The organism is Rhizobium sp. P43 (assembly GCF_056730705.1).
In genome coordinates, this window is sequence record NZ_CM161539.1 from 3,241,347 (window position 1) to 3,296,501 (window position 55,155).

Here is a 55,155-nt window from a genome sequence, read left to right on the forward strand (position 1 = left end):
ACGCTTTACGAGGCGACGCAGGAGATCACCGCCCGCGAAGGGCTTCCGGCCTACGAGGTTTCCAACCACGCACGCCCAGGCGCCGAGAGCCGGCATAACCTGACCTATTGGCGCTATGGCGACTATGCCGGTATTGGTCCCGGCGCCCATGGACGGCTGACGCAAGGACGGAGCAAGATCGCAACCGTCGCCGAACGTCATCCGGAGACCTGGCTTTCCGCCGTCGAGCAGAATGGTCATGGCATCATCGAACGCGAAGAGCTTGATCACGAGGCCCAGGCGGATGAACTTCTGCTGATGGGGCTTCGCCTACGCGAAGGCGTCGATCTCGCCCGCTGGCAGCAGTTGTCCGGCCGCGATCCCGATCCGGACAAGGAGCAGTTCCTGCTCGAACAGGGCTTTATCGAGCGGCTCGGCAATTCGCGGCTGCGCTGCACGCCGCCGGGCATGCTGATCCTCGACGCTGTCGTCGCAGATCTCGCCTGCTGAGGAGTTGGAAACGATGCCAGTCGATGCCGCCTTTTCCCGCTTCGACATGGCCCGTCTCTACGATGCGTTCAACCATCATGGCGAAGACGGCGATTTCTACGAGAATTTCGCCAAGGCGCCCTGCCGCGTGCTCGATATCGGCTGCGGCACGGGGTCGGTGACGATGCGTCTGGCGAAACGCGGACACCAGGTGACCGGTGTCGATCCGGCAGACGGCATGCTGCAGATGGCTCGGATGAAGGACGGACAAGGTCGGGTCGAGTGGGTCCAGGCTCCTGCCGCAGAGTTTTCACTCCCTGATCGTTTCGATCTCGCCATCATGACGGGCCATGTCTTCCAGGTGTTTGTCGACGATGCCGAGACGCTTGCCGCCTTGCGCAACATTCATCGGCATATGAAGCCAGGCGGCAGAGTGATCCTCGAAAGCCGCAATCCGCTGACCAAGGCCTGGGAAGGCTGGACGCAAGCAAAGACGCGCGAACGACGGGCCATCGACGCAGTCGGGTCTGTTGAGGTTTTCTATCAGATCAAGACTGTTGAGGTCGAGCACGTGACCTTTGACGCAGTCTTCTCGATCGAAGCCACGGGCGAGACGCTGATCAGCGAGAGCCGGCTGAGGTTTGCAAAGGTCGAAACAATCCAGAGCCTGCTTGCGGCAGCGGGCTTCCACGAGGTCGAGCTGCTCGGCTGGTGGGATCGCACACCCTATTCGGACACCAGTCCCGAAATCATCGTGATCGCGCGGTCCTGAACCGACTGTCGGATACGAAAAGGCCACCGCGAGCCCTTTGGGATCGCGGTGGCCTCTATCTTTGCGGCGGGCCGCTTACTCGTTGATCAGGCGGCGCAGCAGTTCGATTTCCTGCGACAGCTTCTGGTCGGCGGCGATCAGTTCCTCGATCTTGCGGACCGCATGAAGGACCGTCGTGTGGTCGCGACCGCCGAAGCGACGGCCGATTTCCGGGAAGGAACGCGGGGTGAGCGTCTTCGACAGATACATGGCGATCTGGCGCGGCTTGACGATGACGCGGGTGCGGCGGTTGGAGACGAGCTCCTGACGCGACACGTTGTAGTGACGGGCGACGACACGCTGGATGTCTTCGATGCGCACGCGCTTCTGATCGCCAGCGCCAACGAGATGGGCCAACAGTTCGTCGACACGCTCGATCGACAGGTTCGGCTCGAAGGAGCGACGGAAGAGCAACTGGTTGAAGGCGCCTTCCAGGTCACGGCCACTGCTCGTGATATTGCGGGCGACATGCTCGAGGATTTCGGCCGGAATGTCGATCGACGGATCGTCCTTGCGGGCGGCCTCCAGGCGCGACTTCATCATGTCGAGGCGCATCTCGTAATCAGGCGCCTCCATTTCGATGGCAACGCCACCCTGCAGACGCGAGCGAACGCGCGGATCGAGCGATTCCAGTTCCCAGGGCGCACGGTCTGCAGCAACGACAACCTGCTTGGCGCTATCGAGCAGCATGTTCAGGAGATGGCAGAACTCATGCTGGATCATCTTACCCTGCAGGAACTGCATGTCGTCGATGATCAGGAGGTCGATGTTGCGCAGCGAGTCCTTCAGCGTCAGGGCGTCGTTGTCGCGGATCGCGGTTGCGAAGCGCCACATGAAGTATTCGGCGGTCAGATAGACGACGCGCGGTGCGCGCGGGCTCTGGATCGCGGCATTGGCGATCGCCTGCAACAGATGCGTCTTGCCGAGACCGACCGAGGAGTGGATGAACAGCGGGTTGAAGCGTACGGCGCCAGCGCCAGCCTCTGCAATGGTCTTGGCGGCGGCCAGCGCCACGCGGTTGGACGCGCCTTCGACGAAACCATCAAAGGTGTAGCGGCTGTCGAGCGGGGAGCCGAAAAGCGGACCTGCGGGTGTAGCGCGGGTGCTCGACGGCGCATGGGTCTGCGAAGAGGCGATCTGGCCGACGGTCTGCGGACCGGTCTTGCGGATCGATGCCGGCTGCGCCTGCTCGACGCCGACCGAACGGTCTTCTGCGGCTGGGCCACGGGTGCTGCGGCTTGCGGTGCGCACCATGATTTCGACCTTGAGGACAGAAGGGTCCTCAGCCTGGAAGATCGACGTGATCAAATCCAGATAGCGGTTGTTGATCCAGGACTTCAAAAACGTTGTGGGAACAGTCAGTCGAACAACACTCTTGGATGCGGAGTGGAGCTTCAGGCGGGCGAACCAGCTCTGGTATACGTCCGCCCCAACCTGCGCCTTCAGCCGCTTGCTGAAACGGTCGAAGAGATCAGTGTGAGTCATTTCGGCGTTCTCTCCTGCTCCTTCGGAGCATGCGGCGCCGAGCGCCGAATGTGCATTGTCCCCGTTCGCCAACGCACCGGCCGTCATAGAGTTCATATGCATGTTGCCGCCTTCCAAATTCATTCCAGGTGCCGGGCGTTTCTCGTGCCGTCCGACAGCCGCTTCATCTCTAGTCGATCCCTCGCGGGATCGACGGTCCCCGAACACAGTGTGCCGCCTCCAGCCAAAAAGCCGGCTCAACTTTCCGTCGTCCCTCACGCCGACGGCAGTGCCCCACATGCAGCATCCTCGTCATGCCGCGCACTCATGCTCTGATCGTGACCTGCGGCCACTCTCAAGATGCAAAACCGCCACCACGCGGAAACAGCCAAGCTTCCGATGCAATGTCGATCACTTTATGAGAAAACGGAGTTGAAACACCCCGCTTTGGCAAGAGCGATCAGTCTCGACTGCATTTCTGCCCTTCGGACCGTCGTTTCTGGCCATTGGCTGGCCCCTTGCTGAGAAACATTAAGGCAGGATCAAAAGCCAAGATCAACACCGATTTTTGGCCTGGCGTGCCGATGAGCCATTGACTCTTCGTAGTTCATTTTCGCGTCATATTCGGGCGAAAAAGAAACGCTTTTGAATCAAGGAGATTCCCAAACAGGCACAAAGAGGGACGGGAAAGACGCGAAAAAATAAAATTTCTCTTGACTCGCGAGGGGGGCAACTTCCCCTAGGGTAAAGGGGGTTTCAGTCGGGATACCTCGCTGAAGTATTTGTATTTATTGTGTTTTTTATGTCACCAGACTGACACCTAACAAGCCATCAGGAGGCTCTAAAACATCGCATCGAGGTATCTTACGGGCACAACGCCAAAAAGCCCGGCGAAACGCCAGGCTCTTCGAAAAATGTCATAAAGGTGTCTAAATTTAGACGGCCAGGGCCTTCACACGAGCGGCCAGACGCGAGATCTTGCGCGATGCCGTGTTGGCGTGAACAACGCCCTTGGTGGCGGCGCGCTGGATCTCCGGCTGAGCAGCCTTGAGGGCGTCCTTGGCGACCGCTGCGTCACCAGAAGCGATTGCTTCTTCGACCTTGCGGATGAAACCACGGACCCGCGAACGGCGAGCCTTGTTGACTGCAGTGCGGCGAGCGATCTTGCGGGTCGCCTTCTTCGCCGAAGTTGTGTTGGCCATGGATGCCTCTCTTCGAATTCAAACCAAAGCCCACCATCGCCGCGTCGGGTCAGAGCAACCGCACCATTCAGCACTTGGGGAGCTGTTTCATGGAAAAGCCCAATGGCTTTCCCAACCGTGGGCGGGCATATAGCGGGAAAGCAGGGATGCGTCAACGCGGATTCTGCAGATAACGCGTCCCTCGTCGCGCTTATCTGTTCTTGAAGGCGGGCTTCCGCTTTTCCACAAAAGCGGCCATGCCTTCCTTCTGGTCCTCGGTCGCAAAGAGCGAGTGAAACAGCCGCCGCTCGAACCGCAAGCCTTCGCTCAAAGTCTGTTCGAAGGCGCGGTTGACGGCTTCCTTCGCCATCAACACTGAAGGCAGCGAGAAGGAGGCGATCTTGGCGGCGGCTTCGAGGGCCTCGTCGATCAGGCGCTCCGGCTCGACGACCCGCGCCACGAGACCTGCGCTCTCGGCCTCAGTCGCATCCATCATGCGGCCAGTCAGGCAAAGATCCATGGCCTTGGCCTTGCCGACGGCGCGTGTCAGCCGCTGGGAGCCACCCATGCCGGGGATGACGCCGAGCGTGATCTCCGGCTGGCCGAACTTCGCGGTCTTCGAGGCGATGATGAAGTCGCACATCATCGCAAGCTCGCAGCCTCCGCCAAGTGCGAAACCGGAGACGGCGGCAATGAAGGGCTTGCGGAAGCCGGCGATTTCGTCCCAGCCGCTGATAAAGTCGCCGGTATAGGCATCGACGAAATCGAGCGACTGCATTTCCTTGATATCAGCCCCGGCGGCAAAGGCCTTTTCGGAGCCCGTGAGTACGACGGCGCCGACGGCGGCATCGGCCTGCAGCTCGGCCAGGAGCTGGCGGAGTTCGCGCATGACAGCGGAGTTCAGCGCGTTCAGCGCCTGCGGCCGGTTGAGCGTCACAAGCGCGACGCGGTCACGCCGTTCGATCAGCAGGGTTTCATAGGTCATGGTTTCCTCCCTAGCGCGGCCCCACGGGCCTTATTTCTGGCAGTGACGACAATAGAATGTCGAGCGGCCGGATTGAACTATCCTTTCGACGGTTCCCCCGCAACCATCCGTGAGGCAGGGCTTGCCCTCGCGGTCGTAGGTGCGGAAGGAATGCTGGAAGTAGCCCAGCGTGCCGTCGGCCTGGATATGGTCGCGCAGCGACGAGCCGCCGGCCTCGATCGCATCTGCGATCACCTCGCGGATCGACTGGGTGAGAAGCGCAAGCTCCGCCTTCGGCTTGCCCTTCGGCGTGACCAAGGTCGAGACCTTGCGGGTGGGCGAGAGATGGGAGCGCCAGAGCGCCTCGCAGACATAGATGTTGCCGAGACCGGCGATGACCTTCTGGTCCAGCAGCGCGCCCTTCAGCGGCTGGCTGCGGCCGGCAAAACGGCTCGCGAGATAGTCGGCCGAGAGGATATTGCCGACGGGTTCCGGCCCGAGATCCCGGAACGCCGGATAAGTGTCGAGCTCCGAGCGCGCCATCAGATCCATGAAGCCGAAACGGCGCGGGTCATTATAAACCACACGAACCGGGCCTTCCGAACGCTCGAGATGAAAGACGACGTGGTCGTGCTTTTCATCCTTGCTGCGCTCGTGATGAAAGACGCCTGGCAAGTTGGTCCCCTCCCCCGCCTCGATGCGGAAGGAGCCGGACATGCCGAGATGGGCAATCACCGTGAGGTCGTCCTCGAGATCGACAAGCAGGTATTTTGCCCGACGGGACAGAGCGACAATGCGGCGGCCTTCGACCCTTGCGGCAAAATCGCGCGGCAGGGGAAAGCGCAAGTCCGGGCGGCGCAGCTCCAGGCGCTGCAATCTCGCCCCTTCCATGGCGGGTGCCAGCCCGCGTCTGACTGTCTCAACCTCTGGCAATTCCGGCATTTCAGCCCATCTTTCTGTTTGAACAGCTTCTTTAAAGGTCTATAGACCAGCGAAGCCAAGGCTTCCTCTCCGCAGATAGCGCGGGACAGGCCTTTTCGCTATGGTCTGCCGACCGTTCCGATATGTGGAGTGAACCGATGACTGCAAGCCGCATTTCCGCCGATGGCGGCATGGAAACCTCCTACGGCTTCCGCCAGGTCGACGAGCAGGAAAAGCAGGGCCTCGTCAACGACGTCTTCCATAAGGTCGCCAAGCGCTACGACATCATGAACGACGTGATGTCGGCCGGTCTGCACCGCGTCTGGAAGGATGCGATGGTGGCGTCGCTCAATCCGCGCAAGGATCCCAACTACAAGGTGCTCGATGTTGCCGGCGGCACCGGCGATATCGCGTTTCGCATCGTCGAGGCCTCCAGTCGGATGGCCCATGCCACCGTGCTCGACATCAACGGCTCGATGCTCGGCGTCGGTGCCGAGCGGGCGGAGAAGAAGGGCCTTTCGCCCAACCTCACCTTCGTCGAGGCGAATGCCGAAAGCCTGCCCTTCGACGACAGCACGTTCGACGCCTATACGATCGCCTTCGGCATCCGCAACGTGCCGCATATCGATGTGGCGCTGTCGGAAGCCTTCCGCGTTCTGAAGCGTGGCGGACGTCTGCTCGTGCTGGAGTTTTCCGAAGTCGAACTGCCGCTGCTCGACAAGGTCTATGATGCCTGGTCGTTCAATGCGATCCCTCGCTTCGGCAAGATGATCACCGGTGACGCGGAGCCCTATCAGTATCTGGTGGAATCGATCCGCAAGTTCCCCAACCAGCCGGATTTCGCGCGAATGATCGAGCGTGCCGGTTTCTCCAACGTCCGCTACACCAATTACACCGGCGGCATCGCGACGCTGCATTCCGGCTGGAAGATCTGACCGGGATGAGCACGCTCGGGGCATATTTCCGCCTGGCGCGGGTCGGCTGGGTGCTGGTGCGCGAAGGCGTTGTTGCGGCCCTTCCGTCCGAAGGACTGCCGCCGCTGGTCGGGATCGCCAAGGCTGCGATTGCACCGCTGGCGCGCAGCCGGGCCAAATCTGCCGAGCGCTCGGATCGGCTGGCCCGTGCTGTCGCCCGTCTCGGACCGTCTTATGTCAAGATCGGGCAGTTCCTGGCGACTCGGCCCGATGTGGTCGGCGCGGATTTCGCCGAGGATCTCGCCGGTCTGCAGGACCGGATGGACTTCTTCCCGACGGAGGCCTCCAAGACGACGATCCGTGAGTCACTCGGCCGCTCAGTGGAAGAGCTCTACGCCCATTTCGGCGAACCGATCGCCGCTGCCTCGATCGCGCAGGTCCATCCGGCGGAGGTCGAGACGGCCGAGGGCCGCCGCAAGGTTGCCGTCAAGGTGATCCGTCCCGGCGTGCGCAAGCGCTTTGCCGCCGATCTCGAGGCCATGTATCTCGTGTCGCACCTGCAGGAACGCTTCCTGCCGCATACGCGGCGCCTGCGTCCGGTCGAAGTGACCAAGACGCTGGAGCAAACCACCAAGGTCGAGATGGACCTCAGGCTCGAAGCAGCCGCCCTGTCGGAGATCGCGGAGAATACCAAGGATGATCCCGGCTTTCGCGTGCCGCAGGTCGACTGGGAGCGTACGGGCCGCGACGTCGTCACCATGGAATGGATCGACGGCATCAAGATGTCCGACGTCGAGGGTCTCAAGGCTGCCGGCCACGATCTCAATGCGCTGGCCGACACGCTGATCCAGTCCTTCCTGCGCCATACGCTGCGCGACGGCTTCTTCCATGCCGACATGCATCCGGGCAATCTCTTCGTCGATGCCTCAGGCATGATCGTAGCGGTCGACATGGGCATTGCCGGACGGCTCGGCAAGAAAGAACGCCGCTTCCTGGCAGAGATCCTATACGGCTTCATCACGCGCGACTACATGCGGGTGGCCGAAGTGCATTTCGAAGCCGGCTACGTGCCGTCGCACCACAATGTCGCGAGCTTCGCCCAGGCGATCCGCGCGATCGGCGAGCCGATCCACGGGCAGCCGGCCGAGACCATTTCCATGGGCAAGCTGCTGACGCTGCTGTTCGAAGTCACCGAGATCTTCGACATGCAGACGCGCCCGGAACTGGTGATGCTGCAGAAGACGATGGTGGTCGTCGAGGGTGTTTCGCGCATTCTCAATCCACGCTTCAACATGTGGAAAGCCGCCGAGCCGGTCGTTTCGAATTGGATCCGCGACAATCTTGGACCGAAGCGGATTGCAGCCGATCTCAAGGATGGCGCCCGAGCGGCACTCCGGCTCGCCGAAGCCCTGCCGGAGATCGCCGCCAAGACCGAGAAGCTGCATGGCGAGATCATGCGCATGAGCGAGGAAGGCCTGCGCTTCGATGCCGACACCGCCGAGCGGATCGGGCGGGCTGAAGCCCGGCACACGCGGCTTGGCCGGGTGGCGCTCTGGGTGATTGCTGCGGCAGCCGTGGTCATCGCCTTCCAGATTTCTTAGTCACACCAGGTCAGCGAGAAATCTAATTCTCCGGATCTTTTGATGGAACAAACCAGCAGACGCCGCGTTTGAACGACAACACGCGCTTTTTGTTCCGTCTGGAGTGATATGTCTGCCACCCAAACCGGCTTCGTCCGGTCCACGCTGCTCTTCCTCCTGGTCGGCACCGCGATCCTCGTCGGCATCATCGTCGCGACCTTCGGGCTCGTCGAGCGGACACGTGCGACTTTCGATTACATCCTGGAAGAGCGCACCATCCGGCGCATGGCAGCCGATCTGATGCAGAAGCTGACGGACGCCGAAACGGGTCAGCGCGGCTTCGTCATCACGCGCAACGAGTTGTTCCTTGAACCCTATGAAGCCGCCGTCGGCGAAATCCGTGAAGAAGTGGATAGGCTCGCGGCTGGAGTAGCCGAGCGCCCCGCCAAGGCAGCGCAGATGGGCCGATTGCAGGACCTCATCCGCAGCAAGCTTTCCGAAATGGGTCAGGCGATCAATCTCGTGGGCAGCGGCGAGCAGGATCAGGCCATCGCGTTGATTCAAAGCGATATTGGTCGCGCTTTGATGGACGACATTCGTGCCACGCTCGATCAGTTCAAGGAACTCTCAGACGCGAATGTTGAGCGAGGCACCGAGGCGCAGATCAGCGCGTCACAGCAGCTCCAGTGGATCACGGTAGGTGGTGGCATTGCCATCATCGCCGTCATGAGTGGCGCCATCCTTGTCGTGGCCCAGCATGTGCGGGCGCTTGCAGCCTCTCAGCGCGAGGTGGAGGTGTTGAACCAGGGCCTTGAGGCCCGCGTGGCCGAACGCACCGAAGATCTGATGCAGGCGAACCAGGAAATCCAGCGTTTTGCCTATATCGTCACGCATGATCTGAGAGCGCCGCTCGTCAACATCATGGGTTTTACTGCAGAGCTGGATGCCTCTCTAAAAGCCTTGCAGGCTTATGTGCTGAACGACGGCAAGCCTGTGTCGGAGGACGAGATCCGCGAGGCGCGCCTGGCCGCTTCGGAAGATCTGCCGGAGGCGATCGGCTTCATCCGCTCCTCCACCAAGAAGATGGATGGTCTGATCAATGCGATCCTGAAGATTTCGCGGGACGGGCGACGTCAGTTGAAGCCTGAAATCGTCGAGTTGCAGCCCCTGCTGGAGACCATCACCAACAGCGTCTATCACCAGATCAGCGAAAGCGACGGGCAAATCCATCTCGACATCAAGGCGCCACGGCTGAACGCGGATCGTCTCTCGGTCGAACAGATCCTCGGCAATCTCTTCGACAATGCGATCAAATACAAAGATCCCCACCGGCCCCTGACTCTGGCTGTCCGCACCGCGCCCGAAGGGCGTCACATGGTGCGGATCGAGGTCGAGGACAACGGCCGAGGTATTGCAGAACAGGACCACGAACGCGTCTTTGAGCTCTTCCGCCGCTCCGGTCAGCAAGATCAGTCGGGCGAAGGTATTGGGCTCGCCCATGTCCGCTCGCTGGCACGGAACCTTGGAGGGGAGATCACCGTTAGATCCCGTTTGGGAGAGGGATCGACCTTCGTACTGCGACTGCCATCAGATTTGTCACGCCTGGTACGGAGTTGAATATGAAAGCCGTGGGTAAAGAAGTCACCATCATCATGGTCGAAGACGACGAGGGACATGCTCGTCTGATCGAAAAGAACGTGCGCCGCGCCGGCGTCAGCAACGAGATTGTGCCGTTCACCAACGGCACGGATGCCCTCGACTACGTGCTGGGCAAGGATCGCAGCGGCAAGGTTTCAGAAGACCGCTATCTGCTGATCCTGCTCGACCTCAATCTGCCCGACATGTCGGGCACCGATATTCTTGATCAGATTAAATCCAATCCGCACACGCGACGGCTCCCGGTCGTCATCCTGACCACCACGGATGACGAACGCGAAATCCAGCGCTGCTACGATCTCGGGGCCAATGTCTATATTACCAAACCTGTCGATTACGACAATTTCGCCAATGCCATTCGCCAGCTCGGACTGTTCTTTTCCGTCATGCAGATCCCCTGACGGCGACAGGGCGATGAGCTTCACCGTTCTCTATATCGACGACGATGCCGCCATAGCCCGGCTGGTGCAAAAGCATATGGCACGGCTTGGCCACGCGGTGTCGCATGCCGAGACCGCCGAGGACGCACTCGATCTCCTGAAAACGGCAGAGTTCCATGTCGTGGTGCTCGATCATTACCTGCGCCAGACCACCGGCCATGACGTGATGGCGCGGATGCGCGAGGCAGAGATCGACGTTCCCGTTGTCTATGTGACCGGTTCCAATGAGGCGCAGGTGGCGATTGAGGCGATCAAGGCGGGTGCTGCCGATTACGTCATCAAGACGGTCAGCGACGATTTCCTGTCGCTCTTGTCCAGTGCGATCGAGCAGACCGTTGCCAATGCCCAGTTGCGGGCGGCGAAGGCCCGTGCCGATGAGGAAATCCGGCTCGGCAAGGAGCGGGCTGAGGCGCTGCTGGCCGAGGTGAACCACCGCGTCGCAAATTCGCTGGCTCTGGTGGCAAGCCTGTTGAGGCTACAGATCTCCGGCGCCCGAAGCGACGAAGTGAAGGCGGAACTGGCGGAGACCCAGGCTCGCATCACGGCGATCGCTGGCATGCATCGCAGTCTCTACACCTCCGACGACGTCAGTCGTGTGGAGCTCGACCGTTATCTCAACCGTCTCACCGCCGAGCTCTCCAGCTCGCTGCACAGTGCCGAAAGGCCGGTGCGTCTGCTGTTTGATGCCGATCCGATCTCCCTCAGCGCCGACAAGGCGGTTTCGGTCGGCATGATCGTCACTGAACTCGTGACCAATGCCTTCAAATATGCCTATGCGCCGGGTCAGGCCGGCGACATCCGAGTATCCCTCAGGACAACCGATGACGGCGAAGCCGTTCTTCAGGTCGAGGATGACGGCGTAGGCATCGATCCGCAGGGTGCGCCAAAGGGGACCGGCCTCGGGAGCCGGATCGTCAAATCCATGGCCTCGACGCTGGGCGAAGGCTTGCGCTATCTCGAAGGCACGCAAGGTACCGTCGCTGAGGTCCCGCTCAAGCTCGATAGCGAGATCTGACCCAGGCCGTTTACCAGTCCCCGTCTCGATGATTTGCCAGCGACCGGAATTGCGCTAGGGTCGCGGCCGCAGAGAAAGGGTTGTACTTCATGAGCTTGGCCGGAAAGCGCATTTTGCTTGTCATCGCGGGTGGCATCGCCGCCTACAAGAGCCTCGACCTCATCCGCAGGCTTCGGGAACGCGGCGCGTGCGTGCGGCCGATCATGACGCGCGGGGCGCAGGAATTCGTAACGCCGCTTGCGGTGGGCGCGCTCTCCGCAAGCCATGTCTATACCGAGCTCTTTTCCCGCGAGGACGAGCAGGATGTCGGCCATATCCGGCTGGCGCGGGAATGTGACCTGGTGCTGGTCGCCCCTGCCACCGCCGATCTGATGGCGAAGATGGCGAACGGGCTTGCAGACGATTTGGCATCGACCGTGCTTCTGGCGACGGACCGGCCCGTGCTGATTGCGCCGGCCATGAACCCCAAAATGTGGGCGCATCCAGCCACCCAGCGTAACTTCGCCGTGCTCCAGCGCGACGGCATTCATGCCATCGGACCGATGGAAGGCGAGATGGCCGAAAGTGGTGAACGCGGGCGCGGACGCATGGCCGAGCCGCTGGAGATTGCCGCGCGCGTCGAAGACATACTCTCCGGACCCAAGCCGCTGGCCGGGATGAAGGCGATTGTGACCTCGGGGCCGACGCATGAACCGATCGATCCGGTGCGCTACATCGCCAACCGCTCATCGGGCAAGCAGGGCCATGCGATCGCAGCCGCCCTTGCGCGGCTCGGCGCTGATGTGACGCTGGTCTCCGGCCCCGTGACGATTGCCGATCCAGCCGGTGTGAACACGCAGCATGTGGAGCGGGCCGAGGAGATGCGCGATGCGGTTCTTTCTGCACTTCCTGCCGATATTGCGGTCATGGTCGCCGCGGTCGCAGACTGGCGGGTCGCCTCATCGGCGGAACAGAAGATCAAGAAACAGCCCGGCGAAGCCCCGGCACCATTACATCTGACTGAAAACCCCGACATTCTGAAAACCGTGGGTCATCATGCTGAGCGTCCGCGTCTCGTCGTCGGTTTTGCCGCCGAGACTGAAAATGTCGAGCAGAACGGCCGGACAAAGCTCGATCGCAAGGGCGCCGACCTGATCGTAGCCAATGACGTCTCGCCGGAGACCGGAATCATGGGCGGCGACCGCAACCGGGTGAAGCTGATTTCCCGCGACGGCATCGAAGCCTGGCCGGACCTTTCCAAGGACGAGGTGGCCGAGCGGCTGGCGCTCTGGATCGCGACACAGATGGGCGGAACCGGCGCATGAGCCTGTTTGAACGCTCCAGCTTCGATGCTTTCGTCCGGGAGTTCGCCGGCACCACGCTCGTCGATCAGTGGGACGCCCGTGTCGCCAAGGTGGGGAATAAGGTCTTCGCACTGCTGACCGACAGTGAAAAACGCCTTTGCTTCAAGGTCAGTGAAGAAAGCTTCGAGATCCTGACGTCACTTGCGGGCGTTTCGCAGGCCCCCTATTTCGCCAAGCGCAAATGGGTGACCGTCGAGCCCAACAGTGAACTTGGCCAGGCCGATCTGCAGGAATATCTCACGCGCTCTTATCGCACAGTCAGTGCTTCTCTGACACGCAAGCTGCGTGCTGAACTCGGAATCGCTGATTAGGAAGCTTGCTCAGACCGCAGCCAAGGCTGGCTGACGCACCTGTTCGACCCGCATTCGATCAACCTCGGGCTTGAACTCGGCTGCGTCCAGCCCCTTTTCGCTGAGGATCACCGCGCTGCCTGCGGGGATCTCCACCCAGGTGTCCGTCTCGTCGTTCAGCGGCTCTGAGACGAGGCAGAAGCTGCCCTTCGGGCCCATGGGTGCCGCAAACAGCGTCGGCGCGTGTTCATCCGTCGAGTAGCGCACGGCATACAGCGTCTTTCCGTCGGAGAAGGCCGCCGTCATGCGGATGCGCGCCGAACCGGTCAGATGCAGGCTGATCTGCTCGACGAAACCCACAGCCTCGCTCATCGCCGCCAGCGGTCGTTCGCGCAGACCGAACTGCAGCGCCAGCAGGAACAGCAGCTCGCTGTCGGTCGTGCCGACACGGGCATGGAAATGCTCGTCGTCCAGCATGCCTTCCATGGGTCGGCGGATGCGGTCGAAATTGTCGATCTGGCCATTGTGCATGAAGGACCAGGTGCCCTGCACGAAGGGATGGCAGTTGTCGCGGCGGGTCGCGCCATGGGTAGCGGCGCGGACATGGGCGAGGAAGAGTGGCGAGCGGATCTGGCTTGCGAGGCTTTTCAGATTGCAGTCAGACCAGGCGGGCAGAACATCGCGGAAGCGGCCGGGCTCGGGACGGTCACCATACCAGGCGAGACCGAAGCCATCGCCGTTGGTCGCCGTCTTGGCGCGGGTCGCACAATGGGATTGCTCGATCAGGGAATGCGCAGGCGAGGTGACAAGTTCTTCCAGGAAGATCGGAACACCGCGGTAAGCCACCCAACGACACATATGATTTTGCCCCAGTTCAATCGAACCGATTGCTGATCTTCAACAGTCTTCGCCCGATAGACTAATGATTTGCAAACATGAGCCCATTCATGACAAAATTTTGTCGGGCAGTGCAACATTTCTTGCGCGCCGGATTGGCGCAAATGTGAACACTGCGTTCTGACAGCCCCACCTGCGCGGCAGCGACCGCTCGCATATATTCCCGGGCAAGCAAGTCACTCGACCCAAGGAGATCCCCTGATGTCCATCCGTCCCGTCAAGCATGAGAGCCGCGCCACGCCGACCATGGAGGGCGCGGGCGTGAAGCTGCACCGCGTCTTCGGTTTCGGCGATCCCTCGATGACCGATCCCTTCCTGATGATGGACGACTTTCGTAATGACGAGCCGAGCGACTATCTGCGCGGCTTTCCCTGGCATCCGCATCGCGGCATCGAGACGATCACCTATGTGCTGGCCGGCACCGTCGAACATGGCGACAGTCTCGGCAATTACGGCATGCTGGGTGCCGGCGACCTGCAATGGATGACCGCCGGCAGCGGCATCCTGCACCAGGAAATGCCGAAGGGTGATTTCGCCGGCCGGATGCACGGCTTCCAGCTGTGGGCCAACCTGCCGTCTTCGCTGAAGATGACCAAGCCGCGTTACCAGGACATCAAGTCTGCCGACATCCCCATTGTCATCGATGACGACGGCACCGCCGTGCGCGTCATCTGCGGCGACTTCTGGGGCAAGAGCGGCCCGGTCGACGGCATTGCCGCCGAGCCCGTCTATCTCGACATCTCGGTGCCGCCGGGTAAGCGCAAGACCTTCCCGGTCGACACCTATCGCTCGGCCTTCGCCTATATCTTTGCCGGCTCCGGCTCGTTCCGCGATGCCTCCAAGCCCTTCGGCGTGAAGGTCGAGAAGGAATACATGGGCGAGGAGCTGAACATCCGCGACCTTTCCGGCAACCGGACGCTGGTCGTTTTCGACACCGGCGACGAGATTACCGTGCAGGCCGGCGACAAGGGCATCCGCTTCCTGCTCGTCACCGGCAAGCCGATCAAGGAGCCGGTCGCCTGGCATGGTCCGATCGTCATGAACACACGCGAAGAGCTGATGCAGGCGATGAAGGAGTTGCAGAACGGAACCTTTATCAAGGCCGATCATTAATCCCACGCAGTCAAGTTCACTTCAACCCGGCGTCTCCAGCGCCGGGTTTTCTTTTTTGTCTGCACTTCTCCGCCTTTGGCATCACGAAAGCGCGGGCTCCGCCCACATGGCATGGAAGTGGTGCACCGGGCCGTGTCCCGATCCGACCGTCAGCCTGCCGGAGGCCGCAACAGCCTCAGCCAGCCAGGCCTTTGCGATACTGACCGCTTCCTGCGGCTGCCTGCCCTTCGCAAGCTCCGCCGCCAGGGCGCTCGACAGCGAGCAGCCGGTTCCGTGGGTGTTGGACGTCTCGACGCGGCGGGCCTCGAACCAGCTGACCTGTCCATCCGCAACCAACACATCCGGGCTTTCTGCTCCGGAGAGATGTCCGCCCTTGACCAGCACGGCCTTCGGGCCGAGCGCTGTCAGCCGGACGGCCTGAGATTCCATGATGCGACGGTCCGATGCTTCCGGGTCGCCGAGCAGGGCCGCAGCCTCCGGCAGGTTCGGGGTGAGCAGGGTCGCCAGCGGCAGGAGTTGTAAGGTCAACGCCTCGACAGCATCGGGATCGAGAAGCGAGGCCCCACCCTTGGCGATCATCACCGGGTCGAGAACCACGGGAATGCCACGATGCGGCTTCAGCGCCTCCGCCACGGCTGAGGCAATCCCGGCATTGGCGATTATGCCAATCTTCACGGCATCGACCCTGATATCGGCAAAGACCATGCGGATCTGCTCGGCAACGAAATCCGGATCGAGCGGCACGACCGCCGAGACGCCCCTTGTATTTTGCGCCGTGAGCGCCGTGATGACCGCCATACCGTAGCAGCCCCGGGCCGAGAAAGCCTTGAGGTCGGCCTGGATGCCGGCGCCGCCGGACGGGTCCGAGCCGGCGATCGAGAGCACGTTGCGGATGGAGGTGGATGTCATGGCTGCTTCTCCCTTCTGGCGGAGAAGCGACTGGGCAGACGCGGAAAGCCCGACATGGCACCCAATCGACTCCCTCCGCCAGCATGATCTGGTTCAGGTTCAAAGGGTACTTCTCAGCCCGGCTTGCACCGGACGCCCCTGTCTCATGGCCGGGAGATTAGGCGAGAGCGGAGGGCCTGTCACCTGCCATCGGCCGCACTCCCGATTAAGTGTTTGCAGCCCTCTGCAAGAGGGGTTAGGGGACCGTGACGACGCGACCGACAGAGAGGACCCAAGACCTTGCATCACGCCCCCGACCGGCTCTTTGATCGCGCCTATGACGCCTTCCTCTTCGACATGGACGGCACGTTGCTCAACTCCATCGCCGCCGCCGAACGCGTCTGGAGCCGCTGGGCTCTCAAGCATGGCCTTGATCTGCAAGCCTTCCTGCCGACCATGCATGGCAAGCGGGGGATCGACACGATCAGCGCACTGAACCTGCCTGGCATCGATGTGGTCAAGGAAGCGCTGGAGATAGAGCGCGGCGAGATCGAGGATCTCGACGGCATTGTGCCGATCCCGGGCGCAATCGCCTTTCTGAACAGCCTACCGGCGGAGCGCTGGGCGATCGTGACATCTGCACCGTCGGCGCTTGCGCGTGCCCGCATCGGGGCGGCCGGCCTGCCGCAGCCGGTCAAGATCGTGACAGCCGAGGATGTGAAAGTCGGCAAACCGGATCCGGCCGGCTACCGGCTCGGCGCCGAGCGACTGGGTGTCGATCCGTCCCGCTGCCTGGTGTTCGAAGATGTGCTAGCTGGTGTGAAGGCCGGAGAAGCAGCGGGCGCCGATGTCGCGGTGATTACCGCGACCCATACGCATCCGCTTAAGACTGATCATCCGACGATTTCAAGCTATGAGCGCCTGCGGGTCGAGTTCACGTCCGCGCAGGCGCTTTGGATCAGACCGGCAGAATAACCACACACGTCAGGCTTTGCAGGGGCGGCGGTAAATCCGCCACCGCCCGCCAGGCCTCACGCCGCCTTGGCGACGTGATATTCCTTGATGGCGACCATCTTGATCGCCGGGTACCGCTCAGATTCATAACGCAGAGAGAACTGGTCCTGGGCCATGAAGACGGGGTCGCCGTCGAGATCGCGGCAGATGTCGCCACGGCGCTGGGTCATGAACTTTTCCAGATCATCCTTGTTCTCGGCCGAAATCCAGCGGCAGACGGAGAAGCGCGACATTTCGAAGGAGACCGGCAGGCCGTATTCGCCCTGGAGGCGTTCCTTCAACACGTCGAGCTGCAGCGCGCCGACGACGCCGACGATGGCTGGCGAGCCGTCTTCCGGCGAGAAGAGCTGCACGACGCCCTCTTCGGCCATCTGCTGCAGCGCTTCCTTCAGCTTCTTCGCCTTCATCGCATCTTCCAGCCGCACACGGCGCAGGATTTCCGGCGAGAAGTTCGGGACGCCCTGAAAGACGAGGTTTTCGCCTTCGGTCAGCGTATCGCCGATCCTGAGTGTCCCGTGGTTCGGGATGCCAACGACATCACCGGCATAGGCCGTATCCGCCAGCTGACGCTGCGAGGCAAAGAAGAACTGCGGTGCGGTCAGGCCCATCTGCTTGCCGGTGCGGGCAAGGCGGGCCTTCATGCCGCGCTCAAGCTTGCCGGAGCAGATGCGGGCAAAGGCGATGCGGTCGCGGTGGTTCGGGTCCATATTGGCCTGGATCTTGAAGACGAAGGCCGTCATCTTTTCTTCCGCCGCATGCACGGTGCGGGTATCGGCCACCTGGTCGCGCGGCGGGGGCGCATAGGCGCCCAACGCATTGATCAGGTCACGAACACCGAAATTGCGCAGCGCCGAGCCGAAGAAGACGGGCGTCATATGGCCTTCGAGGAAGCTCTGGCGATCGAAGGGCCGGCAGGCCTCGCGGGCGAGCTCCAGCTCGTCGATGAAGGCCTGGCGTTCGTTTTCGGGCAGGTTTTCCGCGACACTCTGCGGGCCATTGACCTTGACCGGCTCAACCTGCGCATCGCCGCCACGATAGGTGTTGTTGGCGAGATGATAAGAGCCGCAAAAGGTCTTGGAGCGGCCGACCGGCCAGGTGATCGGGGCGGTGTCGAGCGCCAGCTTTTCTTCCACTTCGTCGAGGATCTCGAAGGGATCGCGGCTTTCGCGGTCCATCTTGTTGACGAAGGTGATGATCGGGATGTCGCGCATGCGGCAGACTTCGAACAGCTTCAGCGTGCGCGGCTCGATACCCTTGGCGGCATCGATGACCATGACGGCCGCGTCCACCGCTGTGAGCGTGCGATAGGTGTCGTCGGCGAAGTCTTCGTGGCCGGGCGTGTCGAGGATGTTGAAGACATTGCCTTCATATTCGAAGGTCATGACCGAGGTGACGACCGAAATGCCGCGCTCGCGCTCGATCTTCATCCAGTCCGACCGGGTCTGAATGCGATCCTTCTTCGCCTTGACTTCACCGGCAAGCTGGATGGCGCCACCGAACAGCAGCAGCTTTTCGGTGAGCGTCGTCTTACCCGCGTCCGGGTGCGCGATAATAGCAAAGGTGCGGCGGCGGGAGACCGCCTCGGCGAGCGTTTCAGCCATATCTCTGGAATTCCTTCTAGTCGGGCGGTTATCTAGCGTTTCGAGGGCCAATATGCAATTGAGCGCGGGCAACAAAGGAAATCCGCCATGGCCGCAATCCGTTCCGACATCCTCGGTCCCGTGCTCAACCTCAAGCGCCTGCCGCATGGCGAAGGGCTTGAGCTTCCCGCCTACGAGTCAGCAGGGGCGGCGGGAATGGATCTGAGAGCTGCGGTGAGCGACGGGGAACCGATGACGCTTCCGCCGGGTGCCAGGGCTCTGGTGCCGACAGGCTTCATCATGGAAATCCCTGAAGGCTTCGAAGCCCAGATCCGCCCACGCTCGGGGCTTGCCTTCAAGAACGGCGTGACCTGCCTCAACACGCCAGGCACGATCGACAGCGATTATCGCGGCGAGGTGAAGGTGCTGCTGATCAACCTCGGCCAGGAGGAGTTTGTTATCACCCGCGGCATGCGCATCGCCCAGATGGTGATCGCGCCGGTGACGCAGGCGCAGGTGGCCGAAGTGACCGAGACAAGCGACACCGCGCGGGGTGCCGGCGGGTTTGGGTCGACGGGGGTGTGATGAGGGCTGTGGCTAGCGCTGCGCCTCCGTGACCATGCGAACGGCAAGTGCGGCCAAGACCGTGCCCATCAGCCAGCGCTGGACAACGAGCCAGAAAGGGCGCCCGACGAGGAAGAGGGCGATGGAGCCGGCGGACAGGGCAATCAGACCATTGACGGTCACGCTGATGGCGATCTGGGTAAAGCCGAGCACCAGGGACTGAAGCAGCACGCTGCCGCCAGCAGGATCGATGAACTGCGGCAGAAGCGAGAGATAGAGCACGGCGACTTTCGGGTTTAGCAGGCTGGTGACGAAGCCCATCAGGAAGAGCTTACGACTGCTGTCGGCGGGCAGGTCGCGGACCTGGAAGGGCGAGCGGCCACCGGGCTTCAGCGACTGCCAGGCAAGCCATGCCAGATAGACTGCGCCGGCAAACTTGAGCAGGTCATAGGCGAAGGGAACGGCAAAAAGCAGGACCGTGATCCCGCCGGCGGTTAGAAGCACATAGACGACAAAGCCGAGTGCCACACCGCCGAGCGAAACCAGCCCCGCCATCGGACCCTGGCAGATCGAGCGCGACACGAGATAGATCATATTCGGCCCCGGCGTCAGCACCATGCCGAGGCAGATCAGGGCGAAGGCGAAGAGCATGGTGGGGCTGGGCAAGGGGATTGTTTCCTCAAAGAATTATGCCTCCTAGCTGCAGTCGACGGCAGCTAGCAATCGCGATCGTGTCACCGTTGCAAGTCTTTCGCGTCAGGACTAGGAATGGGCGAGGAGGAGACCGATGACCCTGACGACCATCATTGCCTATTGCGGCGCTCTGTTCATCGCGGCGGCCATTCCCGGACCGGGCATGACCGCGATCGTGGCCCGGGCGCTGGGTTCCGGGTTCCGCCCAACCTTCCTCATGGGGCTTGGGCTCATCCTCGGCGACCTCGTCTATCTGACTGCCGTCATCCTCGGGCTATCGGTTCTGGCCAAGACATTCGTCACGCCCTTCCTGATCCTGAAATTTCTTGGCGCCGCCTATCTCGTCTATGTCGCCTGGAAGCTCTGGACGGCAGGGCTCGTTCCCCAGGACATCAAGGCGGAAAAGGCGATGCGCCCGTGGATATCCTTCCTGTCGGGACTGCTCGTGACGCTCGGCAATCCGAAGACCATGCTGTTTTACGTCGCGCTGGTGCCGACGCTGATCCCGCTCGAGGCGATCGGGCTTGCCGACTATATCCTGCTCGCCGGTCTGACCTTCATCGTGCTGATGGCGGTCCTGCTGCCCTATATCCTGCTCGCTGCCCAGGCGCGCGGATTGCTGAAGCGTCCCGAAGCCCTGAAGCTGCTCAACCGCAGCGCGGCCGGCATTCTCGCGGGCACTGCCGCCTATATCGCGGTGCGCGCCAGTTGAGCGCCGCCAAGGCGCCTCAGAGAGCATCGCGCGGGTGACCAAGGCAGATTTTTCCAAGGATGGCCTGTCGGGCGACATGAGCATGCTGGCATGCACGCAGCCTGCGGCGTAAGCTCGGCTCAACCAAATCACCAGGGAGAAACACATGACTGAGCAGAAGAAACCCGGTCGCGGACGCATCTATGGTTCGATCACGGAGACGATCGGCGATACGCCGATCGTGCGGCTCGACAAGCTGGCCAAGGAAAAGGGCGTGAAGGCGCACCTGCTCGCGAAGCTCGAATTCTTCAATCCGATCGCCTCGGTCAAGGACCGCATCGGCGTGGCCATGATCGAGAGCCTCGAAGCCCAGGGCAAGATCATCCCTGGCAAGACCACGCTGATCGAGCCGACCTCCGGCAACACCGGCATTGCACTCGCTTTCGCGGCTGCCGCCAAGGGCTATCGCCTGATCCTCACCATGCCTGAGACCATGTCGATCGAGCGCCGCAAGATGCTGGCGCTGCTCGGCGCAGAGCTCGTGCTGACCGAAGGGGCCAAGGGTATGAAGGGTGCCATCGCCAAGGCGCAGGAGCTGGCCGAAACGACACCCGACGCCATCATCCCGCAGCAGTTCGAAAACCCGGCCAATCCCGAAATCCACCGCAAGACGACGGCGGAAGAAATCTGGAACGACACCGAGGGCAAGATCGACATCCTCGTCTCCGGGATCGGCACCGGCGGCACGATCACCGGCACCGGCCAGGTGCTGAAGAGCCGCAAGCCGGAGATCAAGGTCGTCGCTGTCGAGCCGGCCGACAGCCCCGTTCTCTCGGGCGGCAATCCCGGCCCTCACAAGATCCAGGGCATCGGCGCCGGCTTTGCACCCGCCATTCTCGACACCCATGTCTATGACGAGGTCGTCACCGTCACCAATGACGAAGCCTTCGAGCACGCCCGTCTCGTTGCCCGCCTTGAGGGCGTTCCGGTCGGCATTTCCTCGGGTGCGGCCCTGGCCGCCGCGATCAAGCTTGGCCAGCGCGAGGAAAATGCCGGCAAGACGATCGTCGTGATCATCCCCTCCTTCGCCGAGCGTTATCTCTCGACGGCGCTGTTTGCCGGCCTCGGCGAGTGACGCAAAGGAGGCGCCGGATCACTCCCGGCGCTTCCGCTCCCGATTGCAGCCGTTCTCGTCCCCGGCTAGGATTATTCCACGACAGGTCGATTGCAGTCCGTAAGGGGGCCCATGCGCGCATTACTACACCGGCTGCCTGCCTTCGCCTCTGTTCAAGAGCGGCTCTCCACGAGCGGTCTGATTGCGACCTATGTCGCGAGCCTGATCATATTTGCCGTGGCACTCGCCATCCGGGCCTGGTTCGACGCCGTCTTGCCAGCCGGCTTTCCCTTCCTGACCTTCTTTCCGGCTGTCATTATCTGCGGCTTTGTCTTCGGCGTACGCCAAGGCCTTATGGTGGCTGTGCTTTCCGGCCTTGCCGCCTGGTACTTCTTCATCAGCCCCGGGCGGTTCGACTTCTCGCTCGGTACCCTGCTCGCCATGGGCCTTTACCTGTTCGTCGTCACCACCGACCTGACCCTGATCTACATGATGAAACAGGCCTATCGGCAGGAGATCAGCACCCGAGAGGAGGTTCAGCGGCTTGCCGAGCAGCAGGAGGTCATGGCCCAGGAGCTCGACCATCGCCTCAAGAACATCTTCGCCACTATCAATGCGATCATCAGCCTCTCCCTCAAGAACGCGTCCAGCGCCGATGAACTGGCCGCGCGCCTGCGTGACCGCCTGACCGCGCTTGGCCGCTCCAACCTGCTCTTGCGCGGCCTGCGCGAAGGCGAGGACGCCTCGCTGCAGAGCGTCGTCTTCCAGGCGCTCGAACCCTTCGCGATTGTCGGGACCCCCCGCTTTACGGCCAGCGGCCCGCGTGTCCCCATCGGCGGCCAGACGGTCGTCGTTCTGAGCCTCATCCTGCATGAACTCGGCACCAATGCCGCGAAATACGGCGCCCTCAGCGTCGGCCATGGCCAGGTCTCTCTCGACTGGCACATCGAGACCGGGGTGGAAGGCACCGAACAGCTCGTCATGCGATGGCGAGAAGCCGGTGGCCCGCCGCCCGTTGCCCCACTGCCAGGCTCCGGCGGGTTTGGCTCAACCCTGATGAAGCGCGTCATCGCCGGCGTGCGCGGCCAGACCGAGATTGCGTACCCAGAGACCGGAGCCGAGGTGCGCCTCACACTTCCAGTCGATATGCTTCGTCCGGTGGCCCCACCGGCTTGATCCTCCTTTATCATGATCGCCGTCGCCGCCCGCTCCGGTCGGTCAGGCCGCCGCCGCCAGCCTTTCAGACGCGATACGATAGGAAATTGCTTCCGCCAGATGGATGCGTCCCAGCGTCTCCGTTCCGTCGAGATCGGCAAGCGTGCGGGCAACCTTCAGGACCCGGTGATAGCCGCGTGCCGAAAACCGGAATTTTTCTGCCGCGTCGCGCAGCAGCTGCAGCCCGGAGGCATCCGGTTCGGCGAGCGTTTCGATCAATGCCGTCGAGCAGCGGGCATTGGTGCCGAAGGGTAGACCGAGCCGTTCGAAGCGATCGCGCTGGCGGGACCTGGCCGCAGCCACGCGTTTGGCAACCGCCGCACTGCTTTCGGCGGCCCGGGGCCGGATGAGATCGGTAGCCGAAACGGCGGGCACATCGATCCTGATATCGATGCGGTCCATCAGCGGCCCCGAGATGCGGCCCTGATATTCGCTCTGGCAACGGATGCCTCGGGCGCAGACATGACCCGGCTCTCCCGCCATGCCGCAGCGGCATGGGTTCATCGCAGCCACCAGCTGGAAATCGGAGGGATAGGAAACCCGGTGATTGGCGCGGGCAATGATGCATTCACCGGTTTCGAGTGGCTGGCGCAGGGCATCGAGCACGGGCGGGGCGAATTCCGGCAGTTCGTCGAGGAAGAGAATGCCGTGATGGGCAAGCGAGGCCTCGCCCGGTTTGGCCCTCAGACCACCTCCGACCAGGGCCGCCATGGTGGCCGAATGATGCGGTGTCCGGAAAGGGCGACGGTCGGAAAGCTTGCCGCCCGAAAGCTGGCCGGCGATCGAATGGATCATCGAGACTTCGAGCAGTTCGGGCGCCGAAAGCGGCGGCAGGATCGAGGGCAGGCGCGCCGCCAGCATCGACTTGCCCGAACCAGGTGGACCGACGAACAACAGATTGTGCCCCCCAGCGGCTGCGACCTCCAGAGCCCGCTTGGCGCTTTCCTGGCCCTTGATGTCGGCAAGATCCGGCAGGTTTGCGGCAAGCGCCCGGATCGATGGTTCCGGTCGGGACAGGACCTGGGTGCCGCGGAAATGGTTGGCAAGCGCGATCAGACTGCGGGGCGCGAGAATGTCGATCTCGCTGCCTGCCCAGGCGGCTTCGGCGCCACTGTCTGCCGGGCAGATCAGCCCCTTGTCCATGGCATTGGCGCTGATTGCGGCCGGAAGTGCCCCCGCAATCGGGGCGATCGTGCCGTCCAGATTGAGCTCTCCGATCACGAGAAAGCCGGAGAGCGCATCACCCGGAATGGCGCCGAGGGCCGCCATCAATCCGAGCGCGATGGGCAGGTCGAAGTGAGAGCCCTCCTTCGGCAGATCTGCCGGTGCCAGATTGACCGTCACGCGCTTGGCCGGAAGCGCCAGACCCGAGGCATGCAGGGCCGCCTGCACGCGCTCGCGGCTTTCGGCCACTGCCTTGTCGGGCAGACCGACGATCTGCATGCCCGTCTTGCCGGGGGCGACCATGACCTGAACTTCGACGGGCACACCCTCGATGCCCTGGAATGCAACCGTACTGACACGCGCCACCATTGCCCGCCCTCGCCGATCGACCGATGGTCACCCCTGCAACTTCATATTGCGTGTGGTGACGGGAACAATCTCGCATAAGCGGCATTGAAACGCAAGAACAATTACGGAACATCTGCAGCTTGAAGTAGGGCTAAAGTTGTTACAGGTTGCAGCCGAGAAACGAAGCGCGAACTTTCAGCGTCAAAACAGACGCTTATGCCCGCTTGCGCTCGATGGCATCCCAGAGAAGTGCAGCGATATCCGCGCCACCGAACTTCTTCACCTCGCGGATGCCGGTGGGCGACGTCACGTTGATTTCGGTCATGTAGTCGCCGATCACGTCGATGCCGACAAGCAGGAAACCACGTTCGCGCAGCGCGGGTCCGATGCGGGCGCAGATTTCCCGCTCGCGTGAGGTCAGCTCGGTCGGCTCGGGCCGGCCGCCGGCATGCATGTTGGAGCGGGCATCATGTTCGGCCGGAACCCGGTTGATCGCACCAACCGGCTCGCCATCAACAAGGATGATGCGCTTGTCGCCCTTGCGCACGGCCGGCAGGTAACCTTGCGCGATAAAGGGCTCGCGGAACATCTGGCCGAACATCTCCATCAGCGAGGAGAAGTTGCGGTCGTCGCGGGTCGAATGGAAGACGCCGGCGCCGCCATTGCCATAGAGCGGCTTCAGAATGATGTCGCCCTGCTCCTGACGGAAACGGGCAATCTCGGCGGGATCCTTGGTGATCAGGGTCGGCGGCATCAGGTCGGCGAATTCTGTGACGAAGATCTTCTCCGGCGAATTGCGCACCCAGGCCGGATCGTTGACGACGAGAGTCTTCGGATGGATCCGCTCGAGCAGATGGGTCGAGGTGATATAGGCCATGTCAAAGGGCGGATCCTGCCGCAGCAGGATCACATCCATGATCGAGAGGTCGACGCGCTCGGCGGCGCCGAGCGTGTAATGGTCGCCCTTGATATCGCGGAGCTCCATCGGTTCCACGGTGGCAAAAATCTTGCCGTCACGCATGGAGAGCCGGTCTGGCGTGTAATGGAAGAGCTTGTAGCCGCGGCTCTGGGCCTCCAGGCTCATGGCAAAGGTGCTATCGCCCGCGATGTTGATCGTGGACACATGGTCCATCTGGACCGCGACGTTTCTGATTCTGGCCATGCGCTATCCCCGTACAATTGCTCCGCAGATTTAGGCGGCGCGCTTTGCGAAGGCAACGCCGCCCCTCGTGAATTTTGCTGAAGCGAGCATGAGGCCGGCTGCGAATGCTCTCAGGCGAAGGCGCGGTCGGCGCTGTCTTCGGTAGCCCGATCCTCGGATGAGGAGAGAACGGGATCCAGACGACGACCGTTTTCAGCGGAGAATACATGCAGCCTGGATGGGGCGATCTTCAGCGGCAGACGGTCGTTCAAGGCGACATGAGATGCGACAACCGCCGTCAAGACCTGGTCGGCGACAAGGCCGTGGACGAGGCGCTGCGCGCCGAGTTCCTCGACATAATCGATGGCCATCGAGAACTGGGCATCCTCGTCACTTGTCAGAACCAGATCCTCCGCGCGCATGCCGAGACGGACCGGACCGTCTGTCCAGCCAGCGCTACTCAAGAGACACGCATCCGCAAAGAGCAGGCGCCCGCCTTCGATGCGCGCATCGACCAGGTTCATCGCCGGCGAGCCGATGAAGCTCGCAACAAAGGTGGAAGCCGGGCGGTTATAAACCTCAAGCGGCGTGCCGATCTGCTCGATCCGGCCGCCGTTCAAGACGACAAGACGGTCGGCCAGCGTCATCGCCTCCAGCTGGTCATGGGTGACGTAGATCGCCGTGGTCTTCAGCCGCTTCTGCAGCTTGCGGATTTCGCCGCGCATGGTCACGCGCAGCTTGGCATCGAGATTGGAGAGCGGCTCATCGAAGAGGAAGACGGCCGGCTTGCGCACAATGGCGCGGCCCATGGCAACGCGCTGGCGCTGGCCGCCGGAAAGGGCGCGTGGCTTGCGGTCGAGATATTTCTCGATCTCCAGCATCTTGGCGGCTTCCGCCACGCGGGCGGCGATTTCCGCCTTCGGCGTGCCACGGTTCTTCAACCCGTAAGCCAGATTGTCGTAGACGGTCATGTGCGGATAAAGCGCATAGTTCTGGAAGACCATGGCGATGTCACGATCGGCAGGCTCGACCTGGTTGACCACCCGGTCGCCGATCGAGATCGTGCCTTGCGAGATTTCCTCAAGCCCTGCCACCATGCGCAGAAGCGTGGACTTGCCACAGCCGGAGGGGCCGACGAGCACGATGAACTCGCCGTCCTCGATCTGGATATCGACACTGTCCACGGCCTTGGCGCCGCCCTTGTCGTAGATCTTGGAGACCTCGTTGATGTCGATGGACGCCATGGTCGGCACTCCCTTTACTTGTCGGTTTCGGTGAGGCCTTTGATGAACCAGCTCTGGAACACCACCACCACGATGACGGGCGGCAGCATGGCGAGCACGGCCATGGCAAAGGCTTCGTTGTAATCGGGGATCTGCGAGCCGATCCACACCTGGAGGATCTGCTTGATGCCGCGCATCAGGGTGTAGAAGCCCTCTTCCGTGGTCATCAGCATGGGCCAGAGATACTGGTTCCAGCCATAGACGAACATGATGATGAAGACGGCGGCGATCATGGTGCGCGACAGCGGCACCAGCACGTCGATGAAGAACTTGAAGGGACCGGCACCATCGATGCGCGCCGCTTCCAGGAGTTCGTCCGGCACGGACTTGAAGAACTGGCGGAAGAAGAAGGTGCCTGTCGCCGAGGCCAGCAGAGGCAGGATCAGGCCCTGGTAGCTGTTTAACAGGTTCAGATCGCTCATCACCTTGTAGGTCGGCAGGATGCGCACTTCGAGCGGCAGAAGCAGCGTGGTGAAGATCAGCCAGAAGGCGAGCGTGGCAAACCGGAAGCGGAAATAGACGATGGCATAGGCGGCCAGCATCGAGAGCACGATCTTGCCGACGGCAAAACCGAGACCGAGGATCAGAGAGTTCATCGCCATGGTGAGGCCCGTCACCTGGCCGGTGAAGCCGCCGCTCTCGAAGAGCACTTTCTCATAGGTCTGCGTGAAATCGTCACCGACCGAGAGCATCAGGCCGTTCGAGTGGATCTCGGCTGCGGAATGGGTCGATGTCGTAAAGGCAACCACCAGCGGCCCGAGCATGAAGATCACGCCCGCGATCAGGATCAGGTGGTCGAAGAATTTGGTGCGGTACATGGCGCTCTCCTCAACCGTAATGGACGCGGCGTTCGATGAAACGGAACTGGATCATGGTCAGCACGAGGACGATCACCATCAGAATGACCGACTGGGCCGAGGAGGAACCAAGGTCATTGCCACGGAAACCGTCGAGATAGACCTTGTAGACCAGCGTGATCGGGTTGTTCGCCGCGCTGTCCTTCACCATCACATCGACGACGCCGAAGGTGTCGAAGAGCGAATAGGTCATGTTGATGATCAGCAGGAAGAAGGCTGTTGGTGCCAGAAGCGGGAGCGTCACGGTCCAGAAACGGCGCGTCCCGGACTTGCAGTCCATCGTTGCCGCCTCGCGGATCGAGGCCGGGATGCCCTGCAGGCCGGACAGGAAGAAGATGAAATTGTAGGGGATCTGGTTCCAGACGGCGATCAGCACCATGGCAAAGGCGGTGTCGAAATAGTTGATGCCGATCTTCATGTCCCAGCCAAACCAGGAGACGAAGGTGACGAAGGGACCGATATGCTGGTCGAAGAACATCAGTCCGATCAGTCCCGCGACCGGCGGGGCGATGGCATAGACCACGATCAGCAGCGTCTTGTAGGTCGACTGGCCGCGGATCACGGCGTCGGCCTTCAGCGCCAGCAGCAGGCCAAGCGACAGGACCAGAAAGGTGACGACCAGACTGAAGACGATGGTGAAGCGCGCGATGCGGCCATATTGGGAGGCCGAGAAGATGTCGGCATAGTTGCTCAGACCGACGAAGGTCGAGCCAAAGCCGAACGGATCCTCGATATAGAAGGAGGACTGGATGGCCTGCACCGACGGCCAGTAGAAGAAGATCGCGATGATTGCCAGTTGCGGCAGAAGAAACAGGTAAGGCAGGAATCGCGAATTGAACTGGACGCGCTTCATCTGGGACCCCTCAATGGAAAGCCCGGGGACCGATGGCCCCCGGGAGCGACACTAGACAGGACGGCGTAATCAGCCGGCGGTCTTGGAGAAGCGGGCGAGGATCTCGTTGGCTTCTGCTTCGATGGTCTTGAAGGCGTCTTCCACGCTGACTTCGCCCGAGAAGATCTTGACGAATTCGCGGTTCATGACGTCACGGATCTGCGGGTAGAAGCCCATGCGGTAGCCCTTGGACCACTCGCCACCCGGCAGCATCAACTGCTGCAGACCGACTTCAGCCTGGGGGGTGCGCTCGTAGTGACCGTCCTTCTTGGCCAGCTCGTAGGCAGCGGTCGTCAGCGGCACGTAGCCGGTTTCCTTGTGGTAATAGTACTGGATTTCCGGCGAAGCGATGAAGTTGAAGAAGTCGCCGGTGCACTTGTTTTCTTCAGCCGGCTTGCCGGCCATGGCGAAGAGGGCAGCACCACCGATGAAGGAGTTGGTACCTGAGCCTTCGATGCCGCTCCAGTTCGGCAGGAAGGTCGCGGCGAACGGCATGGTGGCGGTCTTCAGGAGGCCACCGAAGGAACCGGAGGAACCGACCCACAGAGCGACCTTGCCTTCTTCGAAGGGCTTCTGGTTGTCGTTCCAGCCGGCGCCGTAGAAGGCGAACATGCCGGCGTCCTGCCATTCCTTGAGCTTGGAGAACATCATCCGCTGCTCTTCGGTGTTGATCAGGATCTTGGTGTCGACGACGCTGTCGTAACCATTGTTGTTGGTCGCGAACTGGAGATTGTTGCGCGAGTGGAAGTTCTCGACCATCTGCCAGGGCAGGTGCGACTGAACGAGCGGGATGTAGCCGGCTTCCTTCAGCTTCGGCGCGATCGCCTCAAACTCTTCCCAGGTCTTCGGGGCCTCAACGCCGGCCTTCTTCAGGGCATCGACGTTGTAATACATGATCGGGGCCGACGAGGAGAGCGGCATGCCGACGAACTTGCCGTCTGCATCGGCGTAGAAGTAGCGAACGCCCTGGATGTAGTCTTCGGCGTTGAAGGTGTGACCGGCTTCGCGGATGATGTCTTCAGCGGCAACAGTTGCGCCCTTGGCATTGATGATGGTGGCAGCACCGGCATCAAAGACCTGCAGGATGTTCGGGTGCTGGCCCGAACGGAAGGCGGCGATGCCAGAAGCCAGAGCTTCTTCGTAGGTGCCCTTGGAAACAGGGGTCAGGACGCAGGCCGTCTGGGCCGCGTTGAACTTCTGGGCAAGCTCGTTCAGCACTTCGCCGTTACGACCACCCATGCCGTGCCACCAGGTGATGTTGGTCGCGGCAAGCGTCGTCGATGCGGTCATGGTCAGGGCCAGAGCGGCCAGGGAAATCTTCTTGATCATGGGACAGATCCTCTCCACCGGTTGTTGCGGTGAGGGCTCCATTAGGCGCGCTCCATGACAGCGACTTGAACCTTTTATGTCAGCGCCGTCATATTGTATGGGTTTCGTTAACTTCCACGTGAAAGGCAAACGAAGCTAAAATGCGCCCTCGAAATGGACCGGCCAGCGCCACGGTCGCACCACGATGATATCATGGCGAAGTGACAGGCGTGTTGCGTCAGATTGCCTGCGCAGCCAATGATCTGCGGCATTCGCGATGCGTCGCTCGGCTGCGTAGCCGACGGCATCGACGCCTGCCTTGAGATCCTTTCGGGCTTTCACTTCGACGAAAATGACGAGATCGCCGCGGCGGGCGACGATGTCGACTTCGCCTGCTTTCGTTTTGTAGCGGAGAGCCAGAATTCGGTAGCCCTTGAGGAGGAGGGCGAGGGCTGCGCGGTATTCCGACCAGCGGCCAAGCCTTTCGGCGCGGATACGTTTCTGATCCGCGCCTTTAGGCTTCATGTGGCCCCCTTGAGTTCCAGAAGGCGCTGGTAGAGATCCTTGCGCGGCAGGCCGGTCAGCTTTGCGGCCTCGGTCGCGGCCTTGGACGTCGGCATGGTGCTCGCCAGTTCGGCCAAGAGGCTGTCGACATCGGCGGCATCGGGGGTGGCATCGGGTGCCGGCGGGCCGATGACGAGGACGATCTCGCCCTTCACCGTCTTGTCCGCATAATCATGAGCGAGATCGCCCAGGGGACCCCGGCGAAACTCCTCGAAGGTTTTCGTCAGCTCGCGGCAGACGGAGGCTGAGCGCTCAACGCCGAGTTCGTCGGCGGCTGCGGCGAGTGTGTCGCCGATGCGATGCGGGGATTCGAAGAAGATCAGCGTTGCCGGCACCTTAGAGAGTTCGCGCAGCCGATCGCGCTTCGCCTTGTCCTTGGTGGGCAGGAAGCCGGCAAAGAGGAAGGCATCGTTGGGCAGGCCCGACCCGACAAGGGCCGCGAGCGGGGCAGAGGCGCCGGGGATCGGCACGACGCGGTGGCCGGCCTCGATGGCCAGCTGGCCGAGGCGATAGCCGGGATCGGAGACGAGCGGCGTTCCGGCATCGGAAACGAGGGCGACGGACTTGCCGGCTTCGAGCGCGGCCAGCAGGCGGGCGCCCGCCTCATCGGCATTGTGCTCGTGATAGGCGTAAGGCCGGTTCTCGATGCCATAGCGGTCGAGAAGAACGCGCGTCACGCGGGTGTCCTCGCAGGCGAGCACATCGGCACCGGCAAGCGTTTCCAGCGCACGGATGGTGATGTCGCCGAGATTGCCGATCGGCGTTGCCACGAGATAGAGCGCAGGCTCGAGCGGGCGGGCCGCAATCGGCGTGTCGTTGAGGCGATAGCGCTTGGTACCAGGCGCAGTGGCCGCATTTTTGTCTTCTGTTGTCATGCGGCCTTTATCCTCTACCCCCATGCTCGCGGCAAGGGTGCCGCCGCCATAAACCATTCCGATAACCTTCGCGTGGGACGAGCGTGGAAAACCTTGGAGCCTCTTGCTTTTCCCGCTCTTTTGCTGCCATTTTGCCCGTCCACATCGTCCGGCCCGGGGACTGCCCGGCCCCTTTTTCCGATCCGGAACTCCGGAAGACGACACGTCGAAAGCGGTAGCATCCCATGCGTATAACTCTTGAACGGTCCAATCTCCTCAAGTCTCTGAACCACGTGCACCGCGTGGTTGAGCGTCGCAACACGATCCCGATCCTGTCGAACGTGCTGCTCAAAGCCGAAGGCGCCGAGCTCGACATGAAGGCGACGGACCTCGATCTCGAGATAACCGAAGGTACGCCTGCCATGGTCGAGCAGGCTGGTGCCACCACCGTTCCTGCCCATCTTCTCTACGAAATCGTCCGCAAGCTGCCGGATGGTTCGGAAGTGCTGCTCGCCACGAACCCCGATGGCTCGACGATGACGGTCGCCTCCGGCCGTTCCAAGTTCTCGCTGCAGTGCCTGCCGCAGTCGGACTTCCCGGACCTGACGGCCGGTACCTTCACCCATTCCTTCAAGATCAAGGCGTCGGACTTCAAGATGCTGATCGATCGCACGCAGTTTGCGATCTCCACCGAAGAGACCCGCTACTATCTGAACGGCATTTTCCTGCACACGATCGAAGCCGGTGGGGCCCTGAAGCTGCGTGCCGTCGCCACCGACGGTCACCGCTTGGCGCGCGCGGACGTCGATGCGCCCTCGGGTTCGGAAGGCATGCCGGGCATCATCATTCCGCGCAAGACGGTCGGCGAGTTGCAGAAGCTGATCGACAATCCGGATCTCACCATCGGCATCGAGATTTCCGATTCCAAGATCCGCCTTTCCATCGGCTCGGTCGTTCTGACCTCGAAGCTGATCGACGGCACCTTCCCCGATTACCAGCGCGTCATTCCGCAGGCGAACGACAAGGAAATGCGCGTCGACTGCCAGACCTTCGCCCGCGCCGTCGACCGCGTCTCGACCATTTCCTCGGAGCGCGGCCGCGCCGTGAAGCTTGCGCTCGCCGACGGCCAGCTGATGCTCACCGTCAACAATCCGGATTCTGGAAGTGCAACGGAAGAAGTCGCCGTCGGCTATGAAAGCGACGCGATGGAGATCGGCTTCAACGCCAAGTATCTCCTCGACATCACCGCCCAGTTGTCCGGGGACGACGCGATCTTCCTGCTCGCGGATGCCGGCTCGCCGACGCTCATTCGCGACACGGCAGGCGCCGACGCGCTTTATGTCCTGATGCCGATGCGCGTCTGAGTCGGGAATTTTCTTTCAGGATTTTTGCTCCGACAGCGCCATTCTCTCTTGCGTTTGCGACAGGCAGGCCCAAAATTGTCGCAATCGCCTCGCAGGACGCGAGCAGCAACAAGAAGAGGGACGATCATGGCCATTCGACTGAAGGAACGGTTCGGGAAGAAATTCGACGAGGAAATCCGCTTCTTCAAGGGCATGATGCAGGGTCCGAAGACGGTCGGCGCGATTGTGCCGACGTCCTCTGTCACCGCGAAGCGCATGGCCAGCGTCATCGACCTCAAGTCGGGCCTGCCCGTCCTCGAACTCGGCCCTGGCACTGGCGTGATCACCAAGCAGATCCTGGCGCGCGGGGTCGCTCCGGAGAAAATCGTTTCGGTCGAGTATTCGGAAGACTTCTATCGCCGCCTGGTCGAGGACTATGCCGGCGTCAACTTCATCCATGGCGACGCCTTCGATCTGAAGAACTCGCTGGGCTCCTTCGCCGACAAGACGTTCGATTGCGTCATCTCCGCCGTGCCGATGCTCAGCTTCCCGATGGAAGCCCGTATCCAGCTGCTCGAAGACCTGCTCTCGCGCATCCCCGAAGGCCGTCCCGTGGTGCAGATCACCTACGGTCCGGTCTCGCCCGTCATCGCCAAGCCGGATCGCTACCACATCCAGCATTTCGACTTCGTCGTGCGCAACATCCCGCCCGCCCAGCTGTGGATCTACCGCAAGGCCTGAGCGGCCGCCTACGGAGAACACCTAAGGAGAACAGGGGATCGACCGTCCGTCCAGTCGCCTTCCGCTTGCGCTTCATCGCGTCTCATGCGACTGGACGGCCATGGAGATCTGGCAGGAGTCTTAAACTTGAGCGCACGTCACCGTCTCATCGTCGGACTGGATGTTCCGACCGTTCAGGAAGCGGAGCGCGTAGTCTCAACGCTCGGCGACAGCATCTCCTTCTACAAGATCGGCTATCAGCTCGCCTTTGCCGGCGGCCTTGAATTCGCCCGCGACCTGGCCAAACAGGGCAAGCAGGTCTTCCTCGACATGAAGCTGCTCGACATCGACAACACGGTGGCGTCCGCAGTCGAGAACATCGCCCGCATGGGCATGACCATGCTGACACTGCATGCCTATCCGAAAGCCATGGCAGCCGCCGTCAAGGCGGCCGAAGGCTCCGGCCTCTGCCTGCTCGGCGTGACCGTGCTGACCTCGATGGACGAGCAGGACCTCAAGGATGCCGGTTATCAATACGATCCGCGCAGCCTCGTTCTGAAGCGCGCCGAACAGGCTCGTGCGACCGGCATGGGCGGCATCGTCTGCTCGGCGGAGGAAGCCTCCGCAGTGCGCCAGATTGTCGGGCCGAAAATGGCGATCGTCACCCCCGGCATCCGGCCGGCCGGCGCCGACAAGGGCGACCAGAAGCGTGTGATGACGCCATCCGATGCCATCGCCGCCGGCTCGAGCCACCTTGTCGTGGCGCGCCCGATCGTCAAGGCAGACGACCCGAAGGCATCGGCGCTTGCGATCCTGGCGGAGATGGATGCCGCACTCGCCAAACAGTCTTGATCGAAGAAACCGGGAGGAAGACATGCCCAAGGGCTACTGGATCGCACGCGTCGATATTCGTGATGCCGAGCGCTACAAGGATTACGTCGCCGCAGCAAAGCCAGCATTCGAGAAATACGGTGCGACCTTCCTCGCCCGTGGTGGCGCCTATACCCAGCTTGAGGGACAGGTGCGTGCCCGCAACGTGGTGATCGAGTTCCCATCGCATCAGGCTGCGGTGGATTGCTACAACTCGCCGGAATACCAGATCGCAGCGAAGATCCGCCAGGAAGTGGCGGATGCTGAAATGGTGGTCGTCGAGGGCGTCTGAGCCCATCAAGCCCTGCGCCTCGATGTCCGGCGGGTGCGTCCTTGACGGGCCTTTCCCCCGCCGGACGATTCGGTTAAGAGAGGCCAGATCGCGCATATCGTGTGCGCCCATATCGTTCAGGGGAGCCGTCCATGACCTTGTCCAACCTTCCGCCGCTCGTCACCGTCTTCGGGGGCTCGGGCTTCGTGGGACGGCATGTGGTACGCGCTCTTGCGAAGCGCGGCTATCGCATCCGTGTCGCCGTGCGCCGTCCGGATCTCGCAGGCTTCCTGCAGCCGCTCGGCAATGTCGGTCAGATCTCCTTCGTCCAGGCGAATCTGCGTTATCGCTCGTCGGTCGATGCGGCTGTTCAGGGCGCCGACCATGTCGTCAACTGCGTCGGCATTCTGTTCGAGAGCGGCCGCAACGGCTTTGACGCGGTGCAGGATTTTGGTGCTCGCGCGGTTGCGGAAGCTGCCCGCTCTGTCGGCGCCACGCTGACGCATATCTCGGCCATCGGCGCCGATGCCAAGTCTGACTCCGTCTATGCTGCGACCAAGGGCCGTGCAGAAGCCGCCGTCCAGTCGATCATCCCGGATGCCACTATCCTCCGTCCGTCGATCGTCTTCGGTCCGGAAGACGGCTTCTTCAACAAGTTCGCCGCCATGGCCCGCCTCGCGCCGGCCCTGCCGCTCGTCGGCGGTGGCAAGACCAAGTTCCAACCCGTTTACGTCGGCGATGTCGCCGAAGTCGTGGCCCGTGCCGTCGATGGTTCGATTGCGCGCGGCAAGATCTATGAACTCGGCGGCCGCGATGTCGCGACCTTCAAGCAGTGTCTTGAGACCATGCTCGAAATCGTCGGTCGCAAGCGCGCCCTGGTAACGCTGCCCTTCGGCATCGCCTCGCTGATCGGGAGCATCGCCTCTGCCGTGCCGCTGATCACGCCGCCGCTGACCAGCGATCAGGTGAAGCTCTTGAAGAAAGACAACATCGTCTCTGCTGCCGCAAAGGCTGAAGGGCGCACGCTCGAAGGCCTCGGCATCCAGCCGGTAACGATGGCCGCCATCCTGCCGACCTACCTGGTGCAATATCGCGTTCACGGTCAGTATACGGGCTCCGGCAAGGCAGCCTGATGCTGCCTTTCATCGCCTGACAATCGTCACGCCGTTGCACAAAAGACGCAGCTAAACAAAGACCTGCGTTAACCGCGGATAAAGCAAGTTCGCCTATTGATGGCGGTCGTGGCAATGCGTAAAGACTGGCCCCCAACAGCCAGCCGGCAGCACTTGCCGGCCCTTCATTTCAAGACAGTCTCAAGAGGCATTTCCATGGGCAAGTCCATCGCACTGTTCTTCGCATGTGCGGCACTGGTTATCATCGCTGGCTCCTTCGTCGCCCCGACCACGGTGGCGGCCCGCAAGGACAATTGCGCGCCTGCCTATGGCATCGACCCCTGCTCGACGGCGTCGATCCCGTCGAACAACTGATTTCCTGAAAACAAAAGGCCGCCCCTCGGGACGGCCTTTTTTCTTGTCTCGGATCTGCCGGTTTCAGCCGAAGGTGAGAAGCCCTATGATGCCTGCCGTGCCAACGGCGATCCGCCACCAGGCAAACGGCGCATAGCCCCGTTTTGAGACAAAATCCAACAGACCCCGAACGACAAACAGTGCCGAAATGAAGGCCGCGACAAAGCCGATCGCGATGATCATGGTGTCATCGACGGTGAGAGCATCGCGGTTCTTGTAGAGGTCGAGCGTGAAGGCGCCGAGCATGGTCGGCATGGCGAGGAAGAAGGAAAATTCGGCCGCCGAGCGCTTGTCTGCGCCGAGCAGCAGGGCACCGACGATCGTCGCCCCCGAACGCGAGGTGCCCGGGATCATCGCCACGCACTGGCAAAGCCCGATCTTGAAGGCAAGCGACAGGGGATACTCGGTGACGTCATGATATCTAGGCTTCAGCGGCAGGCGGTCGATCCAGAGCAGGACGAAGCCGCCGAGGATCAGCACCACGCAAATCAGCATCGGCGTCTCGAACAGCACCGTCTTGATGAAGTCATGGGCCAGCGCGCCGATCACGGCCGCCGGCAGGAAGCCCAGGAGCACGGCCCCGACGAAACGCCGGCTTTCGGCGCTCGTCGGCAGCGACAGCGCAATCCCTAAGAGCTTGGCGAAGTAGACACTGAGGATCGCCAGGATCGCGCCCAGCTGGATCAGCACGGCAAAGGTGTTGCCGGGCGATTCGAAGCCGAGGAAATGGCCTGCTAGCAGCACGTGGGCGGTTGATGATACCGGCACAAACTCGGTCAAGCCTTCAATCAGGCCGAGCACGAGCGCGCTGATAATGGATTGATCTTCCATGAGGTCTCCTTCAGGGGGAAGGCAAAGTGATTTGCTTGTATTGCCGGGGCCGAAACCCTATAGCTTGGAAGCCGCGCTGATGACCAGCCGCTTCGACAGCCTGTGTCGCGGCCACTGAAAATTCCGAGAATCCGAGTTCTTATGCCGACCCTGTACCATCACACGATGTCCACCGCGTCCCGATTCATTCGACTGGTATTGTCCGAATACGGATTTCAGACGGATCTGGTGGAGGAGCAGACCTGGGAGAAGCGCAAGGAATTCCTGGCCTTCAACCCGGCCGGCACGCTGCCCGTCTACGTCGATGACAGCATGCGGGCGCTGTGTGGCCCGTTCATCATTTCGGAATTCATCGACGAGACGCATGGCGTCTTGAAGCGTGACCGACGCCTGTTTGCCGAGGACCCGTTCCAGCGGGCCGAGATCCGCCGGTTGACCGAATGGTTCCTGCAGAAGATGGAGCAGGACGTGACGAAGCCGCTGGTGCGCGAGCGTGTGCACAAGCTGATCATTCCGAACGGCCTCGGCGGTGGCGCGCCGGACTCGAAGGTTCTGCGCACGGCGCGATCCAATATCCGCCACCACATGAAATACCTCACCTGGCTGTCCGGCTCGCGTCAGTGGATCGCCGGTGACCGGCTGAGCTATGCCGACCTTTCGGCAGCCGCAGCCGTCTCCGTTCTCGACTATCTCGGCGAAATCGACTGGAACGAGTATCCGGTCGCCAAGGAATGGTATCAGCGCATCAAGTCGCGCCCGTCCTTCCGACCGCTGCTCACCGAGCGCGTGCGCGGCATCACGCCGGTGTCGCACTACGCCGACCTCGACTTCTGACGGTTACTGTTATGGACGAGCCGCAGATCGATCCCAAGATCCGGAAGCGGCGGGCAGACCTCACACGGTTCTTGCGCCAGGAGGCGGAAGCGCAGGGCTTCGATCTCTGTCGCATCACGCTGCCGGATGCGATCCCCGAAGCGCCGGCCCGGCTTGAGAGCTTCCTTGAGGCCGGTCGTCATGGCACCATGACCTGGATGGAAGAGACCAAGGAGCGGCGCGGAGATCCGCGTGTGCTCTGGTCTGAGGTGCGCTCCATCGTCATGTTCGGCATGAATTATGGCCCGGACGAGGATCCCCGACTTTTACAGGCGCAGCCTGAGAAGGCAGCGATCTCGGTCTATGCCCGCAATCGCGACTATCATGACGTCATCAAGGGGCGCCTCAAGGAAGTGGCGACGCGCTTTGCCGCGCGTGCGGGTGAGGACGTCAAGGTGTTCGTCGATACCGCACCCGTGATGGAAAAGCCGCTCGCGGCCGCTGCCGGGCTCGGCTGGCAGGGCAAACACACCAATCTGGTCAGCCGAGATTTTGGCTCCTGGCTCTTTCTCGGCAGCCTGTTCACCACGGCTGAGTTAGAGATCGACGCGGCCGAGCGCGATCACTGCGGCTCGTGCCGGGCCTGTCTCGACGCCTGCCCGACCGACGCCTTCCCCGCACCCTATCAGATCGATGCGCGACGCTGCATTTCCTACCTCACGATCGAGCATAAGGGGCCGATCGACCGGGCGCTGCGGCCCGCCTTCGGCAATCGCATCTATGGCTGCGACGACTGTCTGGCGGCCTGTCCCTGGAACAAGTTTGCCGCAGCTGCACGAGAGATTAAACTTGTCGCCCGCGAGGACCTGAAGGCGCCCGACATCGCCTTCTTCCTGGCGCTGGACGATCCGGCCTTCCGCACCTATTTCAGCGGCTCGCCGGTCAAGCGGATCGGGCGGGACCGTTTCGTGCGCAATGTGCTGATTGCGGCGGGCAATTCCGGATTGCCCGATCTGGCGCCGGCCTGTGCGGCCTTGCTGACTGACGTATCTGCCGATGTGCGCGGGATGGCGGTCTGGGCGCTGTCGCGGCTTTTGGCCGGAGAAGACTTCATGAGGCTCCGGGCGGAGCATCTCAAACAAGAAACGGACGAGCATGTCCGACAGGAATGGATGACGGAGAGCTGACGCATGCGGATGATGATTTTCGGAGCGGGATATTCGGGCAAGGCGATCGGCAAGCTCCTCAGCGGTCAGGACGCATCCGTCGCCGGCACGACACGCAGCGCCGAGAAGGGCAAGGCACTGGAAGAGGCCTCGATCCGCCCCTTCCTCTTCGACGGCACAAGCCTGTCCGAGGCTCTGCTGGCCGAACTGGCCGAGACCACGCATCTCGTCCAGTCGATTGCGCCCGGCAGTGAGGGCGACCCGCTGATCCGGCTCTGCGGCCAGGCAGGCATAAAGGCGATCATGCCGAAGCTTGAATGGATCGCCTATCTCTCGACCGTCGGGGTCTATGGCGATCACTATGGCGCCTGGGTGAACGAAGAAACAGAATTGAAACCGGTCTCGGTGCGTTCGGTTGAGCGGGTGGAGGCCGAGCAGGCCTGGCAGGTCGTGGCAGCGCGTGACGGACTGCCGCTTGCGATCCTGCGCCTCTCCGGAATCTACGGCCCCGGGCGCAACACCTTCCTCAACCTCGCCAACGGGACAGCACGCCGACTGGTGAAAAAGGACCAGGTGTTCAACCGCATCCGGGTCGAGGACATCGCGACGGCGACCGCCTTCCTGGCTGAGCCCAAGACCGCCGGGATCTTCAACGTCACCGACGACCTGCCCTCTCCGCCCCAGGACGTGGTGACCGAAGCGGCCCGGCTGATGGGAATGGAAGCACCACCGGAACAGCCCTTCGAGACCGCCGATCTCACCCCCATGGCGCGCTCCTTCTATGGCGAGAACAAGCGCGTTTCGAACGCCAAGATCAAGACGCTTGGATTCAACTTCCAGTACCCGAATTACCATATGTCTCTTCAGGATCTACTTGCCTCGGGGACATGGAACCATCGGGCCTGAAACCGCGTTTTTCGGGGTCAAACTTTGCTCGTGCGGGGCTGGAAGCACTGGAATTTGGCAGCCTCCATCGCTTTCTCACCACAAATCGGGCAGCAAATTGGGCAGGTGAGGAAAATTTTTCTTCGCCGATTCTGTGATCGCCAACTCTGCCCAGCCCATTGGTTTTTCATTCCACCAAAGCGCATGGAATCAAACGATTTTTGCCGATTATTCATAAATCATTAAGGTAAAGGCTCCGCCATCCGTCATCACAAATGTTACCGTTGTTAACTTTTCGTGATGACGTGAAGGCACGTTTTTGCCATTTTTGACCTCCCTTACCCGTCGGCACGCAAAAAACAGCTCGTGTCAACGACTAGGGACGTATAACTTGACGATCAACCGACGCTCTATTTTCGCCGCTGCAACTGTTGCTGCACTCTGTGCTTTCGCGCCACACAGTGCAAATGCGAAGTCTTCCTGTGGTGGCGCCTCCTGGTACGCGCTGACGTCGAAGACCGCCTCCGGCGAACGTATGAACCCGGCCAAGCTGACGGCAGCCCACAAGAGCCTGCCCTTCGGTACCAAGGTGAAGGTCACCAATGCGCGCAGCGGCAAAAGCGTCGTCGTCCGCATCAATGATCGCGGCCCCTTCATCCGCGGCCGCGTGCTCGACCTCTCGAAGGCCGCAGCCCAGAACATCGGCATGATCCGCTCGGGCCACGCCAAGGTCTGCTACGAGATCATCCGCTAAGCGGCCCTACACAGGGGAGCGGCGATCGGTCATGGTTATAGGCGCTTGCTCTTGCCCCTGATCGCCGTTACCACGCTCTCTTCTTTAAGAGGAGAATGACCATGCGCCTGGGCGGCCGTCTTGCCGGTGCGATCGAAGTCTTGGATGATATCGAGACCCGTCGCCGTCCCGTTGCCGATGCCCTCAAGGATTGGGGCCTTTCGCATCGTTTCGCCGGTTCCGGCGATCGTGCGGCCATCGGCAATATCGTCTATGATGCCCTGCGCATGAAGCTTTCGCATGCCTGGCTGATGGATGACGACAGCGCCCATTCCCTCGGCTGGGCCGTGCTGCTGCGCCAATGGGGCATGAGCCTCGAGGCTCTGCAGTCGGATTTCGACGGCGACAATTTTGCACCGGCCCCGCTGTCCGAAAGCGAGATCCAGGCCTTTGCCAGCCGTGACCTGTCCCACGCGCCGCTCCATGTGCAGGGCGACATTCCCGATTGGGTCCAGCCCTCTTTCGAACTGGCCTTCGGAGACGACTGGCTTGCCGAGGCACAGGCGCTTGCCACCCGCCCGACGCTCGACCTACGCGTCAACACGCTGAAGGCCAACCGAGATAAGGTGCTGAAGGCGCTCGACCGTTCCGGCGCCCAGGCCTCGCCGATCGCGCGTTTCGGCATGCGCGTCCCGGCCGGCGAAGGCCCGTCGCGGCTCCCCAATGTCACGGCTGAACTCAGCTTCCAGAAGGGCTGGTTCGAGGTGCAGGACGAGGGCTCGCAGATCGTTGCCGACCTCGTGACGCCGCGGGAAGGCGACCAGGTGCTCGACTTCTGTGCCGGCGGTGGCGGCAAGACGCTCGCCATGGCGGCAGCGATGAACAACAAAGGCCAAGTTCATGCCTATGACGCAGATCGCAAGCGGCTCGCGCCGATCATTGAGCGGCTGAAGCGCGCCGGCACCCACAATGTCCAGGTGCATGACAGCACAAAGGGGCTTTCGAACCTCAGGGAGCGTTGCGACCAGGTTCTAGTTGATGCGCCCTGCACGGGGACCGGTACCTGGCGGCGTCGCCCCGACACCAAGTGGCGCCTGACTGACCGGAACCTGCAGGAACGCATAACCCAGCAGCAGGAAGCGCTGACCGAGGCTTCGACCTTCGTAAAGCCGAATGGTTCGCTGCTCTACGTCACCTGCTCGGTGCTGCCGGAAGAAAACGACCGTCAGGTCCAGGCCTTCTGCGAGGCCAATCCGCAGTTCGTGATCGTCCCCGTGGTCGAAGACTGGGCGCGCCTCTTCGGCACTTCGGCTCCCAAGCCGCGATCGGCTGATGGCAAGACCGTCACGCTCAGCCCCGCCAGCATGGACACCGACGGCTTCTTCTTCTGCCGGATGCGCCGTCGCCCGGCGTGATTTGATCATCGTCAATTCCGACAGTTGTTTATTATACTCGACTGTTTGACACTACTTTGCTTTTGCGCGAAGACAGGATCGTCCGTTCAAAAACGAGGCGCCTTTGGGTGCCGGAGGGAGACACCATGAACCGGAAATCCGTCATCGGCGCGTCGATCGCGCTGCTCGTCACATCGGCTGCCATTTTCGCCGGCCCCGCCATCGCCGCACCGACGGCCAAGGACGTGCTGAACCACTACAGCGCCTTGGCCGAGGCCAAGTTCCAGGACGCGCTGTCGACCGCCAAGGCGCTTGATGCCGCCATCGACGCGCTGATTGCCAAGCCCAGCGACGAGACGTTGAAGGCCGCCCGCGAAGCCTGGATCGCCGCCCGCGTGCCCTACCAGCAGACGGAGGTCTATCGCTTCGGCAATCCGATCGTCGACGAGTGGGAAGGCAAGGTGAATGCCTGGCCGCTGGATGAAGGCCTGATCGACTACGTCGACGCCGGCTACGGCACCGAAAGCGACGGCAATGCGCTTTACGTGGCCAACGTCATCGCCAACCCGAAGATCAAGATCAACGGCGAAGAGGTCGACGCCTCCAAGATCACGCCGGAATTCCTCGCCGAGACGCTGCACGAAGCCGGCGAAGTCGAAGCCAATGTCGCGACCGGCTATCACGCCATCGAATTCCTGCTCTGGGGCCAGGATCTAAACGGCACCGGTCCAGGTGCTGGCAACCGCTCGTTTACCGATTACGACACGGCCAATTGCACCAATGGCAATTGCGACCGCCGCGCCGCTTATCTGAAGTCCGCCTCGACGCTTTTGGTCCAGGACCTCGAAGAAATGGTCGCTGCCTGGGCGCCTGAGGGTGAAGCGACCAAGGCCGTGCTTGCCGACGAGAAGAAGGGCATTTCCGCCATGCTCACCGGCATGGGCTCGCTTTCCTATGGCGAACTCGCCGGCGAGCGCATGAAGCTCGGCGTGCTGTTGCATGACCCGGAAGAGGAGCATGACTGCTTCTCCGACAACACGCATGCCTCGCATCTGAACGACGCCATCGGCATCGCTTCCGCCTATACCGGCGAATACACGCGCGTCGACGGCACGAAGATGACCGGCCCGTCGCTATCCGAACTCGTCGCCGCCAAGGATGCAGCGCTCGATGCGGAAATGAAGGGCAAGCTTGAGAAGACGCTTTCCGCCATGAACACCATGGCCGAGCGCGCCAAGACCAAGGAAGCCTATGACCAGATGATCGGCGAAGGCAATGCCGAGGGTAATGCCACTGTGCAGGCCGCCATCGACGGGTTGATTGACCAGACCCAGACCATCCAGCGCGTCATTGCGTCGCTCGATCTCGGCACGATCGAGCTTGAAGGCTCCGACAGCCTTGATAATCCCGGCGCGGTTTTCCAGTAAGCAGCAAAGGCGGGCCGTTTCTTACCGAAGCGGCCCGATCCTCCGATGACATCGTTCCGCCTCCTCACTTTGAGCCTTGCGACACTGCTGGTCGTCGCTGCCCAGACCGGGCCGGCTGCGGCGGATGATGCCCCGCAGCGCAGCGACCTTACGTCCAAGGATGCCGCCCGCGTTGCAGCCGTCACCAAGCCGGCAGAGGATTTCAGCAAGGCGGAAGCCTTCGAGCTGATGCAGGGGGGGCGGGCACCTCCACCCATGGCGTCAATCAGGACGCCTTTTCGCAGTTTTCCGCGAATATCACCTTTGCCGAGGAGCAGGATTTCAAGCTCGGCAATGCGCTCTTCCGCAAGCTCTGGGTCTCTTCGCCTTCCTCGACCCAGGCCTCCGATGGCCTCGGCCCGCTCTACAACGCACGGGCTTGCCAGAGCTGCCACCTGAAGGATGGGCGCGGTCATCCGCCGGAAGGCGACCGCGACCACACCTCGATGTTCTTCCGCCTCGCCCGCCCCGCTGCCACGGCAGAGGAGAAGGCGAAGCTGGAGCGGCTGGAGATCGCCTCCCTGCCCGACCCCATCTATGGCGGCCAGCTGCAGGACCAGGCGGTGCCGGGTATGGCCGCCGAAGGGCGCATGGTGATCACCTATACCGAGGAGCCAGTGACGCTATCAGGCGGCGAGACGGTGATGCTGCGCCGCCCCAGCTATTCGGTCAGCGATCTGAATTACGGGCCGCTCGATCCGACCACGGTGCTCTCGCCGCGTATCGCCAATCCGATGATCGGGCTCGGCCTGATCGAGGCGATTCCCGAGGAGGATATCCGGGCGCTCGCCGATCCCGACGACCTCGATGGTGACGGCATATCCGGACGCGCCGCCCGCGCCCGGGATCACCGCACCGGTGAGATCAAGCTCGGCCGTTTCGGCTGGAAGGCGCAGAACGCCTCGGTGCGCGACCAGAGCGCCAGTGCCTTTGCCGGCGATATCGGGATTTCGACGCCAGAAGATCCCCGGCATTTTGGCGATTGCACAGAGAAGCAGACCGTCTGCCTCGAAGCGGCCACCGGGGTCCAGCCACGGCTCGGCGATACCGAGGGACCCGCGCCGGTGCTCGATCTCGTCACTTTCTACGCGAAAAACCTCGCCGTGCCGAAGCGTCGCGATGTCGATGATGCAGAAGTCCTGCGCGGCAAGGAGCTCTTCTACGCCAGTGGCTGCACCGCCTGCCACCGGCCGAAATTCGTCACCAGCCGCAAGGCAGAAAACAAGGCGCAGGCCTTTCAGCTGATCTGGCCCTATTCCGATTTTTTGCTGCATGACATGGGCGAAGGTCTGGCTGACGGTCAGGCCGTGGGCGATGCCAGCGGCCGGGAGTGGCGCACGCCGCCGCTCTGGGGTATCGGTCTCACACAGGTGGTCAGCGGCCACAGCTTCTTCCTGCATGACGGGCGGGCGCGAAACCTGACCGAGGCCATCCTCTGGCATGGCGGGGAGGCAGAAGCCGCCCGCAATGCCTTCGCCGCCGCCAACCCCGAGGACCGCAAGGCCCTGATCACGTTTCTGGAGTCTCTCTGATGCGGTTCTTCATGCGCCTTGCCCTTCTCTCGGCCGTTCTCCTGCCCCTGCCCGCGCTGGCACAGGAATCGAACCCGACCGTCGGTGTGCTCGACGCCGCCAAGGTACCGGCCGTGATGGCGCGGGCCGTCGACGGTTTCATCCGACCGGGTTATCGACGCTTGACCGAAAAGGCGGGAGCGATGGAGGATTCCATGGCCTCGCTCTGCGGTTCGCCATCCGTCGAACGGCTGCAAACCGCCCGGTCGACCTTCGGCGATCTCGTTGAAGCCTGGTCGCGGATCGAGATCGTCCGGGTCGGCCCTGTTCTCGACGACAACCGCTTCGAGCGCATCCTGTTCTTCCCCGACCGCAAGGGCACCGGGCTGAAGCAGGTACAGGCCGCTCTTGCGAAGCCAGACCCGAGCGTCACATCGGTTGAGACACTGAAGGGTAAGAGCGTTGCCATGCAGGGGCTTGGCGCGCTCGAATTCGTGCTCTTCGGCACCGGCGCGGAAACGCTGACGACCACCGAAGGCAACTACCGCTGCCAATATGGCACGGCGATCGCGGCCAACCTGCAGCGCCTTGGTTCGGAACTCTCCGCCGCCTGGGACGCGCCGGATGGTGTTGCGGCGGCCTGGAAGACGCCGGGACCCGACAACCCGCTCTACCGTGACGAGGCGGAGGCCGCCAAGGAACTGCTCGGCGTGCTCGTGCATGCCGCCGAGACAATCCGCGACCAGCGTATCGAGCATTTCTACAAGGGCGATCCGAAGAAGGCTCTGCCGCGTCAGGCGATCTACTGGCGCTCCGGCAATACCTTCCGCTCGATCACCGCCAATATCGAAGGCCTGCGCGATCTGCTCGCCACCTCGGGCATGGCGGAGCTTCTGGCCGAGGACAACCGCTCGGTCGTCTCCTCGACCGATTTCGTCGCCCGCTCGCTGTCGCGGGTTTCAGCCGATATCAAGCCCGATGTGGCGCAAGTCTTCGAGGATCCGGCCCAGATTGCCAAGCTCGACTTCCTGCTGCTCAATAGCCGCGACCTGATCCTGAGGCTCAACAACGATCTCGGCGGTGGTATCGGGCTTGCCGCGGGCTTTTCCTTCTCCGACGGCGACTGAGATGATTTCAACGCCGCTCATCGATCGCCGCGCCTTTCTGCGCTCAGCGGGTCTTGCCTTCGTCGCGGGCCTTGCACCGCGCGCAGCCTTTGCACTGGAACGCGCAGACGCGGTCTATGCCAGCGGTCTGAAGCGCGCGGATGGCTCCTTTGCCATCGGGCTGGTCAGCGAGACCGGCAGCCTGATCGACGAGATTGCGTTGCCGGGCCGCATCCACGGGCTCTGCCACAGCGCCGAAAACGGCCTCTCTGTTGCCTTTGCCCGGCGTCCCGGAACATTTGCCGTTATCTTCGACGCCAGGAAATCCGTCGAGCCACGCATCATCGCGGCAGCCGAAGGCCGCCACTTCTTCGGCCATGGCGCCTTTGCGCCCGATGGCCGGCTCTTCTATGCAAGCGAAAACGACTTCGACGCCAATGCCGGCGTGATCGGGATCTATGACTGCCTCTCAGGCTTCGAGCGGGTGGGCGAGGTACCGGCCCATGGCATCGGCACGCATGACATTACCGTCACGGCAGACGGCCTGCTGGTCATCGCCAATGGTGGGATCGAGACGCATCCCGATTTCGGTCGCACCAAGCTCAATCTCGACCATATGGAGCCTTCGCTGGTTCTCGCCGATGCCAAGACGGGGGCGCTGATCGAGAAACACACGCTTCCGCCCGAGCTCCGGCAGCTCTCCACCCGACATCTCGATGTCGCCGCCGATGGGCGGATCTGGTTTGCCTGCCAGTATGAGGGGCCGCGCACGGATCGACCGCCGCTGGTGGGGCATTTTGCCAAGGGCATTCCTATCTCCTATGTCCAGCTGCCCGACGAGACGACGGACCGGCTCGGCAATTATGTCGGCGCCATCGCCCTCAACCGCGCGTCAGGCCTCGTCGGTATCGCCTCGCCGAAAAACGGGCTCTGGGCGGTGCTGGATGGCAAGGACGGACGGCTCCTGTCCGAGACGGTGCTGACGGATGCAGCGGGCATTGCCCCCTCGCCCACAAGCTTTGCCGTCTCCTCCTATCGCGGCGATTTCCTCGGCCATACCAGCAAGGTCGCCTGGGACCAGCATGTCATCCGCCTTTGAAGGCTGGCAGAATCCGCCTTGGAGTACTAGATGACATCCATGTCCAAGATCCTGAGCTATATCCTCTTCATCGGTTTTGTCGTCGGCGCGGGCCTCATCGCAGGCCTGACCAATATGCCCGGCGAGTGGTACCAGTCGCTGCAGAAGCCGTTCTTCAACCCGCCCTCCTGGCTCTTCGGCCCGGTATGGACGACGCTTTACGTGATGATCGGCGTGGCGGGCGCCCGGATCTGGCAGCGGGCACCGAAATCGGCGGCGATGCAGCTCTGGTTCGCGCAGATGGCCTTCAACCTGATGTGGTCGCCCGCCTTCTTCGGTCTGCAAAACCCGGAACTGGCGCTGGTGGTCATTGCCGGCATGCTGGCAACGATCATCGCCTTCATGGTCAAGGCAAAGCCGATCGACCGGATTTCCACCCTGCTCTTCGTGCCCTATCTCGCCTGGGTTTCCTTCGCCAGCGTGCTCAATCTCAGCCTCGCCTCGCTGAACTGAATTTCCATTTCGCCGGCTTGCCTGCCTGGAACGACCGTGCCAATTTCCCGCCAAAGGGGACAAGGCATGGTGGACTACGATCAGGAAGCCGTCGAGACACGGATCCGACAGAGTTTTGCGCGTCAGGGGGCAATGGAAACGCTTGGGGCGGAGCTTTCGCGCGTCAGCCCCGGCGTGGTCGAGATCGAGCTTGAGTATGACCGCAAGCTCACCCAGCAGCACGGTTTCCTGCATGCCGGCGTGATCTCCGCCGCCCTCGATACCGCTTGCAGCTATGCCGCCTATACGGTGACCACGCCGGAGGTCTCGTTGCTCACCATCGAGTTCAAGGTGAACCTGATGTCACCGGGGCGCGGCGAGCGCTTCCTGTTTCGCGGCGAAATCACCAAGCCCGGTTCCAACATCATCGTTGCCGACGGTCGCGGCTATGCGCTGACCGACGGTCCGGCCAAGCTGATTGCCTCGATGACCAGCACGATGATGGTCATCCGCGGCCGAGAGGGGATTTCCGGATGACCTATGAGATGAAGCCGATCGCCGGCAAGACTGTCCTCTTCGTCATGGCGGCGGATGCCGAATACGGCGTCTTCCTTAGGACCCGCATCTCGCCGCTGATGACCGGCGTCGGGCCGGTCGAGGCCGCCGTCGTGCTGACCAAGGAACTCGCCCGCCTGTCGAGCCACGACGACCTGCCGGATCTCGTCGTCTCGCTCGGCTCGGCCGGATCGGCGACACTCGAACAGGCGGAAATCTATCAGGTCTCGGCCGTCTCCTATCGCGACATGGATGCCTCTGCCTTCGGTTTCGAGAAGGGCAAGACGCCGTTTCTCGACCTGCCCGTCTCCGTCGAACTGCCGCTGCGCATTCCGGGCATTCCAACGGCGACGCTCTCGACCGGCGCCAATGTCGTCTCCGGTCCTGCCTACCAGTCGATCGACGCCCAGATGGTCGATATGGAGACTTTCGCAGTGCTACGCGCCTGCCAGAGCTTCAACATTCCGCTGATCGGGTTGCGCGGCATTTCCGACGGCCGCCACGACGTCAACCATATCGACGACTGGACGCAGTATCTGCATGTCATCGACAAGAAGCTGGCGCTGGCGGTCGACAGCCTGCAGACGGCGCTGGAAGACGGCGTCTTCTGGTTCTGAGCGGCTGCACAAAAATTCGAGATTCTCTGGGCGATCTGCCATTGAAACAGGGCGCCTTTTTCTTTAAAGGCTCGCCATGACCCAGACAGCACATCCCGACAGTGTTCTCATCGTCGATTTCGGCAGCCAGGTAACGCAGCTGATCGCCCGCCGCGTTCGTGAATCCGGCGTTTATTGCGAAATCGTCCCCTTCCAGTCCGCCGAAGAAGGCTTTCACAGGCTGAAGCCCAAGGCGATCATCCTGTCGGGAAGCCCCGCTTCCACGCTCGATGAGGGAAGCCCAAGGGCGCCACAGGTGCTGTTCGACAGCGGTCTTCCGATCTTCGGTATCTGCTATGGCCAGCAGACCATGTGCGCCCAGCTCGGCGGCAAGGTCGAGGGCGGCCATCACCGCGAATTCGGCCGTGCCTTCCTCGAGGTCGAACAGGATTGTGATCTGTTCAGCGGTCTCTGGTCGGTCGGTTCCCGCCACCAGGTCTGGATGTCCCATGGCGACCGCGTGACTGCGATCCCGCCGGGCTTCAAGGTGCTCGCCACCTCCGCCAACGCACCGTTTGCCTTCATCGCCGACGAGGCGCGCAAGTATTACGCCGTGCAGTTCCACCCGGAGGTCGTGCACACACCCGATGGCGCCAAGCTGATCCAGAACTTCGTGCAGAACATTGCAGGCGTGAAGGGCGACTGGACCATGCAGGCCTATCGCCAGAAGGCGGTCGAGCAGATCCGCGCCCAGGTCGGCGACAAGCGCGTCATCTGCGCGCTCTCAGGCGGCGTCGATTCGTCCGTCGCAGCGCTGCTGATCCACGAGGCCGTCGGCGACCAGCTGACCTGCATCCTCGTTGACCACGGTCTGATGCGCAAGAACGAGGCAGCCGATGTCGTTGCCATGTTCAAGGAACACTACAACCTGCACCTCATCCATGTGGATGCCGTCGACAAGTTCGTCGGCGAGCTGGAAGGTGTTTCCGACCCGGAAACCAAGCGCAAGATCATTGGCCGCCTGTTCATCGAGACTTTCGAGGAAGAAGCCAAGAAGCTCGGCGGCGCGGATTTCCTCGGCCAGGGCACGCTCTATCCCGACGTCATCGAAAGCGTCTCCTTCACCGGCGGCCCTTCCGTGACGATCAAGAGCCACCACAATGTCGGCGGCCTGCCCGAGCGCATGAAGATGCAGCTCGTTGAACCCTTGCGCGAACTCTTCAAGGATGAAGTGCGCGTGCTTGGCCGCGAGCTTGGCCTGCCCGATAGCTTCATCGGCCGCCATCCCTTCCCGGGTCCGGGTCTCGCCATCCGCTGCCCGGGCGGCGTCACCCGCGAAAAGCTCGACATCCTGCGCGAAGCAGATGCCATCTATCTGGACGAGATCCGCAAGGCCGGCCTCTATGACGCGATCTGGCAGGCCTTTGCCGTGCTGCTGCCGGTCCAGACTGTCGGCGTCATGGGCGACGGACGTACCTATGAATTCGTCTGCGCGCTGCGCGCCGTCACCTCGGTCGACGGCATGACGGCCGATTTCTACCACTACGACATGGAATTCCTCGGACGGGCTGCCACCCGCATCATCAACGAGGTCCGCGGCATCAACCGCGTCGTCTACGACGTAACGTCGAAGCCGCCCGGCACGATCGAGTGGGAGTGATCTCTCTCTTTCGATTGCAAACAACTTGAAGGGTGGGCCTCGGCTCACCCTTTCTTGCATCCGGTCCTCAGTTTGCTATTCCTCATGTCCTTCAGACGGATAAGGGCATTGGCATGACCACCATCTACGGCATCAAGAACTGCGACACGATGAAGAAGGCGCGCACCTGGCTCGACGAGCATGACGTAGCGCATGACTTCCACGACTACAAGGCCAAGGGTATTGACGCGTCGACGCTCGACAGCTGGATCGGCAAGGTCGGCTGGGAAGTGTTGCTCAACAAGGCCGGCACGACATTCAAGAAGCTCGACGACGACAAGAAGGAAGGGCTTGATGCCGCCAAGGCCAAGGCGCTGATGCTCGAGCAGCCCTCGATGATCAAGCGGCCGGTGCTCGATGTGGACGGCGCGCTCGTGGTTGGCTTCAAGCCGGAGGTCTATCAGCAGACTTTCAAGGGCTGACCCCATGGCGAAGACCACCCGCGCCACGCAGTTTCTCGACAAGGCCGGGGTGGCCTATACCACCGCGACCTATGACTACGACCCGAATGCGGAGCGCATCGGGTTGCAGGCGGCAGAGGCGATCGGCGAGCATCCGTCGCGGGTGTTGAAGACGCTGATGGCCGAACTCGACGGCAAGCCGGTCTGCGTCGTCGTGCCTTCCGACAAGGAAGTATCGATGAAGAAGCTGGCGAGCGCCTTCGGGGGCAAATCGGCGGCGATGATGAAGCCGGCCAACGCGGAAAAGCTCACGGGTTTTGTCGTTGGCGGCATCAGCCCCTTCGGCCAGAAGAAGCAGGTGCCGACGGCCATCGAGATATCAGCCATGGACGAACCGCTCGTCTACATGAATGGCGGCCAGCGCGGGTTGCAGGTGCGGCTCTCGCCGCAGGATGCGCTCACGGCACTCGGCGCGATTGCCGCGCCGCTCGTCGCCTGACCTGATCCATGGTTTGGCACCCATGGTCTGGACTTCGCCATTTTTCCCCTTAAGTCTGGCGTGACAGTCAAAACAGGAATGCCCCATGACCCTCCCCGATTTCTCCGCCTCCATCGATCCGCACAAGCTCGACAAGCTCGCCGAGGTGGCGATCAAGGTCGGGTTGCAACTGCAGAAGGGCCAGGATCTGGTGCTGACGGCCCCGCTGGTCGCCGTGCCGCTGGTGCGGCTGATCACGGCGCATGCCTACAAGGCGGGCGCGTCGACGGTCACCACCTTCTATTCCGACGAGGAGACGACGCTGGCGCGGTATCGCCATGGTCATGACTCGAGTTTCGATCGCGCGCCGAACTGGCTTTATGACGGCATGGCCAAGGCTTACGAGAACGGCGCGGCACGCCTGGCGATTGCCGGCGACAATCCGCTGCTCCTGTCGCAGGAGGACCCCACCAAGGTCGGCCGGGCCAACAAGGCGACCTCGATCGCCTACAAGCCGGCGCTGGAGCACATCTCGAATTTCGACATCAACTGGAACATCTGCTCCTATCCGAACCCCTCCTGGGCGAAGCTCGTCTTCCCAGACCTGCCGATCGAAGAGGCCGTGCGTAAGCTGGCGGACGCCATCTTCGCCGCCTCGCGCGTCGACCGCGAAGATCCGATCGCGGCCTGGGCTGAGCATAACGGGGAGCTCCGGAAGCGCTCGACCTGGCTGAACGGCGAGCGTTTTGCCGCCCTGCATTTTACCGGGCCGGGCACGGACCTGACGGTTGGCCTCGCGGACGGCCATGAATGGCATGGCGGCGCCTCGACGGCGAAGAACGGCGTGACCTGCAATCCGAATATCCCGACTGAGGAAGTCTTCACCACGCCGCATGCGCTGAAGGTGGAGGGTCATGTCTCCTCGACGAAGCCGCTCAGCCATCAGGGCACGCTCATCGACGACATCCAGGTCCGCTTCGAAGCCGGTCGGATCGTCGAGGCCAAGGCTTCCAAGGGCGAGGCCGTGCTCAACAAGGTGCTCGACACCGACGAGGGTGCGCGGCGCCTCGGCGAAGTGGCACTGGTGCCGCATTCCTCGCCAATCTCGGCGTCCGGCGTGCTCTTCTACAACACGCTGTTCGACGAGAATGCCTCCTGCCATATCGCGCTTGGCCAGTGCTATTCGAAGTGCTTCCTGGATGGAGCCTCGCTCAGCCAGGACCAGATCAAGGCGCAGGGCGGCAACTCCTCGCTGATCCACATCGACTGGATGATCGGTTCCAACAAGGTGGATATCGATGGCATCCGCGCCGACGGCTCGAAGGTACCCGTCATGCGTCAAGGCGAATGGGCTTAAGACCTCTGCCTCAGAGGTCGAGATCGACAAAGAGTGCCGCGTGATCGGAGGCCGCATCCTGCGGCCTCTTCAGTTCCTCATAGGTGTCCCAGCGCTTCGGTCGTGACCCCGGCCACATGCCGGTGCGGATCACACCGCCCTTCTCCACCTTGTCGAAGAGCTTGGAAGAGAGCAGCAGGTAATCGATCTTGTTGCCGGGATTGGACAGGCCGTAGGTGCCCTTATAATCGCCCTTGTCGAAGTCGCGATGGACGAAGGCATCCGTCATGCCGGTATGCTTCAGCAAAGGGCTCAAGGGATCGCTGTCGGGCGTATCATTGAGGTCGCCGATAACAGCGATATACTCCCAGCCTTCCGTCAGACGTTCCTGCACGATCTCGGCAACGCGGGTCGCCTGGGCCCTGCGGCGTCGGTCGGACTCGGCCTTGCCGCCGAAACCCTTGCTCTTGAAGTGGTTCACCATCACCAGCACCCTGTTGCCGCTTGCGGTCGTCACCTCGAATTCAGGGCAGTCGCGGGAGAAGATGATGCGGTCGCTGCCATCGGGCAACCGGTCGTCCACATGGCTGCGCATCCGGCCGATCGGGAATAGTGGACCGGACATCAGGCCGACATCGATGCCGCGCTCGTCATTGCCGTCGATCAGCATCACATGGCGAAACGGGGTCCCCCCGACCGAGGCGATGATCTCGTCGCTGAAGGCCTTCAGCACAGGCCGACTTTCGGCCTCGACCACGCCCAAGAGATCCGCCTTCAAATCGCGGATCACGCGCGCCGTGTTGCGCATGGCATGCTCGTTGATGGGTTCATCGCGCAGTTCCAGCGAGCCGACCCAATCGGCACGGCCGGATGCGGTGATCTCGACGCCACCCGTCTTGGGGCGCTTCAGAAGACCGCCCCGATTGCGGCGCAGAATGACAAAGGGACCGGTATCGCTCTTTTCCATGCCGAGCGCGACGATCAGATCGACCATTTTCTGGCGAGAGGCGGAGGAATAGGTGACCTCGCCCAGAAGCGCGTTGAGTTCCGCAAACTTCTCGAGGACGGGGCGCCCGTCCTCCCAGGTGTCAAGGTTCATTGCCTTGGCGCGATCAAACAGGTTCTCGACGTTGTAGACTGCAAGCCGCATCACTCCCTCCCACACTCGATGACAGGAGGGGAGTCATATCAGACAATTGTGATGTTCGCGTGTCGCGAGATTTATGATTGCAGGCGCAACCGACGGGGGACGAGCGCCGCCTCAGCGATAGTAGACGATCTTGCCACCGTTGAACGCGGTCTGGACCCAGAGCACATTGTGCGGGGCGATGCCACGAACTTCCAGGGCAGCCGACAGGCTCGGATCTTCCGTCACCATGGCCTGGGCGAGCGCCCGGCTGTTTCCGGTCGGGTAAAGGGCCTGCATCGGGTAGGTGTGGCGATCGAAGCTGCCACGATCGACGCGGATCGCGGTGACGTTGCCATTGTATTGCTTGCCGAACAGGATTTCCCTCGGCGTCCAGCCCCCGAATTCGACATAGGTCGCGGAATGCGGTGCGGCATTTGCCGGAAGGGCGGCGAAACCGGCTGCTGCCATGGCAGCCGCAGCCACGATTTTCTTCATCATGATCATACTCCTTTTGGCCGAACGCTTGGGAGTCCGTCCGGCTTCAGAGCCACATGTGGCGATGAAGATGATTGTTGTCCAGTATAATCACATGAGGTTGATCAATTGCGTGCAATTGATTTTGGAGACGCTGTGTTCAGCATGCGCCTCCGGGGTCCAGGCTCGGGCGGCTAGGCCCCAGAGCCGGACGAGCAGGTCAGGCCTGCCGGGCCTTGCGGGCGGCGTAACGACGGTCGCGCTCGGCCTTACGGGCGGCTTCGTCTTCGACAACGCGGGAGATGCGCGAGGCTTCGGCCTGTTCGCGGGCGTCCTTTTCGGCGCGGGCTTCGGCGACAAGGGCTTCCTCGCGTTCGCGGGCTTCCTGCTCGACGCGGATCTTTTCCTCGGCCTTCAGGCGGTCGCGTTCGGCATGGCGCCTTTCGCGTTCTTCGGCGCGGGCGGCACGTTCGGCCTTCCGGGCCTCACGCTCGGGGTCGGCGGCGGCATGGGCGGCCTTATAGGCCTGCAGCAGGGCTGCCTTGGCGTCGGTTGCCGTCGTCCGGCGCTCGGCCAGTCCATGGTCTCTGGTGAATTTCATCGGTGCTCCAATCTCTCGAGTCAGGGTCAGGTGCGGGCACGCTTGGCGACCAGGGCCGCCGTGGCACTCTCACGCGCTTCGCGTTCGCGGGTGAGGCGTGCCTCGCGCAGACGCATCGTCTTTTCGTCGCGTGCCGATGCAATCGCGTCCTGCTCGTCGATCGCGCGACCGCGGGCGAGAAATTGCGACTGCGTCTTCGCGAAGGCGATTTCTGCAGTCTGCCTGGACTTTGTGAGTTGTTCGGTCATGTCGTCTCCTTTCAGGAGCGCGCCCTTGTCGGGCAATAAAAAAAGGCCAGGCGAACCGCCTGACCTTCCCTGGGGATCATGCCTTCAACAGTGCCAGTACATCCGTGGTCAAAGGAAAGCGGATCCCGGATCTATCAGGCTGCCTGCAGGTTGCAGGCCGACATCTTGCCCGACTTGTTGTCGCGCTCCATGTCGTAAGCCAGCTT

At 62.2% G+C, this 55,155-nt stretch carries 58 protein-coding genes, 1 pseudogene and 1 riboswitch (2 of these 60 running past the window's edge); of the genes and pseudogenes, 37 read left to right on the forward strand and 22 right to left on the reverse strand.

What is annotated here, in order from left to right; translation table 11 throughout:
- On the forward strand, positions 1-489 hold the 3' portion of the coding sequence (hemW, locus tag AC1PUL_RS16195) for a radical SAM family heme chaperone HemW (protein WP_480465145.1). Its footprint begins 693 nt before the window's first position; only the last 489 of its 1,182 coding nucleotides appear in the window; the start codon falls outside the window, past its left edge; its stop codon occupies positions 487-489.
- A gap of 13 nt (positions 490-502) precedes the next feature.
- Complete coding sequence (locus AC1PUL_RS16200) at positions 503-1,240, forward strand: class I SAM-dependent methyltransferase (RefSeq protein ID WP_480465146.1); 738 nt, start codon at positions 503-505, stop codon at positions 1,238-1,240.
- A gap of 75 nt (positions 1,241-1,315) precedes the next feature.
- Here AC1PUL_RS16200 and dnaA read toward each other — a convergent pair whose 3' ends face one another.
- The 4 genes from dnaA to mutM form a co-directional block, all read right to left on the reverse strand.
- The gene (dnaA, locus tag AC1PUL_RS16205) at positions 1,316-2,866 is read right to left on the reverse strand and encodes a chromosomal replication initiator protein DnaA (protein WP_480465147.1); all 1,551 of its coding nucleotides are present in this window, start codon (positions 2,864-2,866) and stop codon (positions 1,316-1,318) included.
- A gap of 812 nt (positions 2,867-3,678) precedes the next feature.
- Positions 3,679-3,945, reverse strand: coding sequence for a 30S ribosomal protein S20 (gene rpsT, locus AC1PUL_RS16210; protein ID WP_185808078.1), 267 nt, complete (start codon positions 3,943-3,945; stop codon positions 3,679-3,681).
- A 190-nt stretch (positions 3,946-4,135) separates the two neighbouring features.
- The gene (locus AC1PUL_RS16215) at positions 4,136-4,909 is read right to left on the reverse strand and encodes an enoyl-CoA hydratase (RefSeq protein WP_480465148.1); all 774 of its coding nucleotides are present in this window, start codon (positions 4,907-4,909) and stop codon (positions 4,136-4,138) included.
- Between the two features lie 30 nt (positions 4,910-4,939).
- On the reverse strand, positions 4,940-5,830 hold the full coding sequence (gene mutM / locus AC1PUL_RS16220; protein WP_480465149.1) for a bifunctional DNA-formamidopyrimidine glycosylase/DNA-(apurinic or apyrimidinic site) lyase: 891 nt from the start codon (positions 5,828-5,830) through the stop codon (positions 4,940-4,942).
- A gap of 137 nt (positions 5,831-5,967) precedes the next feature.
- Here mutM and ubiE point away from each other — a divergent pair, with 137 nt between their 5' ends.
- The 7 genes from ubiE (at position 5,968) to AC1PUL_RS16255 (ending at position 13,068) form a co-directional block, all read left to right on the forward strand.
- Positions 5,968-6,744: a bifunctional demethylmenaquinone methyltransferase/2-methoxy-6-polyprenyl-1,4-benzoquinol methylase UbiE gene (gene ubiE / locus AC1PUL_RS16225; RefSeq protein ID WP_480465150.1), complete on the forward strand. Its 777-nt coding sequence runs from the start codon at positions 5,968-5,970 to the stop codon at positions 6,742-6,744.
- Positions 6,745-6,749: 5 nt separating this feature from the next.
- Positions 6,750-8,324, forward strand: a complete 1,575-nt coding sequence (gene ubiB, locus AC1PUL_RS16230; RefSeq protein ID WP_480465151.1) for a 2-polyprenylphenol 6-hydroxylase — start codon at positions 6,750-6,752, stop codon at positions 8,322-8,324.
- 108 nt (positions 8,325-8,432) lie between these two features.
- Positions 8,433-9,920 (forward strand): sensor histidine kinase, encoded by a 1,488-nt coding sequence (locus AC1PUL_RS16235; RefSeq protein WP_480465152.1) that lies wholly within the window; start codon positions 8,433-8,435, stop codon positions 9,918-9,920.
- 2 nt (positions 9,921-9,922) lie between these two features.
- Positions 9,923-10,360: a response regulator gene (locus AC1PUL_RS16240; protein ID WP_480465153.1), complete on the forward strand. Its 438-nt coding sequence runs from the start codon at positions 9,923-9,925 to the stop codon at positions 10,358-10,360.
- Positions 10,361-10,373: 13 nt separating this feature from the next.
- Positions 10,374-11,414, forward strand: coding sequence for a histidine kinase dimerization/phosphoacceptor domain -containing protein (locus AC1PUL_RS16245; RefSeq protein WP_480465154.1), 1,041 nt, complete (start codon positions 10,374-10,376; stop codon positions 11,412-11,414).
- Between the two features lie 89 nt (positions 11,415-11,503).
- Positions 11,504-12,718: a bifunctional phosphopantothenoylcysteine decarboxylase/phosphopantothenate--cysteine ligase CoaBC gene (gene coaBC / locus AC1PUL_RS16250; protein ID WP_480465155.1), complete on the forward strand. Its 1,215-nt coding sequence runs from the start codon at positions 11,504-11,506 to the stop codon at positions 12,716-12,718.
- Entirely contained in the window at positions 12,715-13,068 is a 354-nt protein-coding gene (locus AC1PUL_RS16255) for an MmcQ/YjbR family DNA-binding protein (protein WP_480465156.1), read from the forward strand. Before coaBC ends, AC1PUL_RS16255 begins: the two co-directional genes overlap by 4 nt.
- 9 nt (positions 13,069-13,077) lie before the next feature.
- On the opposite strand, the gene AC1PUL_RS16260 is transcribed toward AC1PUL_RS16255, so the two are convergent.
- A complete protein-coding gene (locus AC1PUL_RS16260; protein ID WP_480465157.1) occupies positions 13,078-13,905 on the reverse strand; it encodes a class II glutamine amidotransferase in 828 nt (275 codons plus the stop codon).
- Positions 13,906-14,145: 240 nt separating this feature from the next.
- On the opposite strand from AC1PUL_RS16260, the gene AC1PUL_RS16265 reads away from it, so the two are divergent.
- Positions 14,146-15,057 (forward strand): pirin family protein, encoded by a 912-nt coding sequence (locus AC1PUL_RS16265; protein WP_480465158.1) that lies wholly within the window; start codon positions 14,146-14,148, stop codon positions 15,055-15,057.
- 81 nt (positions 15,058-15,138) lie between these two features.
- Here the strand turns inward: AC1PUL_RS16265 and thiD are convergent, their stop codons facing one another.
- Positions 15,139-15,966, reverse strand: a complete 828-nt coding sequence (gene thiD, locus AC1PUL_RS16270) for a bifunctional hydroxymethylpyrimidine kinase/phosphomethylpyrimidine kinase (protein ID WP_480465159.1) — start codon at positions 15,964-15,966, stop codon at positions 15,139-15,141.
- Positions 15,967-16,019: 53 nt separating this feature from the next.
- A riboswitch (TPP riboswitch) is annotated at positions 16,020-16,116 on the reverse strand.
- Between the two features lie 129 nt (positions 16,117-16,245).
- Between thiD and AC1PUL_RS16275 the strand changes: the two genes are divergently transcribed.
- Positions 16,246-16,920, forward strand: coding sequence for an HAD-IA family hydrolase (locus tag AC1PUL_RS16275; RefSeq protein ID WP_480465160.1), 675 nt, complete (start codon positions 16,246-16,248; stop codon positions 16,918-16,920).
- A gap of 56 nt (positions 16,921-16,976) precedes the next feature.
- Here the strand turns inward: AC1PUL_RS16275 and AC1PUL_RS16280 are convergent, their stop codons facing one another.
- Positions 16,977-18,560: a peptide chain release factor 3 gene (locus tag AC1PUL_RS16280; protein ID WP_298460288.1), complete on the reverse strand. Its 1,584-nt coding sequence runs from the start codon at positions 18,558-18,560 to the stop codon at positions 16,977-16,979.
- Positions 18,561-18,647: 87 nt separating this feature from the next.
- On the opposite strand from AC1PUL_RS16280, the gene dut reads away from it, so the two are divergent.
- Positions 18,648-19,124: a dUTP diphosphatase gene (dut, locus tag AC1PUL_RS16285; RefSeq protein ID WP_480465161.1), complete on the forward strand. Its 477-nt coding sequence runs from the start codon at positions 18,648-18,650 to the stop codon at positions 19,122-19,124.
- A 12-nt stretch (positions 19,125-19,136) separates the two neighbouring features.
- Here the strand turns inward: dut and AC1PUL_RS16290 are convergent, their stop codons facing one another.
- A complete protein-coding gene (locus AC1PUL_RS16290; protein ID WP_480468607.1) occupies positions 19,137-19,754 on the reverse strand; it encodes a LysE family translocator in 618 nt (205 codons plus the stop codon).
- Between the two features lie 136 nt (positions 19,755-19,890).
- On the opposite strand from AC1PUL_RS16290, the gene AC1PUL_RS16295 reads away from it, so the two are divergent.
- The 3 genes from AC1PUL_RS16295 to AC1PUL_RS16305 all read left to right on the forward strand — a co-directional run bounded on the left by AC1PUL_RS16295 (position 19,891) and on the right by AC1PUL_RS16305 (position 22,777).
- Entirely contained in the window at positions 19,891-20,508 is a 618-nt protein-coding gene (locus AC1PUL_RS16295; RefSeq protein ID WP_480465162.1) for a LysE family translocator, read from the forward strand.
- A 145-nt stretch (positions 20,509-20,653) separates the two neighbouring features.
- Positions 20,654-21,622, forward strand: coding sequence for a cysteine synthase A (gene cysK / locus AC1PUL_RS16300; RefSeq protein ID WP_480465163.1), 969 nt, complete (start codon positions 20,654-20,656; stop codon positions 21,620-21,622).
- Positions 21,623-21,733: 111 nt separating this feature from the next.
- The gene (locus tag AC1PUL_RS16305) at positions 21,734-22,777 is read left to right on the forward strand and encodes an HWE histidine kinase domain-containing protein (protein ID WP_480465164.1); all 1,044 of its coding nucleotides are present in this window, start codon (positions 21,734-21,736) and stop codon (positions 22,775-22,777) included.
- A 42-nt stretch (positions 22,778-22,819) separates the two neighbouring features.
- Here the strand turns inward: AC1PUL_RS16305 and AC1PUL_RS16310 are convergent, their stop codons facing one another.
- The 8 genes from AC1PUL_RS16310 to rsmI all read right to left on the reverse strand — a co-directional run bounded on the left by AC1PUL_RS16310 (position 22,820) and on the right by rsmI (position 31,248).
- On the reverse strand, positions 22,820-24,349 hold the full coding sequence (locus tag AC1PUL_RS16310; RefSeq protein ID WP_480465165.1) for a YifB family Mg chelatase-like AAA ATPase: 1,530 nt from the start codon (positions 24,347-24,349) through the stop codon (positions 22,820-22,822).
- A 193-nt stretch (positions 24,350-24,542) separates the two neighbouring features.
- Positions 24,543-25,490, reverse strand: coding sequence for a glutathione synthase (gshB, locus tag AC1PUL_RS16315; RefSeq protein ID WP_480465166.1), 948 nt, complete (start codon positions 25,488-25,490; stop codon positions 24,543-24,545).
- A 110-nt stretch (positions 25,491-25,600) separates the two neighbouring features.
- Positions 25,601-26,713 carry a sn-glycerol-3-phosphate import ATP-binding protein UgpC gene (locus AC1PUL_RS16320; protein ID WP_480465167.1) on the reverse strand — a complete coding sequence of 371 codons (1,113 nt, stop codon included), beginning with the start codon at positions 26,711-26,713 and terminating at the stop codon, positions 25,601-25,603.
- A 14-nt stretch (positions 26,714-26,727) separates the two neighbouring features.
- Positions 26,728-27,570 (reverse strand): sn-glycerol-3-phosphate ABC transporter permease UgpE, encoded by an 843-nt coding sequence (ugpE, locus tag AC1PUL_RS16325; protein ID WP_480465168.1) that lies wholly within the window; start codon positions 27,568-27,570, stop codon positions 26,728-26,730.
- Positions 27,571-27,580: 10 nt separating this feature from the next.
- On the reverse strand, positions 27,581-28,462 hold the full coding sequence (locus AC1PUL_RS16330; protein WP_480465169.1) for an ABC transporter permease subunit: 882 nt from the start codon (positions 28,460-28,462) through the stop codon (positions 27,581-27,583).
- Between the two features lie 69 nt (positions 28,463-28,531).
- Entirely contained in the window at positions 28,532-29,830 is a 1,299-nt protein-coding gene (locus tag AC1PUL_RS16335; protein ID WP_480465170.1) for an extracellular solute-binding protein, read from the reverse strand.
- A 135-nt stretch (positions 29,831-29,965) separates the two neighbouring features.
- Positions 29,966-30,334: a YraN family protein gene (locus AC1PUL_RS16340; protein WP_480465171.1), complete on the reverse strand. Its 369-nt coding sequence runs from the start codon at positions 30,332-30,334 to the stop codon at positions 29,966-29,968.
- Positions 30,331-31,248, reverse strand: coding sequence for a 16S rRNA (cytidine(1402)-2'-O)-methyltransferase (gene rsmI, locus AC1PUL_RS16345; protein ID WP_480465173.1), 918 nt, complete (start codon positions 31,246-31,248; stop codon positions 30,331-30,333). Before rsmI ends, AC1PUL_RS16340 begins: the two co-directional genes overlap by 4 nt.
- A gap of 224 nt (positions 31,249-31,472) precedes the next feature.
- Between rsmI and dnaN the strand changes: the two genes are divergently transcribed.
- The 6 genes from dnaN (at position 31,473) to AC1PUL_RS16375 (ending at position 35,918) form a co-directional block, all read left to right on the forward strand.
- Positions 31,473-32,591: a DNA polymerase III subunit beta gene (dnaN, locus tag AC1PUL_RS16350; RefSeq protein WP_298460315.1), complete on the forward strand. Its 1,119-nt coding sequence runs from the start codon at positions 31,473-31,475 to the stop codon at positions 32,589-32,591.
- A gap of 126 nt (positions 32,592-32,717) precedes the next feature.
- Positions 32,718-33,311 carry a phospholipid N-methyltransferase PmtA gene (gene pmtA, locus AC1PUL_RS16355; protein WP_298460317.1) on the forward strand — a complete coding sequence of 198 codons (594 nt, stop codon included), beginning with the start codon at positions 32,718-32,720 and terminating at the stop codon, positions 33,309-33,311.
- A 126-nt stretch (positions 33,312-33,437) separates the two neighbouring features.
- Positions 33,438-34,142 (forward strand): orotidine-5'-phosphate decarboxylase, encoded by a 705-nt coding sequence (gene pyrF / locus AC1PUL_RS16360; protein ID WP_480465174.1) that lies wholly within the window; start codon positions 33,438-33,440, stop codon positions 34,140-34,142.
- A 22-nt stretch (positions 34,143-34,164) separates the two neighbouring features.
- The gene (locus AC1PUL_RS16365; protein ID WP_480465175.1) at positions 34,165-34,452 is read left to right on the forward strand and encodes a DUF1330 domain-containing protein; all 288 of its coding nucleotides are present in this window, start codon (positions 34,165-34,167) and stop codon (positions 34,450-34,452) included.
- A gap of 131 nt (positions 34,453-34,583) precedes the next feature.
- The gene (locus tag AC1PUL_RS16370) at positions 34,584-35,564 is read left to right on the forward strand and encodes a complex I NDUFA9 subunit family protein (RefSeq protein WP_480465176.1); all 981 of its coding nucleotides are present in this window, start codon (positions 34,584-34,586) and stop codon (positions 35,562-35,564) included.
- A 195-nt stretch (positions 35,565-35,759) separates the two neighbouring features.
- Positions 35,760-35,918, forward strand: a complete 159-nt coding sequence (locus AC1PUL_RS16375) for a hypothetical protein (protein WP_298460324.1) — start codon at positions 35,760-35,762, stop codon at positions 35,916-35,918.
- 63 nt (positions 35,919-35,981) lie between these two features.
- Here AC1PUL_RS16375 and AC1PUL_RS16380 read toward each other — a convergent pair whose 3' ends face one another.
- Positions 35,982-36,788 (reverse strand): undecaprenyl-diphosphate phosphatase, encoded by an 807-nt coding sequence (locus AC1PUL_RS16380; protein ID WP_480465177.1) that lies wholly within the window; start codon positions 36,786-36,788, stop codon positions 35,982-35,984.
- 141 nt (positions 36,789-36,929) lie between these two features.
- Between AC1PUL_RS16380 and AC1PUL_RS16385 the strand changes: the two genes are divergently transcribed.
- The 16 genes and pseudogenes from AC1PUL_RS16385 to AC1PUL_RS16460 all read left to right on the forward strand — a co-directional run bounded on the left by AC1PUL_RS16385 (position 36,930) and on the right by AC1PUL_RS16460 (position 52,518).
- Positions 36,930-37,622: a glutathione S-transferase family protein gene (locus AC1PUL_RS16385; RefSeq protein ID WP_298460329.1), complete on the forward strand. Its 693-nt coding sequence runs from the start codon at positions 36,930-36,932 to the stop codon at positions 37,620-37,622.
- A gap of 11 nt (positions 37,623-37,633) precedes the next feature.
- The gene (queG, locus tag AC1PUL_RS16390; RefSeq protein WP_480465178.1) at positions 37,634-38,788 is read left to right on the forward strand and encodes a tRNA epoxyqueuosine(34) reductase QueG; all 1,155 of its coding nucleotides are present in this window, start codon (positions 37,634-37,636) and stop codon (positions 38,786-38,788) included.
- A gap of 3 nt (positions 38,789-38,791) precedes the next feature.
- Positions 38,792-39,673 (forward strand): SDR family oxidoreductase, encoded by an 882-nt coding sequence (locus AC1PUL_RS16395; protein ID WP_480465179.1) that lies wholly within the window; start codon positions 38,792-38,794, stop codon positions 39,671-39,673.
- A 370-nt stretch (positions 39,674-40,043) separates the two neighbouring features.
- A complete protein-coding gene (locus tag AC1PUL_RS16400; RefSeq protein WP_480465180.1) occupies positions 40,044-40,406 on the forward strand; it encodes a septal ring lytic transglycosylase RlpA family protein in 363 nt (120 codons plus the stop codon).
- 101 nt (positions 40,407-40,507) lie between these two features.
- On the forward strand, positions 40,508-41,800 hold the full coding sequence (locus tag AC1PUL_RS16405; RefSeq protein WP_480465181.1) for an RsmB/NOP family class I SAM-dependent RNA methyltransferase: 1,293 nt from the start codon (positions 40,508-40,510) through the stop codon (positions 41,798-41,800).
- Positions 41,801-41,925: 125 nt separating this feature from the next.
- Entirely contained in the window at positions 41,926-43,206 is a 1,281-nt protein-coding gene (locus AC1PUL_RS16410; RefSeq protein WP_480465182.1) for an imelysin family protein, read from the forward strand.
- 45 nt (positions 43,207-43,251) lie between these two features.
- Positions 43,252-44,777, forward strand: a pseudogene (locus AC1PUL_RS16415) (di-heme oxidoreductase family protein).
- Entirely contained in the window at positions 44,777-45,883 is a 1,107-nt protein-coding gene (locus AC1PUL_RS16420; protein ID WP_480465183.1) for an imelysin family protein, read from the forward strand. Before AC1PUL_RS16415 ends, AC1PUL_RS16420 begins: the two are co-directional and overlap by 1 nt.
- A gap of 1 nt (position 45,884) precedes the next feature.
- On the forward strand, positions 45,885-46,961 hold the full coding sequence (locus AC1PUL_RS16425; RefSeq protein WP_480465184.1) for a DUF1513 domain-containing protein: 1,077 nt from the start codon (positions 45,885-45,887) through the stop codon (positions 46,959-46,961).
- Between the two features lie 39 nt (positions 46,962-47,000).
- On the forward strand, positions 47,001-47,453 hold the full coding sequence (locus AC1PUL_RS16430; RefSeq protein ID WP_480468608.1) for a TspO/MBR family protein: 453 nt from the start codon (positions 47,001-47,003) through the stop codon (positions 47,451-47,453).
- A gap of 66 nt (positions 47,454-47,519) precedes the next feature.
- The gene (locus tag AC1PUL_RS16435; protein ID WP_076391590.1) at positions 47,520-47,969 is read left to right on the forward strand and encodes a PaaI family thioesterase; all 450 of its coding nucleotides are present in this window, start codon (positions 47,520-47,522) and stop codon (positions 47,967-47,969) included.
- Positions 47,966-48,604: a 5'-methylthioadenosine/S-adenosylhomocysteine nucleosidase gene (locus AC1PUL_RS16440; RefSeq protein ID WP_298460350.1), complete on the forward strand. Its 639-nt coding sequence runs from the start codon at positions 47,966-47,968 to the stop codon at positions 48,602-48,604. The genes AC1PUL_RS16435 and AC1PUL_RS16440 overlap by 4 nt, the downstream gene beginning before the upstream one ends.
- Positions 48,605-48,680: 76 nt before the next feature.
- The gene (gene guaA, locus AC1PUL_RS16445) at positions 48,681-50,243 is read left to right on the forward strand and encodes a glutamine-hydrolyzing GMP synthase (RefSeq protein WP_480465185.1); all 1,563 of its coding nucleotides are present in this window, start codon (positions 48,681-48,683) and stop codon (positions 50,241-50,243) included.
- Between the two features lie 113 nt (positions 50,244-50,356).
- A complete protein-coding gene (locus tag AC1PUL_RS16450) occupies positions 50,357-50,704 on the forward strand; it encodes an ArsC family reductase (protein WP_480465186.1) in 348 nt (115 codons plus the stop codon).
- Between the two features lie 4 nt (positions 50,705-50,708).
- On the forward strand, positions 50,709-51,182 hold the full coding sequence (gene ybaK, locus AC1PUL_RS16455) for a Cys-tRNA(Pro) deacylase (RefSeq protein ID WP_480465187.1): 474 nt from the start codon (positions 50,709-50,711) through the stop codon (positions 51,180-51,182).
- An 85-nt stretch (positions 51,183-51,267) separates the two neighbouring features.
- Positions 51,268-52,518, forward strand: a complete 1,251-nt coding sequence (locus AC1PUL_RS16460; protein WP_480465188.1) for an aminopeptidase — start codon at positions 51,268-51,270, stop codon at positions 52,516-52,518.
- A 10-nt stretch (positions 52,519-52,528) separates the two neighbouring features.
- On the opposite strand, the gene AC1PUL_RS16465 is transcribed toward AC1PUL_RS16460, so the two are convergent.
- From AC1PUL_RS16465 to AC1PUL_RS16485, 5 genes are all read right to left on the reverse strand, one after another.
- Positions 52,529-53,647 (reverse strand): endonuclease/exonuclease/phosphatase family protein, encoded by a 1,119-nt coding sequence (locus tag AC1PUL_RS16465; RefSeq protein WP_480465189.1) that lies wholly within the window; start codon positions 53,645-53,647, stop codon positions 52,529-52,531.
- A gap of 111 nt (positions 53,648-53,758) precedes the next feature.
- A complete protein-coding gene (locus AC1PUL_RS16470; RefSeq protein ID WP_480465190.1) occupies positions 53,759-54,124 on the reverse strand; it encodes a hypothetical protein in 366 nt (121 codons plus the stop codon).
- A 196-nt stretch (positions 54,125-54,320) separates the two neighbouring features.
- Positions 54,321-54,701, reverse strand: coding sequence for a DUF6481 family protein (locus AC1PUL_RS16475; RefSeq protein WP_480465191.1), 381 nt, complete (start codon positions 54,699-54,701; stop codon positions 54,321-54,323).
- 26 nt (positions 54,702-54,727) lie between these two features.
- Positions 54,728-54,949 (reverse strand): hypothetical protein, encoded by a 222-nt coding sequence (locus AC1PUL_RS16480; protein ID WP_298460366.1) that lies wholly within the window; start codon positions 54,947-54,949, stop codon positions 54,728-54,730.
- Positions 54,950-55,083: 134 nt separating this feature from the next.
- Positions 55,084-55,155 carry the 3' portion of a cold-shock protein gene (locus AC1PUL_RS16485; protein ID WP_006725042.1) on the reverse strand. The gene runs 138 nt beyond the window's last position, so only the last 72 of its 210 coding nucleotides appear in the window; its start codon lies beyond the right edge, outside the window; the stop codon is at positions 55,084-55,086.

Coding starts and splice junctions, on each gene's coding strand:
- thiD (WP_480465159.1), bottom strand. CDS start 15,966: ATGACATCCACCTCCATCCGCAACGTGCTCTCGATCGCCGGCTCGGAC.
- AC1PUL_RS16470 (WP_480465190.1), bottom strand. CDS start 54,124: ATGATGAAGAAAATCGTGGCTGCGGCTGCCATGGCAGCAGCCGGTTTC.
- AC1PUL_RS16460 (WP_480465188.1), top strand. CDS start 51,268: ATGACCCTCCCCGATTTCTCCGCCTCCATCGATCCGCACAAGCTCGAC.
- AC1PUL_RS16320 (WP_480465167.1), bottom strand. CDS start 26,713: ATGGCGTCCATCGACATCAACGAGGTCTCCAAGATCTACGACAAGGGC.
- dnaA (WP_480465147.1), bottom strand. CDS start 2,866: ATGCATATGAACTCTATGACGGCCGGTGCGTTGGCGAACGGGGACAAT.
- AC1PUL_RS16240 (WP_480465153.1), top strand. CDS start 9,923: ATGAAAGCCGTGGGTAAAGAAGTCACCATCATCATGGTCGAAGACGAC.
- queG (WP_480465178.1), top strand. CDS start 37,634: ATGGACGAGCCGCAGATCGATCCCAAGATCCGGAAGCGGCGGGCAGAC.
- AC1PUL_RS16395 (WP_480465179.1), top strand. CDS start 38,792: ATGCGGATGATGATTTTCGGAGCGGGATATTCGGGCAAGGCGATCGGC.
- guaA (WP_480465185.1), top strand. CDS start 48,681: ATGACCCAGACAGCACATCCCGACAGTGTTCTCATCGTCGATTTCGGC.
- AC1PUL_RS16375 (WP_298460324.1), top strand. CDS start 35,760: ATGGGCAAGTCCATCGCACTGTTCTTCGCATGTGCGGCACTGGTTATC.
- ubiB (WP_480465151.1), top strand. CDS start 6,750: ATGAGCACGCTCGGGGCATATTTCCGCCTGGCGCGGGTCGGCTGGGTG.
- AC1PUL_RS16255 (WP_480465156.1), top strand. CDS start 12,715: ATGAGCCTGTTTGAACGCTCCAGCTTCGATGCTTTCGTCCGGGAGTTC.
- AC1PUL_RS16295 (WP_480465162.1), top strand. CDS start 19,891: ATGACCCTGACGACCATCATTGCCTATTGCGGCGCTCTGTTCATCGCG.
- AC1PUL_RS16380 (WP_480465177.1), bottom strand. CDS start 36,788: ATGGAAGATCAATCCATTATCAGCGCGCTCGTGCTCGGCCTGATTGAA.
- dut (WP_480465161.1), top strand. CDS start 18,648: ATGGCCGCAATCCGTTCCGACATCCTCGGTCCCGTGCTCAACCTCAAG.
- AC1PUL_RS16425 (WP_480465184.1), top strand. CDS start 45,885: ATGATTTCAACGCCGCTCATCGATCGCCGCGCCTTTCTGCGCTCAGCG.
- AC1PUL_RS16280 (WP_298460288.1), bottom strand. CDS start 18,560: ATGGCTGAAACGCTCGCCGAGGCGGTCTCCCGCCGCCGCACCTTTGCT.
- AC1PUL_RS16200 (WP_480465146.1), top strand. CDS start 503: ATGCCAGTCGATGCCGCCTTTTCCCGCTTCGACATGGCCCGTCTCTAC.
- AC1PUL_RS16405 (WP_480465181.1), top strand. CDS start 40,508: ATGCGCCTGGGCGGCCGTCTTGCCGGTGCGATCGAAGTCTTGGATGAT.
- AC1PUL_RS16310 (WP_480465165.1), bottom strand. CDS start 24,349: ATGGTGGCGCGTGTCAGTACGGTTGCATTCCAGGGCATCGAGGGTGTG.
- AC1PUL_RS16305 (WP_480465164.1), top strand. CDS start 21,734: ATGCGCGCATTACTACACCGGCTGCCTGCCTTCGCCTCTGTTCAAGAG.
- AC1PUL_RS16265 (WP_480465158.1), top strand. CDS start 14,146: ATGTCCATCCGTCCCGTCAAGCATGAGAGCCGCGCCACGCCGACCATG.
- ybaK (WP_480465187.1), top strand. CDS start 50,709: ATGGCGAAGACCACCCGCGCCACGCAGTTTCTCGACAAGGCCGGGGTG.
- AC1PUL_RS16235 (WP_480465152.1), top strand. CDS start 8,433: ATGTCTGCCACCCAAACCGGCTTCGTCCGGTCCACGCTGCTCTTCCTC.
- ugpE (WP_480465168.1), bottom strand. CDS start 27,570: ATGTACCGCACCAAATTCTTCGACCACCTGATCCTGATCGCGGGCGTG.
- AC1PUL_RS16215 (WP_480465148.1), bottom strand. CDS start 4,909: ATGACCTATGAAACCCTGCTGATCGAACGGCGTGACCGCGTCGCGCTT.
- rpsT (WP_185808078.1), bottom strand. CDS start 3,945: ATGGCCAACACAACTTCGGCGAAGAAGGCGACCCGCAAGATCGCTCGC.
- AC1PUL_RS16330 (WP_480465169.1), bottom strand. CDS start 28,462: ATGAAGCGCGTCCAGTTCAATTCGCGATTCCTGCCTTACCTGTTTCTT.
- AC1PUL_RS16465 (WP_480465189.1), bottom strand. CDS start 53,647: ATGCGGCTTGCAGTCTACAACGTCGAGAACCTGTTTGATCGCGCCAAG.
- mutM (WP_480465149.1), bottom strand. CDS start 5,830: ATGCCGGAATTGCCAGAGGTTGAGACAGTCAGACGCGGGCTGGCACCC.
- AC1PUL_RS16440 (WP_298460350.1), top strand. CDS start 47,966: ATGACCTATGAGATGAAGCCGATCGCCGGCAAGACTGTCCTCTTCGTC.
- ubiE (WP_480465150.1), top strand. CDS start 5,968: ATGACTGCAAGCCGCATTTCCGCCGATGGCGGCATGGAAACCTCCTAC.
- AC1PUL_RS16475 (WP_480465191.1), bottom strand. CDS start 54,701: ATGAAATTCACCAGAGACCATGGACTGGCCGAGCGCCGGACGACGGCA.
- AC1PUL_RS16480 (WP_298460366.1), bottom strand. CDS start 54,949: ATGACCGAACAACTCACAAAGTCCAGGCAGACTGCAGAAATCGCCTTC.
- AC1PUL_RS16430 (WP_480468608.1), top strand. CDS start 47,001: ATGTCCAAGATCCTGAGCTATATCCTCTTCATCGGTTTTGTCGTCGGC.
- AC1PUL_RS16420 (WP_480465183.1), top strand. CDS start 44,777: ATGCGGTTCTTCATGCGCCTTGCCCTTCTCTCGGCCGTTCTCCTGCCC.
- gshB (WP_480465166.1), bottom strand. CDS start 25,490: ATGGCCAGAATCAGAAACGTCGCGGTCCAGATGGACCATGTGTCCACG.
- AC1PUL_RS16370 (WP_480465176.1), top strand. CDS start 34,584: ATGACCTTGTCCAACCTTCCGCCGCTCGTCACCGTCTTCGGGGGCTCG.
- cysK (WP_480465163.1), top strand. CDS start 20,654: ATGACTGAGCAGAAGAAACCCGGTCGCGGACGCATCTATGGTTCGATC.
- AC1PUL_RS16450 (WP_480465186.1), top strand. CDS start 50,357: ATGACCACCATCTACGGCATCAAGAACTGCGACACGATGAAGAAGGCG.
- AC1PUL_RS16385 (WP_298460329.1), top strand. CDS start 36,930: ATGCCGACCCTGTACCATCACACGATGTCCACCGCGTCCCGATTCATT.
- rsmI (WP_480465173.1), bottom strand. CDS start 31,248: ATGACAACAGAAGACAAAAATGCGGCCACTGCGCCTGGTACCAAGCGC.
- AC1PUL_RS16290 (WP_480468607.1), bottom strand. CDS start 19,754: ATGCTCTTCGCCTTCGCCCTGATCTGCCTCGGCATGGTGCTGACGCCG.
- AC1PUL_RS16435 (WP_076391590.1), top strand. CDS start 47,520: ATGGTGGACTACGATCAGGAAGCCGTCGAGACACGGATCCGACAGAGT.
- AC1PUL_RS16340 (WP_480465171.1), bottom strand. CDS start 30,334: ATGAAGCCTAAAGGCGCGGATCAGAAACGTATCCGCGCCGAAAGGCTT.
- dnaN (WP_298460315.1), top strand. CDS start 31,473: ATGCGTATAACTCTTGAACGGTCCAATCTCCTCAAGTCTCTGAACCAC.
- AC1PUL_RS16245 (WP_480465154.1), top strand. CDS start 10,374: ATGAGCTTCACCGTTCTCTATATCGACGACGATGCCGCCATAGCCCGG.
- AC1PUL_RS16410 (WP_480465182.1), top strand. CDS start 41,926: ATGAACCGGAAATCCGTCATCGGCGCGTCGATCGCGCTGCTCGTCACA.
- pmtA (WP_298460317.1), top strand. CDS start 32,718: ATGGCCATTCGACTGAAGGAACGGTTCGGGAAGAAATTCGACGAGGAA.
- AC1PUL_RS16365 (WP_480465175.1), top strand. CDS start 34,165: ATGCCCAAGGGCTACTGGATCGCACGCGTCGATATTCGTGATGCCGAG.
- AC1PUL_RS16335 (WP_480465170.1), bottom strand. CDS start 29,830: ATGATCAAGAAGATTTCCCTGGCCGCTCTGGCCCTGACCATGACCGCA.
- AC1PUL_RS16260 (WP_480465157.1), bottom strand. CDS start 13,905: ATGTGTCGTTGGGTGGCTTACCGCGGTGTTCCGATCTTCCTGGAAGAA.
- coaBC (WP_480465155.1), top strand. CDS start 11,504: ATGAGCTTGGCCGGAAAGCGCATTTTGCTTGTCATCGCGGGTGGCATC.